Source organism: uncultured Hymenobacter sp. (genome assembly GCF_964243305.1).
GTDB lineage: Bacteria > Bacteroidota > Bacteroidia > Cytophagales > Hymenobacteraceae > Hymenobacter.
In genome coordinates, this window is record NZ_CAXTEF010000033.1 from 1 (window position 1) to 53,271 (window position 53,271).

Consider the following 53,271-nt stretch of genomic DNA (forward strand, 5'->3'; position numbering starts at 1 on the left):
GCGTTCATGTTGGCGCCGTCCATGTAGACGCGCCCGCCGAACTCATGAATCAGGTGGCAGATGTCGATGATGGTTTCCTCGTACACGCCGTGCGTGCTGGGATACGTCACCATCAGGCAGGCGAGGCGGTCGGCGTGCTGCTGGGCTTTTTCGCGCAGGTCGGCCACGTCCACGTTGCCTTCGTCGGAGCTTTTCACCACCACGACTTCCATGCCCGCCATCACGGCCGAGGCGGGGTTGGTGCCGTGGGCCGAGGCCGGAATCAGGGCCACGGTGCGGTGGTGGTCGCCGAGCGCCTCGTGGTAGCCGCGGATGGCCAGCAAGCCGGCGTACTCGCCCTGGGCGCCGGAGTTGGGCTGCAAGCTCACGGCCGCGAAGCCGGTGATTTCGCAGAGCCAACTCTGCAAGTCCCGGAAAATCTGCTGGTAGCCCAGCGCCTGGTCAAGCGGCGCGAACGGGTGCAGGCCGCCGATTTCGGGCCAGGTGACGGGCAGCATCTCGGCCGTCGCGTTGAGCTTCATGGTGCAGGAGCCCAGCGGAATCATGCTGTGGGCCAGGCTCAGGTCCTTGTTTTCGAGTTGCTTCATGTAGCGCAGCAGCTCGTGCTCGGCGTGATGCGAGTTGAAGACCGGGTGCGTGAGATACTCGCTCTGGCGGATGAGGCTTTCGGGCCAGGTTAGCTCCAGGGAGGGGGGTAGGGAAGCCGCCGCGGCCGTCTCCTGGCCCAGCACCTTAGCAAATACGTCCACGATGTCGGCTACGTCGTGTAGCTCGGTATTTTGGTTGAGCGAAATGCCAACCCGCACCGTGTCGAAGTAGCGGAAGTTGAGGCCGGCAGCCTCAGCTTCCTGGCGCACGGCGGCGGCCAGCTCAGCGCTTTCGAGGCGGAAATTTAGCGTGTCGAAGTAGAACTCGTTGCTCTGCTCAATGCCGAGCGTCTTCAGCTCCTTGGCCAGCACTTGCGCCAGCGCGTGCGTATTCACGGCAAACTGCCTGAGCCGCGCCGGGCCGTGATAGACGGCAAACATGCCGGCCAGCACGCTCAGCAAGACCTGCGCGGTGCAGATATTGCTGGTCGCTTTTTCGCGGCGGATGTGCTGCTCGCGGGTTTGCAGGGCCATGCGGTAGGCCTTGTTGCCGGCCGCGTCGATGCTCTGGCCGATGATGCGGCCGGGGATGACGCGCTTGAACTGGTCTTTGGTAGCGAAAAAGCCGGCGTGCGGCCCGCCGTAGCCCATCGGGATGCCGAAGCGCTGCGACGAGCCCACGCACACGTCGGCGCCCAGCTCGCCGGGCGGCGTAAGCAGCGTGAGGGCCAGCAAATCGGCGCCCATCACCACGAACACTTGATTGGCCTGCGCGCTGCTGATAAACTCCCGGTAGTCGAACACCTCCCCGTCGGCGCCCGGATACTGCACCATCGCACCGAAGTAGTCCGCGCCGTTAGCGCCGCTCAAATCGGCCGCGCGGTGGTCGCCGACCACGATTTCGATGCCAACCGGCGTGGCGCGAGTGCGCAGCAAATCGATGGTTTGGGGCAAGACCTGCTCCGAAACGAAGTACTTATGCGCCGTTTTCTTCTTGGTCTGGGCGTGCAGCATCTGCATGGCCTCGGCGGCGGCGGTGCCCTCGTCGAGCAGGCTGGCATTGGCGATTTCCAGGCCCGTGAGGTCGATTATCAGGGTTTGATAATTGATAAGCGCTTCGAGGCGGCCCTGGGCAATTTCGGCCTGGTAGGGCGTGTAGGCGGTGTACCAGCCGGGGTTTTCGAGGATGTTGCGCTGGATGACCGGCGGCAGGGTCGTGTCGTGGTAGCCGAGGCCGATGTAGCTTTTAAAGACCTTGTTCTGACTCGCAATCTGCCGGAACTTGGCCAGGAAGGCGCGCTCGCTGAGGGCGGCGGGCAGGTTCAGCTCGCGCGGCAGGCGAATGGCCGACGGCACGGTTTCTTGGATAAGCTGGTCGAGCGACTCGACGCCCACGGTGCGCAGCATGGCGGCAATGGCGGCCGGGTCGGGAGCATTGTGGCGGGCTTCAAAAACGTCGGCAGGCTGGAATTTCAGCGACATAAACGAGAGTGGTGGGGTGGCGAAAGAAGGGGTAGGACCGGCCAATGATGAGTTGCCAAACAGCAGACCAGGCAGCTTAATAAAACTTGTTTTTGGCTTTATGTAACCCTAAACAAAGGTAGGGTCAAAACGTCCCCTGGCCCGGCCCCGAACGCCTAGCTTTGCCTTGAATTCCCTACCCCCTATGCCCGCCCCAAAGTCCCTGAGCGCCGATTCCCTACCCCCCCACTCCCTGAGAATCGGCCTCATCCGCGAGGGCAAGGTGCCCGCCGACCAGCGCGTGGCGCTCACGCCCAAGAAAAGCGTGGAAGCCCAGACAACTTATCCCGGCCTGCGGGTCATCGTGCAGGGCAGCTTGGTGCGCGCCTACGCCGACCAGGAATACCGCGACCTGGGCCTGAGCGTGCAGGACGAGGTGGCCGACTGCGACGTGCTGCTGGGCGTGAAGGAAGTGCCGGTGGCGCTGCTCGTTCCCGATAAAACCTACTTTTTCTTTTCCCACACCATCAAGAAGCAGCCCGCCAACCGCGAGCTGCTGCGGGCGGTGCTGGCCCGTAATATCACGCTGATTGACTACGAGCTGCTCACCGATGCCGCCGGGCAGCGCGTGGTGGCCTTCGGGCGCTACGCCGGCATCGTGGGGGCGTATAACGCGCTGCTGACGTATGGGCGCAAACACGGGCTGTTTGAGCTGAAGCCCGCGCATCAGTGCGTCGATTTGGATGATATGCAGGAAGAATATTTCAAGGTAAAATCCCTACCCCCCCTTAAAATCGCGGTGACCGGCAGCGGCCGGGTGGCCGGCGGCGCGCTCGAAGTGCTGGATAAAATGGGCATCCGGCAAGTGACCGTGCATCAGTACTTGCACCAGGATTTTGCGGAGCCGGTGTACGCGCAGCTCCGCTCCGGGGACTACCACCGCCACCGCGACGGCCGGCCCTGGGACACGGCCGACTTCCACCAGCACCCCGCGAGCTACGAAAGCACCTTCGCCCCCTACCTGCCCCTGACCGATTTGCTCATCGCCTGCGCCTACTGGCACCCGGCCGCGCCGCGCCTGCTCAGCGAAGCCGATACCCAACGGCCGGATTTCCGCATCAACACCATTGCCGACGTGACCTGCGACGTGAACGGCTCCATCCCCGTCACGCGGCGCGCGGCCACGATTACAGCGCCAGCCTACGACTACGTGCCGGCCACGGGCGAGCTGGCGCCTGCGTATTCGGCGCCCGAAAACATCACGGTGATGGCCGTAGACAACCTGCCCTGCGAGCTGCCCCGCAACGCCAGCCGCGACTTCGGCCGGCAGCTGCTCGACCACGTGTTTCCGCACCTGCTGGCCGGCGACCCCGATGGCGTGCTGGCGCGGGCGACTATTGCCAAGGGCGGGCAATTGTGCCCGCGCTATGCGTACCTGGCCGATTATGTGGGGTAAGGGGCACCTTATCTTTACCAGGCACTTAGCCCGCTGACCATGACGCCCATCACGAACTTCTCACAACTCGACCCGAACCAGACCTATACTTATGCCGACTATCTGACGTGGAAGTTCGACGAGTTCGTGGAGCTAGTGAAGGGCCGGCTGCTGCGGCCGATGGCGGGACCAAGCCGCCGCCACCAGCGCTATTCTACTAAGTTTCTGCGACGCCTGCTGGCTTCGCTGGACGATAAGACTTGCCAGGTATATCACGCGCCCTTCGATGTGCGCCTGACCACGGGCGGCGCTAATGGGGACGAACAGATTCTGACCGTCGTGCAGCCAGATATTTCGGTCATCTGCGACCTAGGTAAGCTCGACGACCGCGGCTGTCTGGGTCCGCCCGACTGGATTATCGAAATTGTGTCGCCTGGCAATACGAGCCACGACACGAGAACGAAATTCGACCTTTACGAGGAAAGCGGAGTCCGCGAGTATTGGATAGTGTTTCCAGGCGTCAATACAGTGGCGGCTTACGTACTGGAAGGAGAGCGCTACCGGCTGGCCGCCGAATACGCGCAGCCCGGTTCTATTCCAGTGTATACACAGCCCGGCCTCACCTTGGAATGGGCCGACATTTTTGATGACGTTTAATTACTTACCCGTTCTCTATACCCCGCGCAGCACCGGGTAGCGGGCCTGCACCAGCATAAAGAGGCCGTAGGCTAGCAGGCCCGCCGCCGCCGTGCCCAGCACCCACGGCCCCATCGCGGCCAGCAGGTCGAAGGCCTCGCCGGTGCTGCCCACGGCGCCGGCCCGCGCCTGCAAGCCGGCCTGCACGAAGAAGTAGCCAATGATGCCCAGCACTACGCCCCGCGCCGTGAAGCCGACCTGGCCGGCGCGGTAAACCAGGCGCTGCTGGCCGGCGGGCAGGCTGCTGGCGTTCACATCCTTCTCGAAGCGGCCGGAGTAAGCCTTGTAGAGCTGGTAGAGGCCAACGCCGATGATGCCTACCCCCACGAGCACAATCAGCCAGTTGCCGCCGGGCCAGCCCAGCACCCGCGCCGTCAGGCTCTGCGAGGTCTGGCCGCTGCTCGCCTTGGCCTGCCCTTGCAGGGCGAGGCGAGCAGCGTACAAGGCCAAACCGCTGTAGAACAGGCCGCTGCCCACGTAGCCGAGCCGCTTGCCCAGGCCCTTGGCGCCGCCACCCTCGCTCTCGGTGTCGCGGATGGCCTGAGTAAAGCGCCAGATGATGTAGCCCAGCAGCCCTACGGCAATTAGGCCCAGTAGCACCGGGCCGCCGGGCAAGTCCTGGAGGTACTGCACGGCACCTTCCTTGTCGGTGCTGCCGCTTTGCCGCTGGCCAGCGGCGGCCAGCAGCGTCAGGATGCCCATCAGGACATAGACGATGCCGATGGCCGCAAAGCCCAGCCGGGCCAGCGCCCGGATGCCGGAGGAAGGAGTGCCGGGAACAGCGGCGCGAATAGTATCAGCAGTAGACATAAGCAAAGAAAGTAGGGGTAGGGAAACAACGCTCCTTTACCCGCTTGGGGCCGCCAGGGTTGAGGTGGCTGCCGGGCAGCAGCGGCCCATCCCCGGTTAGCGGGCCTTGAGGTGGGGGTAGTAAATCGTTTTTCTGCGATAAGCCCGCGCCCAGGCAACCAAGACCCGGCGGCCACCATCTGTCAGAAATATTTCTTTTCTTTCACCTTTTCCACTTCATCTCTTTGCCATGAAAAAGCTAGTCCTGCTGCTGCCCCTGCTGGCCCTGCTCGGAATCCCTACCCCCCGGCCGCCGCCGAAGCCACCGCGACGGCTGCCGCCTATCCTCCCACCGAGCGCCAAACCCGGCCGGTGGGCCCCTTCTCAGCCGTATCGGCCGCCGGCTCGATGCGCGTGGTGGTGCGCCAGGGCAGCCCGCAGCGCGTGGAAGTGGAGGCCTCGGCCGCCGACCAGGCCAAGGTCGAAACCGAAGTCGAAGGCGGCAGCCTGCGCGTGGGCCGGCGCCGCGAGGGCCGCAACATGTTCGGCACCGAGCGGTTTGAAGGGCCCGTGACTGTGTACGTGACGGCGCCCAGCCTGACGGCGCTCGGCGTGGCCGGCTCCGGCGATTTGAAGGTGGAGGGCCCGGTGCAGGCCGGCGACTTCCGCGTGAGCGTGGCCGGCTCCGGCAACCTGGAGCTAACCCAGCTCACGGCCCAGAAGCTGGAAACCTCGCTCGCCGGCTCCGGCAACATCCTGCTCGGCGGCAGCTGCCCGCAGCACCGCATCGGCATTTCGGGCTCGGGCAATGTGCGCGCCGACGAGCTGCGCACCGACGACACCAGCGTGCGTATCAGCGGCTCGGGCAGCGCCCGCACCAACGCCGCCAAAACTCTGGCCTCGCGCATCAGCGGCTCCGGCGACGTGCTCTACCGCGGCAGCCCGCAGGTCAGCTCCTCGAAGTCGGGCAGTGGCTCGGTGCGGCGGCTGTAGCAGATATAAATGCAGTTCAGTCAGGCCCTGGGCTACACCAGCAAAACCAATGATTGTATTGTTCTTAGGCCTGTTGTGCCTACTGCTGTGCGTACCGCGGCTGCGAACCGCCCCGCGGGCCATCGGGCTGGCGGCGCTGGTGTATGCGCTGAGCGAGCTGGCCACCATGCTGCCTGTGTGGCTGGGGCCACAGTTCAATTTTGGGTTGCAGCGCAACTGGACCGGCAAGGCGCTCAGCGTGCTGCTGTCCCTGCTCGTCATCTACGGTTTTAAGTGGGTGAGCCCGGCCGAGGTTGGCCTGAACCGGCCCCGGCCGGGCTCCTGGCGGGCCGGGGGGCCCGTCGTGCTGGGCTTCGCGGTCCTGCAAATGCTGTCCACAGCCCTGGGACCGCTGCGTCCCGCCCCATCGGTGGAGGCGTATTTATACCAGCTTACCATGCCGGGAATAGCGGAGGAACTGCTGTACCGGGGCACCTTTCTCGGCCTGCTGAGCCAGGCGTTTCCGCGTACCATTTCCTTCTTCGGCACCCGAACCAGTTGGGGCGGCTTAGTGGGGGTAGGGCTCTTTTTGCTGGCGCACGGCCTGGTTTTCGATGGTCCGCTGACCTTGCTGCCGCAAGCCCATTTTCCCTTGGGCAGAATACTCGACAAGCTCCTGTTTGGAACGTTGTTCTTATGGGTGCGCGAGCGCAGCGGCTCGTGCCTGGTCGCGATGGCCGCGCATAATCTTATGAATGTGGGCCTGCTACTGGGCACATCCCTGTCCTGAGATTAAAACCCATCGTCAAAGGTCTGCTGCTCAACTTTCCCTACGGCCGGGCGCCGGGCTTTTTCTGCCGGGCTGGCAACCTTAATCGGGCTGATGTTTTTTTAGCAAGCCCGCCCAATTCCCTACCCCTCTCACTTCTTCCGGCCCTTACCGAACAGGCGCCGGAACACGCCTTCCCTCTTGTCTTTGAGCAAAATGTAGCGCACCGAAAAGGCGCTCGGGAAGCGGCCCCAGTCGCCGTCGCCGTTGCCCAGTTCCAGGCTGGGCTTGAGGTCGAGGCTGAGCACGAAAGGCGTCAGGGCAATCTTGTACTCGGCGCCCACGATGAAGTCGAGGCCGCCGATGGCGCCGTGGTCCTGGTGGCGGCCCAGGTGGCCGCCCGCACCGAGGTAGTAGTTGAGGCTGGGGCCGAGAATGCCGAAGTGGCGCTCGACCAGTACCGTGCCGCTAAATTCGCGCGGGCCGGCCAGGGCCAGGCCTTCGAGCGTCACCTTATCGAGGACTTTCTGCTGAATGGTGAGGCCGGTGTTGTCTTTGCCGATGCGCAGGCCAGCGGCGGTGCGGTATTTCTGGGCCTGCGCGGCGCCGGCGGCTAGCAGCAACAGGAAAAAAGCAAGGGGTAGGCGCCGTCGCGGGCCGGCGGGGCGGGAGCTAATCAGCGGGAAGCGGAAGGTCATAATCTTATAGGACGAAAAAAGAACCCGGCCAGGGGCGGGCCGTTTGAACGGCGGCGGGCGGCTAATAGTCTGGCGGCGGTCTACCAACTATCCGCCACGGCTCAATACGGCGGCCCGGCGCGGGTGGTCCGCCGGCCCTCGCCGACCGGCCCTTACCTTCGCCCGCTCAAACCGGCCTGGCACCTGCCTTTCCCACCCTGCCGCGGCCCTTTCTCCTCTTCACTTGCCCGTGTACCTGCACCACGTGGCCGCCTATCTGCCGGCGGCCGTCGTCACGAACGAACACTTCACTCAGCTCAACGGCCTGTCTTCGGACTGGATAATCGAGCGCACCGGCATCCGCGAGCGCCGCCGGGCCGGGCCCGACGAGAATGGCAACACGATGGCCGTGGCCGCCACCCGCGCCGCGCTGGCTGCCGCCCCAGGGTTCGACCCGGCCGCCGTCAACCTGATTGTGGCCGGCACCTACACGCCCCACGACACCATTTTCACGGCTGCCCACGCCGTGCAGCGCGATTTGGGCGTGAACGAGATTCCGACGCTCACCATTTCGTCGGCCTGCTCGTCGCTGCTCAACGCGCTGGAAATTGTGGAAGGCTACTTTGCAATGGGTAAGGCCAGCCGGGCCATCGTGGTGGTGAGCGAGCACAACACGGCCTACAACAACGAGTCGGACACGATGGCCGGCCACCTCTGGGGCGACGGTGCCGCCGCGCTGCTGCTGAGCCGCGAGCGCCTCGGCCCCAACGACTTGCTGATAAAAACCATCCTCACCGGCGGAGCTGCCCCGGTGGGCAAGGCCGACTGCTCGGTGACGCTGACGCCGGTGCGGCAGGGCATTGTGATGCCCCACGGCCGCGACGTGTTTCAGTGGGCCTGCACCTACATGGCCCGCATCACCCAGACGCTGCTCGACCAGCACCAGCTCCGGGCCGACGACCTGCGCTACCTCATCCCGCACCAGGCCAACCTGCGCATCGCTAACAACGTGGTCAAGCAATTGGGCCTACCCCCCGAGCGGGCCGTCAACAACATCGACCGCCTCGGCAACACCGGCTGCGCCGGCGCCGCCATCGGCCTGGCCGAGGTCTGGGACACGCTGGTGGCGGGCGACAAAATTATCGTCACCGTGTTCGGCGGCGGCTACTCGTATGGCGCCATGCTGCTGGAAAAGGATTTAACAGTGAGCAGTGAACAGTGAGCAGTGAACAGTGAGCAGGCAGCCCCAGCGGGGCAGTGTATTGGTAGAAACCCTACCCCCCTGCGAACTCTGAGCCCCAGCGGGGCGAAATAATGGTTGAACGTCAACAACCGTTATTTCGCCCCGCTGGGGCTCGAACTATCCCTGCTCGTTTTTTGCTACCAATACGCCGCCCCGCTGGGGCTACCCGCCAACTGCTCACTGCCAACTGTTCACTGCTCACTGTCCATTGCTGCCGCCCGCCAACGCGTTTCTGCCCGAAATCAACTTCCAGACCAGCCGCAGCAGCGGGCCGGGCGGGCAGAACGTGAACAAGGTGGAAAGCCGCGTCGAGCTGCGCTTTGTGCTGGCTGATTCGCAGCTGCTGAGCGCCGAGCAGAAAGAGCGGCTGCAAGGCAAGCTCCGCTCGCGCCTCACGGCCGAGGGCGTGCTGCTCATCACGGCGCAGGAAGACCGCAGCCAGCTGCGCAACAAGGATATTGCCCTGCGCAAGCTGCACGAGCTGCTGCGGCAGGGCCTGCACCAGGACAAGCCCCGCAAAGCTACCAAGCCCAGCAAAAGCGCCGTGCGCAAGCGCCTGGAAACCAAGAAAAAAGACGGCGAGAAGAAAGCCAGCCGCCGCCGGGTCGAGTAGCGCAGACGTACCGTGGACTCTGCGGGTCCGCGCGTAAACGGTTCGCTCGTCACTCAAGCTATTCCAGCTGTTCCACTCGCGGACTCACCGGGTTCACGGTACAATTAGTCCGCTCAAGCATTAGCCGACCTCACAGGCGCGCCGACGCTGAAAACAGTAACTTTCAGCGATGAAGTTTTTGCTACTCAAGCTGATTTTGCTGCTGGGCCTGCTGGGGCTCCCCGGCCCGCGGCTGCGCGCGCAGCAGCTGTTTCTCAAGCAGTTCGGTGAGGCCGAGGGCCTGGGCCAGCCCCTCATCTACGCGCTGGCGCAAGACCAGTCCGGCTACCTCTGGCTGGCCACCGCCGGCGGCGTGGTGCGCTACGACGGCACGGTCTTCCGCCTCTTCACCGTCAGGGAAGGGCTGAGCGAGGACGCGGCCACCGGCTTTTCCCTGGCTTCCCCCACCAGCGCGCTCACGGTGCGCCACTCCAACGGCCGCTACTCGCGCTGGGACGGCGAGCAGTTTCGCCCTACCCCCCCTCCCGCCGCCAGCCCGGCCGCGCCGGCCGCAGCAAACACTTCGGCCACGCGGCCGGACACGGCGGCGCTGCCGGCGCTGCGGCGGCGCTTCCGCCTGCGGCTGCCCGCGCGCCTGCGCATCACCAGCCTGCTCGCCGACCGCGAGGGCAATTACTGGCTGGGCACGGCCGGTCAGGGCCTGTGGCGCCTCACCGACCCTTCCATCAGCCGAGGGGGGGTAGGAAATCAGCTGCCGCACGGCTGGACCGGGCCGGCGCCCGCGCTCAGCGCCGCGCAGCGGGCGCAGCTGCCGGCTGGCACGCCCATCACGGCCGTAGCCCGCGCCCGCGACGGCAGCCTGTGGGTGGGCACGGCCACGGCCGGGGTGTTTCAGTTTCCGCCGCCCGTGGCCGGCAGCGGCGGCGCGGCGGCCATCCAGTATTCGCAGGCTACGGGCCTGCCCTCCAATACGATATATGCTGTGCTGGCCGACCGCCGCGGCCGGGTCTGGCTGGCCGGACCGGGCACGGGGCTGGCGGTCTGGCAAAGCGGCCGGTTTCAGACCCTGCACCTGACGCCCGGCGCCCGCAACGCCACGGCCCTGGCCCAGGATGCCGCCGGCCGCGTGTGGGTCGGCACCGAGGGCGCCGGGGTCTGGTGTTTTGCCGAGGGCAAGGTCCGGCAGTTTACCACCCGGCAGGGACTCGAATCCGATTACTGCTACGCCCTGGCTTCCTACCCCCCGGCTGCCGGCCGGGCCGGGGGCGGCCTGCTGGTGGTGCACCGCCAGGGCCTGAGCCGCTTCGAGGCGAGCACCCGGATGTTTCGCCCGCTGGCGTCGGCTGCCAACCCGCTGGTGCGCGAGTGCCGGCCCCGCGCCGCGGTGGTCGACTCGGTAGGCGTGGCCTGGGTAGGCACCCGCGCCGGCGTGCTGCGCATCCTGCCCGGCGCTGCCGCCGTGCGCCGGCCGCCGTACCTGACCTGGGCCGGCGCCGAGGTCGATGGCGTGCGGCAGCTTCCCAACAGCATCGGTGAGCTGCCGGCCGGCCTTCACCAGCTGGCCTTTAGCTGGCGTGGGCTGAGCCTGGCGCCGGGCGAGGCCGTGCAGTACCAGTACCGGCTGCGCGGCTACCAGGACGACTGGAGCCTACCGGCCACGGTTGGCGAGGCCGAGTTTCCGCGCCTCGACGCCGGGCAGTACGTGTTCGAGGGCCGGGCGCGGCGGGGCGCAGGCGGGGCCTGGGCGGCGCCGGTGCGTGCCGCCTTCCGCATTGCCGTGCCGCTCTGGCAGCAGCCGTGGGTGGTGGCGACCGGGGCAGCGCTGGCTTTGGCGGCGCTGGTGGCGTTCGTGCGGATGCGCGAGGCCGCGCTGCGAACCCGGCAGCGGCAGCTCGAAAACCTGGTGGCGCGGCGCACGGCCGAGCTACAAGCCGAAAAAGTCCGCATCGAACAGCTTAATGCCGAGCTGACCGTGGCCCGCGACGCCGCCGAAGCCTCGCAGCAGGCCAAAGCGCGGTTTCTGGCCAACATGAGCCACGAAATCCGCACCCCGATGAACGCCGTCATCGGCCTGACCTACCTCTTGCAGCGAATGCCGACCACGGCCGAGCAAAGCGAGTACCTGGCCGCCATCCAGGGCTCGTCGCAGAATCTGCTGGCCATTATCAACGACATTCTGGATTCCTCAAAAATCGAGGCCGGCAAGCTAACGCTGGAGCGCGTGCCGCTGGGTTTGCGCGAGCTGCTGCAAGGGCTGGAGCGCATGTTCGCGTTTGCCACGGCGAGTAAGAGTCTGATTTTCAGATTAGAAATTGCGGAGGAGGTGCCGGCCGCCATCTTCGGCGACCCGCTGCGGTTGAATCAGATTCTGGTAAACCTGCTGGGCAACGCTATCAAGTTCACCAGCCGGGGCGGCGTGACCTTGCGCGTGGCCGCGGCGCCGGCAGACGCGGCGGCCGGGCCTGGCCGCTGGCGGCTGCGCTTCGCGGTCGAGGACACCGGTATCGGCATCGCACCGGACAAGCTGGAAAGCATCTTTGAGGATTTCGCGCAGGAAAACACCACCACCACCCGGCAGTTTGGCGGCACCGGCCTGGGCCTGAGCATTGCCCGCAACCTGGTGGAGCTGCACGGCGGCCGGCTGCGGGTCGAGAGCCAGCCGGGCGCCGGCGCCACGTTCTGGTTTGAGCTGCCCGCCGAAGCGGCCGACCCAGCCCTGCTGCCCACCGACGGGCCGACCGAGCTGGCCCCGTTTGAGCCGGCCTTGCGGGTGCTGGTGGCCGAAGACAACGAGCTGAACCAGCTGGTCGCGCGCCGCACGCTCGAAGCCTGGAACGTGCAGGTCAGCCTCGCCGCCAACGGCCGCCTGGCCGTGGAAATGGCCGAAAAAGAAGCGTTTGACCTGGTTCTAATGGATATTCAGATGCCCGAGCTGGACGGCTACGAAGCCACGCGCCAGCTGCGCCGCCGCTTCCCCGACCCGCAGCGCCTGCCCATCGTCGGCCTCACGGCCTCGGCTCTGCCCGAAGACCGCGCCCTGGCCCTGGCCGCCGGCATGAACGACGCGCTGGCCAAGCCCTTCGACCCGGCCGCCCTCTACGCCGTGCTGGCCCGCTGCACCGGCCGCGGCCCCGCCGGGGGGGTAGGGAACGCCGCGCCGCCCAACCCTGATTCAGCGACTGAAGCCACCGCGGCGCCGGCTGCCGGCGCCTTCCCTACCCCCCCTTCGCCCGCCAAACCCACCCTACCAGCAACTCAACTTCCCGCGTCTGAAGCACCCGACTGGCAGTTGCTGGAAGAGCTGGCGATGGGCAACGAAGCCTTCATAGCCCAAATCGTGAGCACGTTTCTACGCGAGGCGCCGCCGCTGCTGGCCCGGCTGGAGCAGGCTGCCGCGGTGAGCGATGCCGCCGCCCTGGCCGCAGCGGCCCACAAGCTGCGCGGGCAGGCCGCTTATTTTGGCTTGCCGGCCCTGGTCGCCCAGCTCAGTCACTTGGAGCAGCCGGCCAGCCTCGCTGCCGAGGGCGCGGCGCCGGCCGTGGCCGCCATCGGGCAGCAGCTGGCCGGGCTGTATCCGCGGCTGCGGCAGCGGCTGCCGCAGCCCGTGCCGGCCGGGTCGTAGCGCAAACCGCAAAATCTCGCTTCATAGCACTGTTGAGCTTCAGCAAGCTTGGCCAGCCAAGCAATTTCGCATAATCCGCGCTGCCTTTCTACCTTAGCGGCTAATGGCCCTACCCCCTCCTGCTCCCGCCACTCCCCTGCGCTGCCTGATTGTGGACGATGACCCGCTGGCCCGGCAGGTGGTCGAGAACTGCGTGACCAACACGGCCTTTCTGGAAGCGGTGGGCACCTGCGACAGCGCCGTGGCCGCCGCCGAGGTCTTGCGCACCACGCCCGTCGACGTGCTGTTTCTGGACGTGGAGATGCCGCTCATGTCGGGCCTGGATTTGCTCGGCACCCTGGCCCCCGACGAGGTGCCGGCCGTAGTGCTCATCACCAGCAACCCCAGCTACGCGGTGCAGGCCTTTGAATTTCACGTGGTGGATTACCTGGTCAAGCCCATCAGCTACGCCCGATTTCTGACCGCTGCCCGCCATGCGCTGGCCGCCGTGGAAGCGCGCCGCGCGCTGACCGCCGCCCCGGCGCCTACCCCCCCCACCGACGCCGAGGCCGAGTTCACCTTCATCAAGGTTGATAACAAGCTCGTGCGCGTGGCCTTCGCCGAGGTGCGCTACGTCGAGGCGCTCGGCGACTACGTGCACGTGGTGCTGGACGGGCAGAAGCTCATCGTGCACAGCACGATGCGGGCCGTGGAGGAGAAGTTTCCGGCCCGCGACTTTGCCCGCGTGCACCGCTCCTTTATCGTGAACCTACGCCACGTGCAGGCCATCGAGGACAACACCGTCGTGATGGGCAAAAAGCGCATCGCCATCGGCCAGACCTATCTGCGCGAGGTGTTGCAGCGGCTTAATAAGTTTTAGGGGGGTAGGGATTGAGCCGGCAGCTCCGGCTTCGGAGCGAACGGGCGGGCCGGCTTTCGCTCTCTTTACCGCGGCCAGTTTATATTTAACCTCAGTTCAGACTAGCGCCTGAACATGCTGATTTTAAGCACTATGCCCCAATTAAAACGGCTTGTTCCGCGGTGGCCGCACTGCCTCTTCACCTTGAGCTTGGCCGGGCTGCTGGTGCTGCTAGCCAGCCACGCAGGCCGGGCCCAAACCAGAGGCATCCCTACCCCCCCGCCGGCCCGGCAGGACCCACCGGCGAAGCCGGCGGCGCCCGGAGGAACCCTGCCGGCCAGCAAAGTGGAAGAAGCCCTGCGCCTGCTGCTGAAAGCTACCGCCCCCGACTCCACCCAAACCGGTTCGCAGCGCCCGCCGGAAATGGAGATAAATGGCCTGATACTCGACCAGACCATCACCAAGCTGGGGCGCGACTTCTACGCTCTTTTCTACGAGCAGTGGGACCCGGCGCCCAATCTGGGTGATTACACGGTCATTATTCGGGAGAAGCCGGGCCGGGGCACCAGCACGCTTATTTCGGTGGAAGTAAACGACAATGCCCTAGTCGAGCTGCCCTTATCACCTAACTATGAGGCGCTTGAGGAAGCCGCCGCCTACAGCCTGAGTTTGACCAACGACTACCTCATCAACGCCCGCAACGTCAGCCAGCAGCTCGAGCAGACCGCCGACAACCCCGGCAGTGAGGTGTATTAGGGCCTCGAAATAGCTTTCAGGCCAGCCGAACGAGGTAGAGACACAATATTTTGTGTCTCCTTGCAGTGCGAGGGGCGCAGTAATCTTACTGATTGGATTACCCTACCCCTCCCTCTGCGAGGAGACACAAAATGTTGTGTCTCTACCTCGTTCGCTGAATTTGAGATTTACTTCAAGTAGAAAGAATATTATTTTGTCATCTTTGACTTGTCTACTTCTTCTTTACAGTAATGAAAGCATTTCTACGATGGGTATTTGTGCTGCTGCTGGCCGCGGGGGCGCAGCGGGCGGCGGCGCAGGATTTGGTGTATCGAGCAATCAACCCAGCTTTTGGCGGCGACACGTTTAACTACCAGTGGCTGCTCAGCTCGGCGCAGGCCCAGAACTCCATCAAGGACCCGGACGCGCCGGCGCCGCCCGCGCCGCTCGACCAGCTCCAGCAGTTCCAGCAGAGCCTGAACCAGCAGATTCTGGGGCAACTGGCCCAGCGTCTGGTGGGCAACCAGTTTGGGCCGGGCAGCGACGCGCTCCGGCCGGGCAACTACCAGGTCGGCACCTACCAGATTGGGGTGGTACCAAACGGCACGGGCTTCTCCATCAACATCCTGGATACGAGCACCGGCAACCAAACCACGATTACCATTCCGGGCACGTGAGACCGGCGGCTATGGGCATAAACACCATTTTTCGGCGGCTCGCGGCCGGCGCGCTGCTGCTGGGCCTGAGCGGCTGCGCGGCTTATTTTCACCAGCCCGTGCGCGGCGAGCAGGCCCGCCTCGGGGCCGAGGCGCAGGCCAGCCGCCTGCTGCGCGAGCTGCCGGAGCCCAAGGAGCGCATTGTGGTGGCGGTGTACAAGTTCCGGGACCAGACCGGGCAGTACAAGCCCACTGAGGGCGGCACCAGCTTCTCAACAGCCGTCACGCAGGGCGCCACCAGCATTTTGCTGCGCGCCCTGGAAGAGTCGCGCTGGTTTACGGCCATTGAGCGCGAAAACCTGAGCAACCTGCTCAACGAGCGCAAAATCATCCGCTCCAGCCGCGCCGAGTACTCGCAGCTCACGGGCCAGCCGCAGCAGGCGCTGCCCTCGCTGCTGTTTGCGGGCGTAATTCTGGAGGGCGGCATTGTCTCGTATGATGCCAACGTGCTGACCGGCGGCGCGGGCCTGCGCTACTTCGGGGCCGGTGCCTCGGGCCAGTACCGGCAAGACCGCGTGACGGTGTATCTGCGCGCCATCAGCACCAGCACGGGCGAGATTCTCAAGACCGTGTACACCACCCGCACCATCCTCTCGCAGCAGGTGGGCGCCAGCCTGTTCCGGTTCGTGAAGTTTCAGCGGCTGCTGGAAGCCGAAACCGGCTTCACCTACAACGAGCCCACGGAAATCGCCGTCAAGGACGCGCTGGAAAAGTCGGTGCAAGCCCTCGTCTACGAGGGCATCCGGGCCGGCCTGTGGGCGCCGCGCAACGCGGCCGAGACCACCGGGCCGGGCATCAATGAATATTTCGAGGAGAAGAACGACAACCAGCAGCTCGACGTGCTGGGCCGGGTGCAGCGCGACCGCCGCGGCGCGCTGGGCCTGGGCCTGAGCGGGGCCGCCGTGCGCTACGCCGGCGACTTGCGCAACGCCCAAATTCAGGGTGGCGGCGAGGTGGCGCTCCACTACCAGGGCGCCGGGGGGGTAGCGCGGTGGTCGGCGGCGCTGCGCCTGGGGCGGTTTGGGCTGGGCGCCGGGGAGCGCTACCGCGAGCAGTTCAACTACGCCGAGTTGAGCGGGCAGTACCGGCTGTTTCCGCGCGAGCAGTTCACGCCCTACCTGCTCGGCGGCGGCGGCATCACGCTGCGCACGCCCGCCACGGGCCGCGGCGCCGCCCTACCCCACCTGATGGCCGGCGCCGGCGCCGAGTTGCTGGCTACCAACTGGTTAGGCCTCAGCCTGGACGTGGCTAACCACTACTACTTTTCCGACCAGCTCGACCGGGTGCGGCAGGGCCGCTACAACGATTTCTTCTGGAGCGCCCGCGCGGGCGTGGTGTTCTACCTGCGCCCGCCCGGCGCGCGGCCGGCGCCCGCCAGCCCTTCCCGGCCCTGATAGCTACGGGCAGCGGGAAGCTGATTTAATGAGTTCCTGAGCGTGATTTTCATTTGAACTGAACTGTGTGCACGTTAATCGTGCAATATATTACAACTATAATCTCATAAAACATGAAATTTAGGTTTGCGCTACCTTACCTTTAGCCCAAGTTCAACCCCTCCATTCCCTACCCCCTTATGAAAAGCTTTCCTGTTTTCGCCGCCGCCCTGCTGGGGGCAGCGGGTGCCGCTACGGCGCAAAGCAACACGCAGCGCGTGACGACGACGGGAACCGATAACTCAGTGACCATCGTGCAGACAGGGGTATATAACAGCTCGCAGGCCACGGTGACAGGGCAGCTAAACACGTTGACCAGCACGCAGAACGGCTCTTCCAACCGCGCTATTCAGAGCCAGACCAGCTTTTACGGCAGAGCTTCGGTGTCCCAAACTGGCAATAGCAACCAAGCAGTGCAGTCACAGAATTCAGGTCCTGGCACCAGTGTATCTATCACGCAGCTCGGCTCAGCTAATACGGCCAATCAAGTACTGGCAGGTGGTGGACAGGGAAGCGGGATTGTCATTGCTCAAACAGGCACGAATAACAGAGGCAACCAACAAGTAGAATTTTTATACGGGGGCTCCGTCAGCCTTTCGCAAACCGGTACGGGCAACACTGGGAGCCAGCAGCAAACTGGCAGCCATTACTCCTCGAAAATAGCCGCCACCCAGATAGGAAGTCACAATACGGCGACTCAGAATCAGTATACCTACTACAACACAGCTTCTGCGTCGCTGTATCAGGCCGGAAACTCGAACTCTGCCACTCAGAATCAAGACGGGGACGGGACAACTGGCGCCACGATTAGCCAAATCGGTGATGGCAATAGTGCCAGCCAGCGGGAAACCGGCAGCTTCAGAAGCGGAGGTAGTAGCGGAGTTATAGACCAGACTGGCACACGCAACCGGGCTAGTCAGAACCAATCCATTGGTTCTGCCAGTGCTACTCAAAATGGCAGCGACAACCTGATTACGCAGACGCAGCAAACCTCCTTCGGCAGTAACGCCCAGGCTTCCCAGACGGGCAACAATAACACCCTAGTGCAGTCGCAGCAGGCTGAATTTGGCCTAACAGCCCGCGCTACGCAGATGGGTAGCGGCAATAGTGGCACCCAGATACAGATTGGAGGCAACGGTTTAGCTACGCTCGACCAAACGGGCCAGCGCAACAATGTCACCCAGCGGCAGGAACAGGGCGGTAGCATTGCGGTAGCGACCACGCAAACCGGCAATGATAACCGCGCTACGCAGGTGCAAGTGATGGGTGCTGCTACGGCCACGATTCAGCAGACGGGTAATGTCAACCAGGCCGCGCAAGACCAGCGCGGTGGTAGCTATCTAACCGCCCGCATCACGCAAACGGGAGGGGGCAACGCGGCCAGCCAAACCCAGACCGGCTCCCTTAATGAGGCCACGATTGAGCAAACAGGCAACTGCCTTTCGGCCAGCCAGACCCAAACTAGTCCTGGTGGGGCCAGCTTTGCCCGCGTAATGGTGGTGCAGTCGGGCTTTGGGCAACAGGCCATCCAGGTGCAGAACGGCGGGCGCGACAACCAGGCCCTGATTGACCAGTCCGGCCTCAACAACTACGCCCGCCAGGAACAGAGCGGCGAGCTGAACTCGGTGAGCACCTACCAGGGCTTGTCGGGCAACCGCAGCGAGGTCGTGCAGGCGGGCAGCGACAACGTGCTCGTCATTCGCCAGAACCGCTAATCCCTACCCCCCCGGCCCCGACCTAACCGCCAATCGCTCCGGCGCGGCTGATTCCCTACCCCCCTTCGACATTTGTAACTCAATTCACGCTGGTTCGCTCACCCTCACTTCAACTCCCTACCCCCTTATGAAAAGCTTACCTCTGTTCGCCGCTGCTTTGCTGACCACCGGAGCGGCTACGGCCCAAAACAACACCCAGTCCGTGACGACGAGCGGCACTGACAACTCGGTGACCATCATGCAGACGGGCACTAACAACAGCTTGCGGGCGTCCGTCACGGGCGATTTCAACCGGGCGGCGGGCACGCAGAACGGCACCGCCAACCGGTCGGCCCAAACCGTGAACAGCACTTACGGCAGCGCCACCGTCTCGCAAACCGGCAGCAGCAACCAGGCCGGGCAGTCGCTGAGTTCAGGGGCGGGTTCCAGCGTGCTTATTACGCAGGTTGGCGCGGTCAACTCGGCCAATCAGGTGCACGCCGGCGGGCAGGGAACCGCGCTCACTATCTCGCAGACGGGAACTGGCAACCAAGGCACTCAGCAGCAAACCGGCAGTGCGTTTGGCAGCACGGTCAGCATCGCCCAGACCGGCACGAACAACTATTCCAGCCAGCAGCACACGGGTTCCAGCGTGAGCTTGCGGACGGCGGCGACCCAGATGGGCAGCAATAACTTCGCCGTTCAAAACCAGTCCGGCAGCTTCAACGGCGTGTTGGCCACAGTGTATCAGGACGGCCGATACAACTCGGCTACTCAGAATCAGAGCGGCGAAACCAATGGCGTGATTAGCCAGCTAGGCGAAGGCAACCGCGCCAGCCAGCAGCAGTCCGGCAGCTTCCGGCTGGGGCCCAGCAACGGTACCATTGATCAGACCGGCACCCGCAACCGGGCTAGTCAGGAGCAGTCCCTGGGCACCGCCAGCGCCACCCAGAATGGCACCGACAACCTGATTACGCAGACGCAGCGCACCACGTTCGGCAGCAACGCGCAGGCGGCCCAGACGGGCAACAACAACACCCTGACGCAGTCGCAGCAGGCTGAATTCGGGCTGGTGGCGCGCGCTACGCAGATGGGTAGCGGCAACGGCGGTACCCAGACCCAGACCGGACTGGGCGGCACCTCGGCCACGCTCGACCAGAACGGCCAGCGCAACAACGCCACCCAGCGCCAGGAGCGGGGCGAAGCCACGGTTGCCGCCACGCAAACCGGCAACGACAACCGGGTGAGCCAGGTGCAGGTGACGGCCTTTGTTAGCACGGCCACGGTTCAGCAGACGGGCAACGTCCACCAAGCCTCGCAAAGCCAGAACGGCCAGGACCTGGTCGCCACGATTACGCAAACGGGCGGGGGCCACGCGGCCAGCCAGGTGCAGACTGGCGCTCAGAATGAGGCCATTATCGAGCAAAGGGGGAACAGCAACTCGGCCAGCCAGACGCAGAGCAGCCTCGGCGGCGCCGATGTGTCCCGCGTAACGGTGCTACAGTCGGGCTTTGGGCAGCAGGCCATCCAGGTGCAGAACGGCGGGCGCGACAACCAGGCCCTGATTGACCAGTCCGGCCTCAACAACTACGCCCGCCAGGAACAGAGCGGCGAGCTGAACTCGGTGAGCACCTACCAGGGCTTGTCGGGCAACCGCAGCGAGGTCGTGCAGGCGGGCAGCGACAACGTGCTCGTCATTCGCCAGAACCGCTAATCCCTACCCCCCCGGCCCCGACCTAACCGCCAACCGCTCCGGCGCGGCCCATTCCCTACCCCCCTTGCCGCCATCGGCCGTGGCAAGGGGGGTAGGGAAATTTCCCTTTCCCGGCATTAGCTTAGCATTTCGTTAAATTGTTTACTTCCATGAAAACAAGCTTGTTGGGTATGCTGGCGGCATTTGGCCTGCTGCTGGCAGTGGCGCAGCCGGGGCGGGCGCAGGCCGCCGGCGCAACGGCGGCGGGCACGGAGCAGCAGCTTCTGGAGCAGCTTGGCGCCGCGCGGGCGGGGCTGCCCGCGCTGCCGGCCGCCTCGGCCGCGGGCAGCCTGCTGAACCTGACGCAGCTCAGCCAGCAAGGCTCGGCGAATGCCGCGCAGATTACGCAGGTGGGGCGCGGCAACAGCACCATCGTCTACCAGACCGGGACGGGCAACGTGGTGGAGAGCACCATCAGGGGCACCGGCACCAGCTCCGAAATCATCCAGAGCGGCACCCGCAACGTGGTCGACCAGCAGCTCTCGGTCGACCAGCGCCGGTACTCGGTGCTTCAGCAGGGCAGCGGCAACCAGCTCAGGCAGGTGGAAAGCGGGGCCAACGCGCCAGCCGGCTACGACGTAAAAATGGTCGGCAGCGGCATCAACCTGACCATTCAGCAGGGACAAGCCATCTACCGGCCCTAGCCGGAAGCCTGTCCACCCGACAGGGGCCGGGCTTGGAGGCTTTCCGGCTCTATCTACGTTTCGCTACCCTCACTTTATCAGCGTACTATTCGCTCAGTTTTGACCTGTCCTTCCACCTTTGGCTCCGCTCGTGCCGGAGCTTTTTGGCTTTTACTACTGCTCGTAAGCCAACTGCTGTTTTCCTGCGAAGAAACTACAGTCGAGCCGGCGCAATTCGGGTCCTTGGAGGGGGTAGTCGTGGAAAGCCGCGGCAATACGCCGCTGGCCAGCGCCGTGATTACCACCAACCCCGCCACTTCCTCTTTCCTGACCGATGCGCAGGGCCGCTTCACGCTGCCCAACCTGGCGACGGGCCGCTACACGCTCACGGTCCGCAAGACCGACTACACCACCCAGGAAACAACCGTCACGGTAGGCGAGGGCGCCCCGACGACCGTGACCGTGGTGCTGGAGCGCACCACCGGCACCAACCGCCCGCCCAACCTGCCCACCAGCCCCACGCCGGCCGACGGCGCGACGGGAGTGCCCGCCACGGCCCTGACCTTGCGCTGGCGCGTGACCGACCCCGACGGCCGCGGCGACTCCTTGCGCAGCGACGTGGTGCTCTACGAGAGCGGCTCGACCAGCCGGCAGCAGCTGCTCACCAGCTCCCCCGACACGAGCGCCACGGTGGCCAACCTCAAGTTTAACACCGTGTATTTCTGGCAGGTGACCGTGCGCGACCAAGCCGGCGCGGTGGTGCGCGGCAGCGTGTGGAGCTTCCAAACCCGGCCGCTGCCCGAAAACCGCTACCTGTACGTGCGCGAAGTCAATGGCAACACCGACATCTACGCCGCCGACACGGCCGGCGCGGCCCAGCGCCTGACCAGCTCGGTGTTCGTAGAAACGGCGCCGCGGCTCAGCCCCAACCGCGACCGGATTGCCTACACCTCCAACGCGACCGGGCAGTTTCAGCTCTACACCATGAACCGCGACGGCACCGATGCCCGGCGCCTCACCACGCTCGCCGTGGAGGGCTACTACAATGCCGGGCTGGGCTACTGCTGGTCGCCCGATGGCGCGCAGCTGCTCTACGCGCATTACGACCAGCTCTACCGCATCAACCGCGACGGCACCGGGCTGACCCTGCTGGCTACCGCGCCCAGCGGCCGGCACTTCCGCGAGTGCGACTGGACGGCCCAGGGCAACCGGATTCTGGTGCAAACCATTGGCTCCTACGCTTTTGACTCCGAAGTATACCTGCTCAACGCCGACGGCTCGAACCGCACGCTGCTGCTCGGCGACCTGCCCGGCCGCCTCGATTCACCGGGCTTCAGCCTCGATGGCCGCCAGATTTTCTTTACCCGCGACGCGGCGGAGTTCGATGATGCCGGCGGCCGGCAGCTCGACGCGCACATCTTCCTGCAAAACCTGGACGGCACGGGCCGCGTCGACCTTTCGGCGGCCAGCCTTGGCACCACGGCCGGCAAGCCCGCGGGCACCAATGACCTCTACCCGCGCATCTCGCCCGACGGCAGCCGGCTCATCTTCGTCAACACGATCAACGACAACCTGAGCCCGCCCGAGGTGCTGACGATGAGCCTGACGGGGCAAAACCGCACCCGCCTGTTTGGTAATGCGTCGTTGCCGGACTGGAAGTGAGAGAAGATTGATGCGCAATGAAGCCACTTTGATTCTATCGAAGAGCAGCTTCGTTGCTATTATGCGAGCCATTGCTTACTTCGCCTGCCTGCACCGCTCTTTTATCGTGAATCTGTGCCACGTGCAGGCCATTGAGGACAACGCCGTGCTCATTGGCAAGAAGCGCATCGCCATCAGCCAGACGTATTTGCGTGACGTGTTGCAACGGTTAAACAAGTTTTGAGAGGGGTAGGGATTGGGCGTTGCTTTGGTAAAAGCATTGAGCGTCTTTTTTCTTTTTTTATTTTACTTTTTATATAATTTATACACTCTACATATACTGAAACCTGTGCGGTTTTGGGCTTCTTTATGACTCTCTTTAATAGTATAGTATTCTCAGGGTTTGGCGCAACTGATTTTTGATTTTTTGGCTATAAATTTTCTCGTACATTTGTCCTAGCTACGACGGGTGTTGTAGTTAATCACATCTCACAGACATGAAAAATCTATTTACATCACGTGTTCTATTTGTTTCCATGTGCAGCGGCATTTTCTTTGCCTGCTCCAAGGACAAGATGGTTGAAATTGATTCAGCGACCACGCTCCAGCTTATCAAAGCTGATATTGAAAGCAATAAATCTTATAATCAGGATTTTAACCAGTATGGCTATAGTTCAGATAAATTTGCGCAGGCTGTATATGATATGCCAGTCATATTTAACAATAAGACTAGCAAAGCTAAGAATTCTGCATTAAAGACCAATATGAATATGACGCCTGAAGAATACAAGGCTCATGTACTACAAATATATGGCCCACTAGGGCATAACGCTACAGAAATCGATGAGTTGTTTAAAACCGCTCAATCAATGATTGACAAGTCTTCTAGTTACAGCAAGCTGCTTGACAATCTATCCAAAAGCGGTGTTATTCCCGAGGAGGAGAGCAAAATTTTAAAAGATTATCTAGCTCTTTTCTATTCGGAGAATGATATGGAAAGTTTCCGACGGAAAACCACTGTGTACATCCATTACGTGAATGAGTCTAACTTCACTGCTTTAGAAAAGCGGGGGATGCTTACTGTTTTTGATATTCTTTCTGATAATCAGAAGATATTTTTGGAAGGTACATACGTATTCTCCAATGCATTTTCCAAATCACGGGGAACGGCCTCATTCAAATCGTCTAATAAAACAGCTTCCTTAGCTGACATGGACACTGTATGTGGCGGGAGGATAATCATAGGTCTAGTAGGTGGAGCCATCACAGGAAATGGGATTGGTGGCCTAGTAGGAGTAGGCGCGGCATTATTTGAGAACTGGGCAGCTGGATGCTGGAATTAATAATCAAATTCTAACGCAAATGAAAAGCTTAAGTAAAATACTGTTAAAAAGCAGCTTTTTTTTCTTTTTGCTCTTTTTGACATGGTATCTTTTCCTCTTTAGTGGGCACTTGACACTTTCAGATTTAGTCAAAAAGGTAGCTGCGCCATCAATACTCACATCGCTTTGCTTAACTGTAGCTCATTTTGCTTTAGCAAAGCAAAAAGGGGTGAAATCAAATTACTCGGCATATCAAATTGCTGAGTTTAATATATTGGGAAGCGAAGTGTATCTCCCAAAAATTGCAGAAATTGCAAATAGAGATAAGAAATGGAAGCTAGTTGATTCCACCTCAGATAAGGTAGTTCTTAGAAGCCCTTTCAATTCCGCATATTCTTTTGGTGAGATTCTCACCTTAGTTAGGAGCGGGAATATTCTTAGGGTAACAAGTTCTCCTCTATTGCCTACCACCTTATTTGATTTTGGGAAAGGGCACGAAAACATCAAATACATAAACTCTATTGTAAAAAACTATATTTTGTGAGTTCTGATTTGTGACTAAAAGCCTGTAGTAGCCACTACAGGCTTTTATTTTGGTTTTATTTTTATGCAAGAGCTTACTGCCGACCAAGCCGCAAGTGGCGCCGCAAAATCTGCGGTGCGCATCACCCGGTATCGAGACTTGAAAGATGACTTAGTTGGCGCTCCCGGTACAGCGGAGCGAGAGCAGTTTGAGCTGAACTTAGAGTCTATTCCTTTGAAGATTAAAGAGTATCGCAAGCGCAACGGCCTCACCCAATTAGAGTTGGGTGTCCTGCTGGGCGTGCAGAAAACCCAGATTTCCAAGCTGGAAACCAACGCGGTTGATGTGACGCTAGCCACCCTGCTCAAGGTTTTTCATGCGCTGCACACGAAAGTGAAACTGAGCCTTACTCATCCCCTTTATAGCAGCGTGCCGCGTAGCAGCACCAGCGCCACGGTGAAATAAAAATCAGCCCCGTTACGTCCACGAGCGTGGCTACGAAAGGTGCCGACGAGGCGGCTTGACATTACAACTGTCTTATAAATAGCTTCGGCTTGCTACGTTTGGTCGCGCCCGGCGTCAGGAGTGTAGCCGCCCTTGGCATTTTACCAATCCCTACCCCCTCAGTTCAAATCCAACCCGAACAGCACCCCAAACCAAGGCCGGTGCCGGTACACCCAGTATCGTCCATCGGGGCCCATAAGCCGGTCGAGGCCGGTGGCGAGGCCGATGTTGAAGGCGCGAGCGTCGTAGATAAAGGCTAAGCCGCCGTGCAGCACGAGGCCCTCGTACTCGGCGATGGTGGTGCGCTGCCGGGTCACGTCGGGGTTGACGATGGTCGAGCCCGCCCCAATGAAGACCCCGTAGCCGATGCCAATGTCGCGCACGTGCGGCGTGGCCCCGAACGGTGTGCTGCGCTTGAGGCGCAGCGAGTAAAAATCGAGGCGCCGGCCCAGGTAGAGGGCGGCGTTGAAGTTGGTGTTGAGCTGCACCGGCACGCCGCCGCGGGGCGGACGCACCTTGAACGGAATCGTGAACACGTCGAGGTCGAGGCGGCGGCGCAGCAGCAGCACCCGCTGGTTCGGACGCAGGCGGTAGCGGAGAGTGGTGACCGCTGGGCCGGCCGGGGCGCTGCGCAGCGTCAGCAGTAGGGTGTCGGCGCGCTGCTGCACGTAGAAGAGCTTGGCCCGGTGCAGGGCCGTCACCAGCGAATCGGGCGAGGCGCGCCGCACCAGCTGGTAGTCATCGTCGTCGAGCTGGGCCACGTTGCCTACCACGGCGCAGCCGCTGAAGGCCAGCCCCGCCCCGGCCAGCAGCACCGCGCCGAGCACGCTGCGCGGTGTGGCGCCAGTCAGGGGGGGTAGGGAAGCGGCCATCGCGCGCGGGCTACAGCAGCGTGCCGCGCAGAAACAGTAGCGCGAACGAGAAGTAAATCACCAGCCCCGTTACATCCACGAGCGTGGCCACGAAGGGTGCCGACGAGGTGGCCGGGTCGGCGCCGAGGCGCTTGAGCAGCAGCGGCAGCATTGAGCCGCAGAGCGAGCCCCAGAGCACGATGCCGACGAGCGAGAAGCCCACCGTGAAGCCAATGCGCCAGTAGTACTCGCCGTATTCGCCCGGATACAGGCGCGACCAGAGCAGGATGCGCAGCAAGCCCACCACGCCCAGAATGGCGCCCAGCATCAGGCCGGTGGCCAGCTCGCGGCGCATCACGCGCCACCAGTCCGTCAGGCTCAATTCGCCCAGCGACATGGCCCGGATAATGAGCGAGGTAGCCTGCGAGCCGGCATTGCCGCCGGCTGAAATGATGAGCGGAATGAAGAGGGCCAGCACCACGGCCTTAGCAATTTCCTGCTCGAAAAAGCCCATTGCCGTGGCCGTAAACATCTCGCCTATTAGCAGAATGACCAGCCAGCCGGCCCGCTTGCGAATCATGCCCGCCAGCGGAATGTTCAGGTAGGGCTCGTCGAGGGCCTGCGAGCCGCCGAGCTTTTGAATATCCTCAGTGTCTTCTTCCTCGCGAATGCTGAGAATATCGTCAATCGTGACGATGCCGAGCAGAATGCCCTGGTCCGAAACCACGGGCAGGGCCACGCGGTCGTTGCGCCGGAAAATATCGATGGCTTCTTCCTGGTCCTGGTCAGCGGTGAGCTGCACGAAGCGGCGGTCCATCAGGTCGCGCACCCGCACGCCGGGCCCGGCCAGCAAAAACTCCCGGATGCGGATATCATCCAGCAGCACGCCGCGCAAATCGGTGACGTAGAGCACGCTCAGCGTTTCGGACTGCCCGCCGTGCTGGCGGATGTGGTCGAGCACCTGCTGCACGGTCCAGTTCTCGCGGATGGCGATGTAGTCGGGCGTCATGAGCCGGCCCACCGAGTATTCGGGGTAGCCCAGCAGCTGCAAGGTCACGCGGCGCTCGGGCTCCGAGAGGCTCTGCACCAGCTCGGCCACGAAGTTGGCGGGTAGGAACTCAAGCAGGGCCGTGCGGTCGTCGGGCGACATCTCATTGAGAATGTCGGCGATTTTGTCCTGGGTCAGGTTTTCCAGAAAGTGGCGCTGCACCTCTAAGTCGAGGTACTCGAACACTTCGGTGGCCAGCTTGAGGGGCAGCAGCCGGAAGATGATGAGCTGCTCGCGCTCCTCCTCGTTCTCAATCAGGCTCACCAGCTCGGCCGTGGGCAGGGTGCGAAGCAGGTTTTTGAGCTTGAAGAGTTCGCCCTCCTGAATCAGGGAGGTGATAGTTTCCACGGTCGGCGTCGGCGTCATGGGGGCAGAGGGCGGGAATGGTGCTTCGCTAGGCAAGCGGATTGGTGAGCGGCCGGGGCCGGGGTTTGCGGCCGCAAAGGTACGCCTCGGATGCGCCGTTTGGTGCCAGAGTGGCAGCGTTTAGCGACGCCATCATGCGGTTGCTTTTGCCCGTCACCCGCCCAGGCAGATGCCTGAAATTCGTGGCGGCGCGCCCGACGGACGGGGGCAAGCCCCGCACCCTACCCCCGCCGCCGCCGTATGGCTACTGATTCTTTTTCCGCTTCCGCTTCCGCATATGCCCGCTGCCCCGCCCGCCCCGCCGCTCCCGCCCCGCGGTACCCTCGTCGTGCTCGGCGGTGGCGCCGACGACCCGCTGCTGGCGCTGCTGGCCGGCCTGCTGCCCCACCCCGACGCCCCGATTGAGGTGCTCACCACCGCCACCCGCGAGCAGCCCGAGCGCACCGCCGCCGCCTACGCCCGCGCCTGGGCTTCGCTCGGCTGCGGGGGGGTAGGGCACCTGCCCATCGATGAGCACCACCCCGCCGACCTGCCCGCCACCCTCGCCCGGCTCGAGGCGGCTACGCTGATTTTGCTGAGTGGCGGCGACCAGGAGCGGCTCACGAATTTTCTGCTCGGCACCGAGTTTCTGGCCAGCCTGAAGCGCCGCTTTCGGCAGGATGAAGGCTTTATCATTGCTGGCACCAGCGCCGGCGCCTCGGCCCTGGGCGGACCCATGCTGGTGCAAGGCCAGGGCTGGCGCAGCCTGCTCGGCGAGGGCATCGAGGTGGTGCCGGGCCTGGGGTTGCTGCCCGATGTCATTCTGGACCAGCACTTTGCCGAGCGCAGCCGCTACCCGCGCCTGCTGCACGCCGTGCTGCAACACCCTGCCTGCCTGGGCCTGGGCCTGAGCGAGGAAACCGGCCTTATCATCCGGCCCGGCCGGCCGGCCGAAGTATTCGGCGAGGGCGTGGTGGCGGCCGTCGATGCGCGCGGGCTCAGCTTTACGGATGCGGATTCCCTACCCCCCTCCCGGCCGGTGAGCGGCCACGGCCTGCGCCTGCACCTGCTCACGGCCGGCCAGACGCTGGACTTGACGAGCCGCGCGGCCGGCCAAGGTGCCGCCCTCCCCCCGGCGGCGGCCCGGCGGTTGAGGCAGGCCTGAGGGCAGCCCGGACTAAGGCGACGGAAGGCTTCCTGCTTTGTGGCGTCCGGCAAATTCCTATCTTGGCCCGGCTACATCCTCCTGATGCCCAGCTCCGCATGAAAAACCGCAACGTCTTCTTCTGGTCCGTGGTCGTCGCGCTCGGTGGCTTCCTGTTTGGCTTCGACACGGCCGTGATTTCGGGGGCTGAAAAGGCCATTCAAAAGCTCTGGGGGCTGAGCGCTGTCGAGCACGGCTTCACCATCGCCGTGGCTCTGATTGGCACCGTATTCGGCGCCATCTTCGGCGGCCTGCCCTCCGACCGGCTGGGGCGGCGCCCGACGCTCCTCGGCATTGCGGTGCTCTACCTGGTCTCGGCGCTGGGCGCGGCCCTGACCGCCAACTGGGTTTTGTTCCTGGTGTTCCGCTTTCTGGGCGGACTGGGGGTAGGGGCCTCATCGGTCACGGCGCCACTCTACATCTCGGAGGTGTCGCCGGCTAGGTCGCGCGGGCGCATGGTGGCGATGTTTCAGTTCAACATCGTCTTCGGCATCCTGGCGGCCTACCTCTCCAACTACCTGCTGACCGGCCGGGGCGAGCACGACTGGCGATGGATGCTGGGCATTCAGGCGGTGCCGGCGGTGGCGTTTCTGCTGCTCTTGCTGCGGGTGCCGGAAAGCCCGCGCTGGTTGCTGGGCCACGGCCAGACCGCGGCAGGCCGCGCCGTGCTGCAGCGCATCGACCCGGCCACGGCCGAGCAGGACGCGGCCAGCATCCTGGCGGCCAACGCCGCTGACTTATCGGCCGGCGCGGGCGGCGAGTCGCTTTTTGCCTCGCAGTATCGCGGGCCGGTGCTGCTGGCCGTGGTGTTTGCCTTCTTCAATCAGGTGTCGGGCATCAACGCCATCATCTACTACGCGCCGCGCATCTTTGAAATGACCGGCCTGGGCCAGGGGGCCGCCCTGCTCTCGTCGGCCGGCATTGGTCTGGTCAACTTTCTGTTTACGCTGCTGGCGATGAATTTCATCGACCGCTTTGGCCGGCGCAGGCTCATGCTCATTGGGTCCGTGGGGCTGATTGCCACGCTGGGCCTGGTGGCGCGGGCCTTCTACACCGAGTCGTTCGGCGGGTTGCTGGTGCCGGTGCTGCTGTTCGTGTACATCGCCTTTTTCGCCTTCTCGCAGGGTGCCGTCATCTGGGTGTTCATCTCCGAGATTTTCCCCAACGTGGTGCGGGCCAAGGGGCAGGCGCTGGGCTCGAGCACGCACTGGGTCATGGCGGCCCTCATCGCCTTCACCTTTCCCTGGTTTGCCGAGCACCTGGGCGGCGGTCACACGTTCGCTTTCTTCGCCCTGATGATGGTCTTGCAGCTCATTTTCGTCTGGCGCTTCATGCCCGAGACGAAGGGCACCAGCCTGGAGCAGCTCGAGAAGACGCTGGTGGTCCATTAGGTGAAATGGGGAGATGGTAGAGTAGAATAGTGAAGTGGGAGTAAACAGACCGTCATGCAGAGCGCAGCGAAGCATCTCGCTCGCTGATTAATCACTGGCAAACGACGATTGAGTTACTGCCACGCGCGAGATGCTTCGCTGCGCTCTGCATGACGGTCTGTTTACTTCCACTTCACTCTTTCACTACCTACCTCCTCATTCCCTACTCCCCCCATGCCCCCCCATGCCGTTTGCTTTGGCGAAGCCCTCTGGGACGTGCTGCCCGCCGGCCGGCAGCCCGGCGGCGCGCCCTTCAACGTGGCCGTGCACCTGCACCAGCTGGGCCAGCCCGCCCGGCTCATCAGCCGCGTCGGGGATGACGACCTGGGGGCCGAGCTACTGGCCTTTCTTCACGAGCGCGGCCTAAATACTGACTTCGTGCCGCGCGACCAGACCCAGCCCACGGGCGTAGTAGAAGCCAATGTGGGTAACCGCAACGAGGTGACTTACAACATAGTGCAGCCCGTCGCCTGGGACTATATTGGGTATGAAGAGCGGCTGCGCCGGCTCGTGGCCGAAGCTGATATGCTGGTGTTTGGCAGCCTGGCCGCCCGCAGCCCGGCCACCCGCGAAACCCTGTACCGGCTGCTGCCCGCGGCCCGCTTCCGGGTGTTTGATGTAAACCTGCGCCCGCCGCACTACGCGCCGGAAGTGGTGCAGCACCTGCTCGAAAACAGCGACCTGGTGAAGATGAACCACCACGAGCTAACCGAAATCCTGGGCTGGCTTGGCCGCGGCGAGGCCGACGAAAGCGCCCTGGCCTGGCTGGCCGGGCGCTTTGAGCTGCAAGCCGTCTGCGTCACGCGCGGCGCCGACGGCGCCCTGCTCTGGACCGGCGGCCAACTCTACCGCAGCCCCGGCGTGCCGGTCGAGGTGGCGGACACCATCGGCAGCGGCGACGCGTTTCTGGCGGCGCTGCTGGTGGACTGGCTGGCCGGCCAGAGCCCGCCGCAAGGCCTGCGCCGGGCCTGCGCGGCTGGCGCGCTGGTCGCCACCCAGCCGGGCGCCACGCCCCGCATCAGCCCCGCCGACGTGGCCGCGCTGCTAGCCACCTCGTAGAAACGCCGTTTTTAATTTCCTCCTATGTCCCGGCCCGCTTCCCTACCCCCCTCCCGTCGCAAAAGCCAACTGGTGGAAAGGAGCCGTCGCTCATCTATTTTAGCCGCGCAGCTTCCGGGGCAGCCACGGCGACGAAAAGGGCGATTTGTGCGGCATCGTCGCCCGGCGCGGCTGTCCCGGAGGCCTGAGGGCAGAAGCGGCGTGGCTTTATCCCATCGCCGCCGCGCCCATCGACAACGGCTGCGCCGCCCGGGCTTGCTGTTGCTGGTTCGCCCGCCAAAACTTATTCGCTAGATTAGTCACGAATACGTTTTTACTCCTAAAAACCCTTTGAAATGGACATTTCCCGCTCCCTGAAAACGCCTTTGCTGGCTTCCTTCCTGCTGGCGCAGCTGAGTTTGCCCGCCGTGGCCCAGCCAAAAAAAGCCGCGGCTAGTGCCGCGACGCCTCAGGTCAGCGTTGCCAATGGCAAGCTCGAAGGCACCACGGCGGCCAGTGGCATTCGCGTGTTTCGGGGCGTTCCGTTTGCCGCGCCGCCGGTGGGCGAGAGGCGCTGGCGGGCGCCGCAGCCGGTGAAGAGCTGGACCGGCGTGCGCCCGGCCAAAGAGTTTGGGCCCCGCGCGATGCAGCTGCCAGTGTTCGGCGACATGAACTTCCGCTCCAACGGCGTGAGCGAGGACTGCCTGTACCTGAACGTGTGGACGCCCGCCAAAGCAAGCCGGGAGCGCCGGCCGGTGCTGGTGTATTTCTACGGCGGCGGCCTGATTGCCGGCGACGGCTCGGAGCCGCGCTACGACGGCGAGAGCATGGCCCGCCAGGGCATCGTCGCCGTCACGGTGAACTACCGGCTGGGCGTGTTCGGCTTCCTGGCTCACCCCGCCCTGACCGAGGAATCACCGAACCGCGCCGCCGGTAACTACGGCCTGCTCGACCAGCGCGCGGCGCTGGCCTGGGTGCAGCAGAACATCGCCGCCTTCGGCGGCGACCCGCGGCAGGTCACCATTGCCGGCGAGTCGGCCGGCTCGTTCTCGGTCAGCGCCCAGATGGCCTCGCCGCTCGCGCGGGGGCTGTTTGCGCGCGCCATCGGCGAAAGCGGCTCGCTGCTCGGCTCCAACGTGACCCCGTTGGCCGCCGCCGAGCAAACGGGGTTGGCCTTTGCGAAGGGGGTAGGGGCCAGCACGCTGGCCGCGCTGCGGGCCCTGCCCGCCCAGCAGCTGCTCACGGCCGCCGGCCAGCCGGGCAGCCCGCGCTTCTCGCCCGTCGTCGATGGCTATTTCCTACCCCGGTCGCCCGACGCCATCTACGCGGCCGGGCAGCAGGCGCCGGTGCCGCTGCTCGTGGGCTGGAACTCGGAGGAGATGTCCGCGGGGTCGTTGATGGGCGGTCAGCCGCTGACGCCGGAAAGCTTCCAGCAGCAAGTGCGCCAGCGCTTCGGCGCCCGCGCCGAGGAAGCCCTGAAGCTCTACCCGGCCACCACGCCGGCCGAAACCGAGCAGTCGGCCACCGATTTGGCGGGCGACTTATTTATTGCCTACGGCACCTGGAAGTGGGCCGACCTGCACCGCCAGACCGGCCAGCAGCCGGTGTACCGCTACCTCTACGCTCACCCGCGGCCGGCGATGGTGCCCGCGATGGGCAACGCCACGCCGGGCCTGGCCGGCGGCGTCATCAAGGGCGATAACGCGCCGGCTGCGCCCGCCCCACCCGCGCGGGGCGCCGTGCACTCGGCCGAAATCGAGTACGCGCTGGGCAACCTGGCCACGAATAAAGTCTACGCCTGGACGCCCCAGGACCAGCAGGTATCGCAGACCATGCAGCGCTATTTCGCCAACTTCATCAGGACCGGCAACCCCAACGGCAGCGGCCTGCCGGCCTGGCCGGCCCTGGCTTCCGATGCTGGCGCGCAGTTCATGCGCCTTGATGTGCGGCCCACGGCCGTCACGGAATCCGCGCAGCTGCGGGCCCGCTACCGGCTGCTGGACCAGCAGCAAGCCCTGAGCAAATAGGCTGGGGCCAAGGCCTTGGCCCCAGCTGCTCACCACGCTTCACTTCCCTACCCCCCTCTCCCACCCCAATGTCCTACTACCACCGCCTCGGGCAGATTCCGCGCAAGCGCCACACCCAGTTCCGGCAGCCCGACGGCTCGCTGTACTCGGAGCAGCTGGTGGGCACGCTCGGCTTTCACGGCGTCTCGTCCTTGCTCTACCACCGCCACGCGCCAACTCAGATTAAGTGCGTCGGCGAGCCCCGGCCCTACGGCGCCAAGCTGCTGAAAGACCGCCCCTTGCAGCCGGAGCACCTGCGCACGCTGGCCCGAACCAGCACCGGCGGCGACTACCTCGCGGCCCGCCAAACGATACTGGGCAACGCGGACGTCACAATGAGCATCTGCAACCCGACGGAGCGGCGGATGAGCTACTACTACAAAAACGCCCTGGCCGATGAGGTAATTTTCGTGCACGAAGGCCGCGGCGAGCTGTGGAGCCAGCTGGGCAAAGTACAGTTCGAGCCCGGCGACTACGTGGTCGTGCCGCGCACTGTCATTCACCAATTGCACTTCGCGGAGGGGCCGGTGCGGCTGCTGATTATCGAGTCGTTCTCGCCGGTCGAAACCTGCCGCCGCTACCGCAACCACTTCGGCCAGCTGCTGGAGCACTCGCCCTACTGTGAGCGCGACATTCGCCCGCCCGGCGAGCTGATTCTGGACGAAACCGCGGAGGGCGACTACCTGCTGCAGGTCAAGAAGGAAGGCTACCTGCACCAACTCACGTATGCGCATTCGCCTTTCGACGTGGTGGGTTGGGACGGCTATTTCTACCCCTATGCTTTCTCGATCCACGACTTCGAGCCCATCACCGGGCGGCTACACCAGCCGCCGCCAGTGCACCAGACCTTCGAGGGCCACAACTACGTGATTTGCTCGTTCGTGCCGCGCTTGTTTGACTATCACCCGCTAGCCATCCCGGCGCCCTACAACCACTCCAACGTCGATTCCGACGAGGTGCTGTACTACGTGGCGGGCAACTTCATGTCGCGCCGGGGCGTCGATTTGGCGTCCTTCACCTGGCACCCCAGCGGCATCCCGCACGGCCCGCACCCCGGCACCGTCGAGGCCAGCCTGGGCAAAAAGAAAACCCACGAGCTGGCCGTGATGGTCGACACCTTCCGTCCCCTCTACCTCACCGAGACGGCCGTGCAATACATTGACCCGCGCTACCCGATGAGCTGGAACCCGGATTTCGTGCCCGACCCGCCGCGCTCAGCCGATATGATGGACTGAGAGAATTGTAACGCGAAACTCCGTTTCGCCCCCGCGCCGCCTGGATTAGTAATCAAACTAAACACGCGGCGCGGGGGCGAAACGGAGCTTCGCGTTACAAATTAAAATCCCTACCCCCCCTACAATTTCACCAACGCCACGCGGTTGAAATAATCCACCATGCGGGCCACGTCGGCGGGGCGGTGGTAGCGCAGGCGCTGGCCGGCGGCGAAGGAGCGCACCTCTTCGGCGCGGGCCCCGAAAAGGTGGAGCACGGCGGGCTGGCTCAGCTCCAGCGGGCGCAGGCCCTCGGCGCTGCTGGCCGGGCCGGCGCCCGCCACCAGCAGCTGCATCAGGCACGCCGGGCCTTCGGCGTCGGCCGGCGCCGGCACGAACAGCCAGCCCAGCAGCAGCGGGCCGCTGTCGAGGGTCGTGAGCACTTCCACGAACTCGCGGCGGGCGCCTTCCACGGCGCCCTCGTGCACCAGGCGCGGCCGGAAGCGCCGCAGCGCGCCGCTTTCGGGGCGCAGGTCGAAGCCGCGCAGGCTGCCCACCGGCCAGAGGTGGGCGTCACCCGCACTCAGCGAGTCCTCCACTTCCACCAGCTGCTGGCCGGCGTGGTAGCGCAGCCCCGAAACCGGCCGCCGCTGCCCGTCGCAGGTGCGCAGCACGCCAGGCTCGAATGCGCCGCCCGCCAGAAAGCTGCTGGCTTCTTGTCCCATCGCCCGCTGCAACTCGGTTTTGGTCGGCGCGGCGTTGGCCTGCTGGTAGCGCCGCCGGGCTTCGGCTGCTTCGCGGGCGGCGGGCGTTTGTGCCGCAGCAGGAGCTAAGGCACTGATAAGCAAGACGATCAGAAAGAGGAGAGGTTTCACAAATATTTACTACTATATAATTTAATAGCAAATATACTTAATGAATTTGACTGCTCGCTATGCCCTCCGGTCAGGGAGGCGCGGATGCCGGCTTATCCGGCCCGGCGCCCCCTGACCGTGCCAAATACCCAAGCCGGCTGGCTTGCCGCGGGGACGGTCAGGTTGCGGAAGGCGGCCTGATTTCCTACCCCCCTTCCCAAGGCCCAAGTGCCTTAGCGGTTGCGGCCATACTGCTCGTGGCTGCTCACCCAGTCGGAGCTACTGATGGCGGCGCCCAAACTCAGCTCGCCGGCCAAGACCACGCCGGCCACGATTTCGGCGAACTTATAAACTGTACCGCGGCCCACGCAGCCCAGCATCCGCAGGCTCTCGTTCTGGGTGGCCAGGCCGGTGCCGCCGCCGTGGGTGGCCACAATGAGCGAGGGAATGGTGATGCTCAGGTACAAATCACCCTCGGGCGTGACTTCGGAATAAAGCACGCCGGCCGACGACTCACTCACGTTGGCCACGTCCTGCCCGGTGGCGATGAACAGCGCCGTAATGCCGTTGGCCGAGTGGGCGCCGTTGTTGTTGGCGCCCGAAATAAAGGCGCCCACGTTGCTGACCTGCCCGTGGTAGGCCAGCTGCTCGGGCGTGACGCGCATCCGCTGCTGCAAGATGTCGCGCTGGATGACGCACTCGGCCACCACGCGCTTGCCACGAGTGCGCATGACGTTGATTTGGGAAGCTTTTTTGTCAGTGGCGAAGTTTGATTCGAGGTAGAAATGCTTGATGGGCGCACCTTTGTAGTTCTCCAGAATCCAGGAGCAGGCGGCGAACGTGGCGCGGCCCACCATGTTCTGCCCGGCCGCGTCGCCGGTCGAGAAGTTGAAGCGCAGATACGCGAACTTGTTGCTCAAATACGTGTCGATGTACTGGAGCTTGGCGATGCGTGAGGTGCTTTCGGCTTCGGGCCGGATTTTGTCCATCGTCGCCTCCACCCAGCGGCCGAAGTCGCGGGCGCCGCGCGCATCCTCGAACACGAACACCGGCGCCCGCTGCATGGCGTCGCCGATGACGGTGCACTTGACGCCGCCGCAGAGGTTGAGCACCTGCATCCCGCGGTTGTAGCTCGCTACCAGCGTGCCCTCGGTGGTCGCCATTGGAATGAGAAAATCGCCCTGCGCGTGTTCGCCGTTCACGGTTAGCGGGCCGGCCAGGCCCACCGGAATCTGGGCCACGCCCACGAAATGCTCGCAGTTGCCGCGCAACTCGTGGGCATCGAAGGAAAAATGCTTCAAGTGCTTGAATTCCTGCCCCGAAAACTCCTCCGCAAAGCGCTGCCGGGCGCTGATAGCGGCCTCAGAATAGTCGTCCTGCGCGTCGCGCGGAATGCGGGGCTTGCCCGCGCCCACCGCGCCCACGATGACATCCTCGACCTCGACGTGCAAATCGCCGAACGGGTCGGCAGCAAAGCGCACCTGCACCGGGTAGATGCCTTCGGGCAGGGCCGGCGTGGTAAGGTGGAACGTGATGCTGTGGCCCGCCGGAAAGTCCAGCCCGCCGGGCGTGCGGCTGAGCGCGTCGCGCACGGGCCGGATGTCGCCGTCGCCCAGGTCCAGCGCAATGTGGTCGGGGTCCACGCGCTGCGAGCCAATCTGCACGAAGTCGAGGCGGGTGAAGCGCACCGTATCGAGCCGGTTTTTGATGCTGAAGGCCACGCCGTTGGGCGTGTTGCGCAGGCTGCCGCGGGTGTAGAGCAGCTTGAGCAGCAGGGGGCTGGGCGTGAAAATCATCAGGGGCGGAAGGCTTGGGGTGAAAGAGGGGGGGTAGGGCGGGCGTGAAGGTGAGAAATTTTGGGGAGAATGCCGGCAATTATTTCCCTAAAGCCTTCCCCTACCCCACCACGGACCCGCCGCGCTCCTGGGGCCCGCAGCGGCAGCGAAGCAAATACTTTCGGCCCCGCTAAAGGATAGGGCGCCTTCAAGCGTCAGCGCGGAAGCTGAGCGCTCAACTCCTTGCGCCAGCCGCCGGCAATGAAGCCCCGCCTGATTGCCGCCAAAGCAATTTAAACCAGCGCCGCTATTTGCCAGTTATAGCCCGCAGCGGCTGACGCGACGGCATTTTTTGCCGCCGCCGCCGCTCAATTCCAGTTTATATTTGCTTCTTACTGCCGGCCCTGACTCTGGCCGCCTGCTCTTCATGGAACCAGCCTCTACCTACCCCCGCTTTACGCTCGGCAGCGCCCTCACCACCGAGCAGCAGGCCTTTTTTCAGCAGCACGGCTTTTTGCACTTCCGGTCCTTCGCCTCGCCCGAGCAGGTGCGGGCCTACCTGCAAGCCACCGAGGACGTGCAGCGCGCCTGGCTGGCTACCGGCCTCGACAAAGTGAACGGCGTGCCCATCAAGTACGGCCACGATGTGGATGGCTCGCCCATCGTGCAGCGGTTTGCGTTTGCCTCGCAGCACAGCCCGGTATTGCATAACTTATTACAGGACAGCCGCTTCCGGGCCCTGTTTCCGCTGCTCGAAGCTCACGGCGGCCGGGTAGGCGCCGACGAGAAGGACGGCCTCGTGGTGAACCACTACGTCAACGTCGAAGGCTCGGCCTTCAGCCAGATGGGCTGGCACACCGACTCCTTGCGTGACGTGTTCTACGGCAAGCGCATCGGCCCAATGCTCAACGTGGGCCTGCACCTCGACCACACCCCGGCCAGCAGCGGCGGGCTGCGGGTGCTGCCCGGCACTCACCGCCAAAGCCTGGGCCAGATGCTGTTTCGCAAGAAATATTTCAAGGACGTGTACGACGACCCCAACGAGCTGGCCATCGAAACCGAACCCGGCGACCTCACGGTGCACGACGGCCGCATGTGGCACCGCGTGGCGCAGTCGCCGCTGGTGGGCGCCGCCAGCCGCCGCCGGGTGATGTACGTACCGATTCTGGCCGGCAAGTACCAGCCCAAGGATGCGCGCAGTGCCACGCCGTTCTACCTGCGGTTTTTGCACTTGGTGAAGTAAGAGGGGGGGTAGGGCGAGGAGATAAAGCAGAACGTCATGCTGAGCAACGCGAAGCATCTTGCCCGCTGGCTAATCCAAATGATCGAAGGATTGGATATTACCCAGGCAAAATGCTTCGCGCTGCTCAGCATGACGTTCTGCTTTATCTCCTTGCTACCTCACTCAACTCCCCATTCACTCATTCGCTCATTCACTGCTGATGTTCCCTACCCCCCGCCCCCGCCGCAACCGCAAGTCGCAAGTTATCCGCGATATGGTGCAGGAAACCCGCCTCACGGCCCACGATTTTATCTTCCCGCTCTTTCTCGTTGAGGGCCAGAATCAGGCCGTGGAAATCCACTCCATGCCGGGCATCTTCCGCTACTCGGCCGATAGGATAATTGACGAAATCGGGCGCTGCGTGGAGCTGGGCATCAAGGCGTTCGCGCCGTTTCCGGGCATTAATGATGAGCTGAAAGACCGGCTGGCCAGGGAGTCGGCTAATCCGGAAGGGCTTTATTTGAAAACTGTTGCTGAAATAAAGCGGCAGTTTCCGGAGGTGGTCTTGATGACCGACGTGGCGATGGACCCCTACAGCTCCGACGGCCACGACGGCGTAGTGGACACCGAATCGGGCGAAATCCTGAACGACGCGACGCTGGAAATCCTGGGGCAGATGGCCCTGGCCCAGGCCCGCGCCGGCGCCGACATCATCGGGCCCAGCGACATGATGGACGGCCGCGTGGCCTGGATTCGGCGGGTGCTCGATGAGAATGCCTTCCAGCACGTGAGCATCATGAGCTACACGGCCAAGTACGCCTCGGCCTTCTACGGCCCGTTCCGCGACGCGCTGGACTCGGCCCCGAAAAAAGGCGACAAGAAATCCTACCAGATGAACCCGGCCAACAAGCGCGAAGCGCTGCGCGAGCTGAAGCTCGATGAGGACGAAGGCGCCGACATGGTGATGGTAAAGCCCGCCCTGAGCTACCTCGACGTGATTCACGCCGTGAAGGAACAAACCAATCTGCCCGTAACGGCCTACAACGTGAGCGGCGAGTACGCCATGATAAAGGCTGCCGCTCAAAACGGCTGGCTCGACGGCGAGCGCACCATGCTGGAGGTGCTGCTCAGCATCAAGCGCGCCGGCGCCGACGCCATCCTGACCTACTTCGCCAAGGAAGCTGCCACGGTGCTGCGGCGGGGGTAGGCGGCCGGGTTTCACCAAGGTTTTTACCCCCCGGCCTGACCACTTCGGCCCGGTAGCAGGGGGTAGGGAAAGTGGAATCTGCAACTGAGCATACCGAAAAAACGCGCCCCACCAGGCGCGTTTTTTTATTGGCGGGCGGGCCAGCCGCAAGCCCGCCCGGCCGGCAGCCGGCAGCCGGCAGCGCTGGCGGCGCCGGTGGCCGCCCCAAAAGATTCGGGCTTTTCGGCCTCGCGAGCGCCAATTGTTCAGCTAAAGCACCTATCTTGCTCATCCTCATGCACTTGCATGAAATATTTCTATTACTCTGTTTTCTCTTTCTCTCTGCTGCCTATGTGCTAAGTCTTCTTGCCAAGTACCCGCCCCGCTTCGGCTTGCTGCGCTCATTCGCGCCCGGCGGCCAGTATTTCCCTACCCTCCTTCTCTACTCCATTTCTCCACCTTACTCTCTTCTATGCAAACATCTTTCGCCGGTGGGCGGCCCCTGAGGCACCGCCCCGGCCATGCGCGGCGGCTGACCCTGCTAACCCTCGTGCTGCTCCTGAGCTTGCGGGCGGCCACGGCCCAAACGTTTCCGGCCGGCTTCAGCCAGGCGCTGGTAGCCAGCGGCATCAACAACCCCACGGTGCTGGCCTTCGCCCCCGACGGGCGCATCTTCGTGGGTGAGCAGGGCGGCGCCCTGCGCGTCATTAAGAACGGCAGCCTGCTCCCTACCCCCCTCGTCAGCTTGAATGTGAACGCCGACGGCGAGCGGGGCCTGATTGGCCTCACCCTGGACCCTAATTTTTCAACCAACCATTACCTCTACCTCTACTACACGAGCCCCACGAGCCCGATTCGCAACCGCATCAGCCGCTTCACGGCCAGCGGTGACGTGGCCGTGGCCGGCAGCGAAAAGGTGGTGCTCGACCTCGACCCGCTCGGCTGGGCCACGAACCACAACGGCGGGGCCATGCACTTCGGGGCCGATGGCAAGCTCTACGTGGCCATCGGCGAGAATGCCCACGGCGCCAACGCCCAGAACCTGGACACTTACCACGGTAAGGTGCTGCGTATCAATGCTGATGGCTCAGTACCGAGCGGCAACCCGTTCAGCGGCAGCGGCGTTTCGGCCCAGCGCCAGCGCGTGTGGAGCTACGGCCTGCGCAACCCCTACACCTTCGCGGTGCAGCCGGGCACGGGCCGCCTGTTCCTCAATGACGTGGGCCAGGACCGCTGGGAGGAAATCGACGAGGCCAGCACCGGCGGACGCAACTTCGGCTGGCCCACCACCGAAGGCGCCACCACGGCGGCCGGCGTGACAAGCCCGGTGTTCAGCTACCCCCACGGCGAAGGCGACGGCCGGGGCTGCGCCATCACGGGCGGCACGTTTTTCAACCCGGCCAGCACCAGCTACCCGGCGGCCTACAAGGGCAAATACTTCTACCAGGACCTGTGCAGCCAGTGGATTAACTACCTCGACCTGAGTAGGGGAGCCGCCGTGCGCTCGCCGTTTGCCACCGGCCTGCCCGGCAACGCCGTGGGCCTGGAAACCGGGCCCGACGGCAACCTCTACTACCTGAGCCGCAGCAGCGGCGCCCTCTACAAGGTGGTGTACACGCCGGCCAGCAGCGCGCCACTCATCACGGCGCAGCCGGCCAGCCAGAGCGTGGCGGCGGGCAGCGCCGCGACGTTCGCGGTGACGGCGGCCGGCACGGCGCCGCTGAGCTACCAGTGGCAGAAAAACGGCGTCAATATCAGCGGCGCCACGGCCAGCACCTACCGCCTTGCCAGCGCCGCGACGGCCGACGCCGGGCAGTACCGCGCTCTGGTGCGCAACGGCGCGGGCACGGCCACCAGCAATACGGCCACGCTGACCGTGACGGCCCCCAACGCCGCGCCCACGGCCCGGATTCTGACGCCCGCCGCCGGCACCACCTACGTGGCCGGCACCACCATCTCGTTTTCGGGCGAGGCCACCGACGCCGAGGACGGCACTCTGCCGGCCAGCGCGTTTTCGTGGCGGGTGAATTTCCACCACGGCACCCACGTGCACGACGGCACGTCCTTTAATCAGGGCGCCCGGAGCGGCACGTTCACCATTCCGAGCGCCGGCGAGACGGCCGCCAACGTCTTCTACCGCCTTGTGCTGACCGTGACCGACCAGGGCGGGCGCCAGGCCACTACCTACCGCGACCTGCTGCCCCGCACCTCGGCGCTGCGCCTGGCCACCAGCCCGGCCGGCCTGCAAGTAACCCTCGACGGGCAGCCGCTGACTTCGCCGGCCAGCGTGACGAGCGTGGAGGGCATCACGCGCACGCTGGGCGTAGTGAGCCCGCAAACCGTGACCGGCATCCGGTATGAGTTTGCGGGTTGGAGCCAGGGCGGCGCGGCCACCCAGAGCATCCGCACGCCCACCGACGATGCAACCTACACGGCCACGTTCCGGGCCGTGACAACGCCGGCCGTCACCTCGTTTACGCTGCTGAATGCCGACACCGACCAGCCCCTGGCCGGCTACGACCCGCTGCCGAGCGGCGCCACCCTGAACCTGGCCGCGCTGCCCACCCGCAACCTGAACATCCGGGCCAACACCAGCCCCGCCCCGGTGGGCAGCGTGCGCTTCGGCTTCGACGGCAATGCCGCCTACCGGACGGAAAGCACGGCGCCCTACGCCCTGGCCGGCGACAACGGCACCGTCAACGGCGTGACCAGCTACAACGCCTGGACGCCCACCCTGGGCTCTCACTCGCTCACGGCCACGCCCTTCACGCAGAGCGGGGCGGGCGGCAGCGCCGGCGCCCCGCTCACGGTCAGCTTCAGCGTGACGAACGTGGCGTTGCGCAGCCCCGATGCGGTGGCCAGCCCCGTGGCGGGCCTGAACTACCGCTACTACGAAGGCAGCTGGGACCTGCTGCCCGGCTTCGCGGCCCTCACGCCAGTGCGCAGCGGCACGACCAGCACCTTCGACCTGACCCCGCGCCTGCGCGACGACAGCTTCGCCTTCCGCTACAGCGGCTACGTGCGGGTGCCCACTGATGGCATCTATACCTTCTATACTTCCTCCGACGACGGCTCGCAGCTCTTCATCGGCTCGACGCTGGTAGTCAACAACGACGGCCTGCACGGCGCGCAGGAGCGCAGCGGCCAAATCGGCCTCAAAGCCGGCCTGCACGCCCTCACGGTCACGTTTTTCGAGCGCGGCAGCGGCCAGGTGCTGAACGTGAGCTACGCCGGGCCGGGTCAAAGCAAGACCAGCGTTCCGGCCACGGCGCTATTCCGGGCCGGCGGCTCGGTCAGTGTGGCGCAGGCCCGCAGCAGTAGCGGCGGCAGCGGTAGCGGCAGCGGTAGCAGCAGCGATACCACCGATGAAACCTTGCAGCTTTATCCGAACCCGGCCCGCGACCAGCTTACCGTCAGCCTGCAAGCCGATGGGGGCGAGGCCGTGCACGTAGAGGTGCGCGACGCGCTGGCCCGCCGCGTAGCCGGCACCACGCACCGCACCACCGCGGGCCGCAACAACGTGCGGGTGGCGCTGGGTGCGCTGCCCGGCGGCATATACATCGTGACCGTGACGCGCGGCGCCGAGCGCACCGTGCGCCGCCTGGTAGTGGCGCCCTAGCAGCAGCGGCAAATTCGGAGCGGTTCCGAAGTTAGTCGCTTAAGTTAAAAGTTGAGCGTTAGAAGTTAAAATTTCGGTCAATGGCATTTTAACTTCTAACGCTCAACTTTTAACTCTTCTCAAGAGCGTACCCTGACCTGAGAACAACTGTAAATTTCCTACCCCCTTTGAAAAAGACCGGCCCGCAGCCGGTCTTTTTTTGGCTTCAGCCGCTGGGCAGATTAACGGCGGCGTTTCTTTGCCTATTCCCTACCCCCCTGCCGCCGCCCAATGCCGTTCCCTACCCCCCTCATCCGCCTCGCCACGGCCGCCGACCTGCCCGCCATCCTGGCTTTGGTGCGCGAAGTAGTGCCGCTGATGCACACGCAGGGCAACTTCCAGTGGTCGGCGGACTATCCGAACGCGGAAGTCTTCGCGCAGGACCTCGCGGCCGGCCACCTGTGGGTAGCCACGCTGCCCGGCGAAACCGCCCTGGCCGGCGTAGCCGCCCTTACCCGCAACGCCCAGGACCCCGAATACGCCCAGGCCGACTGGAACCCCGCCGAGCCGGCCGCCGTGGTGCATCGCCTGGCCGTGGCGCCCGCCGCCCAGGGCCACGGCGTGGCCCTGGCCCTGCTGGCCCAGGCCGAAACGCTGGCCCGCGGCTGGGGCTTCCCGGCCGTGCGCGTTGATACCAACTCCGAGAACGGGGCCACCCAGCGCCTGTTTCCGAAGCTGGGCTACCGCTTCGCGGGCGAAATCAGCCTGGCATTTCGGCCGGGACTGCGCTTTTTCTGCTACGAGAAGCGGCTAACTTAAACCACTGCGGCTGGTTTTATGTAGATTGAAGCATGAAAACCTTTTTGCTGGATGTCCTCACGCCCGAAGACGAGGAGATGGTGGTAGCCATCCTGGAGGGGCTGCGCAAGGGCAATGCCATTGCGTTCCATCCCCTGGAACCCGGCTTCTCTGAAAAAGAGCTGCACGACCAGATTCAAGCCTCGCTGGATTCGCCCCGGCTTTCCTGGGAGCAGGCAACCGCGCAGCTTGGCTTATGATGGTAAGTGGCCGGGAGCTGATTCTGCGGCAAGGCTTTTTGCAGGCGCTCCTGGACCTGGAGCAGTGGACGGGGCAACATAGCCCGCGCCGGGGCCGGGCGCTAGTCAGGCGCATTATGGATTTTGCCTGCGACACTATCGCGCCCTTCCCGCACGCTTTTCCCGCTTATTTCTTGCCCAGCGCGCCCGCCCATTGCGCCGAGCAGTTCTCGACCGGCGTTATGCAGTAATATACGAAGTCGGTGATGCGGAGCTGATTTTTGTGTACGCCTATTCAACTCACCAGAATCCGGCGGCCCTAGAGTTGCCAGCACCTGAGTAAGTTGCTCCGGCCGGGCCACCGCTTCGCGGGCGGAATCAGCCTGGCGTTTCGGCCAAGGCTGCGCTTTTTCTGCTACGAGAAGCGGCTGACTTAATCAGCTCTAATCAGGCACGGCGAAAGCCGCCAGCTCCGCCAGTTCGGTGGCCAGCTGCTTTTCCCACGCTGCCTGCTTGTCCAGAAACGAGCCGTACTTGGTTTCATCATCGTACTGAATATGCCGTTTGCTAGCCCAGTAGACAAGTATTTTCAAGACCGCAATCCGTCGCGCGGCCAACGTTTTACCCAGGAATTATTTACCCTACTCTACGACGTAGTAGCGCCCTTTCCCCAGTTGCAGCCGCTTTTTCAGCCACTTTGCCAGTATTTTCCGCACCGCGAGTTTCGGAAAGTCATTTTCCGCCGACAGTATCTGGCCATTTATGAAGTGCAGGCCGGCCAGGCGGTATTCATCTTGTTTCGGCACAGCAGCCTGGACCCGGACGGCGGCTACGACGAGCTGATTTCCGAATTAAGTTAGCGCTCCTGAAACGGCCACCGCCCCAGCCGCCGGCTCCAGAGCAGAAATACGCCCACGCCCAGCGCAATCACGGCCAGGCCCGAGAGCATGAACTTGGGCCCCGTGCTCCAAAACACCCACAGCCACACGGCCACGGCCACGATGACGGGCAGCGGAAAAAGCGGCATCTTGAAGGGCAGCGCCGCCGTGCCCAGCCGGCGCCGCAGCAGCACCAGCCCCACCGCCTGCCCCACGAACTGCACCAGAATGCGCATGGCCAGAATGGCGGTAATTACCTCGCCGAGCTTGAAAAGCAAACTGAACACAAAGCCTACCCCCCCCAGCAAGAGCAAGGACACGTAGGGAAACTGCTTGGTGGGGTGCAGCTTGCCAAAAAAGCCCAGAAACTCGCCGTCGGCCGCCGCCGCGTAGGGAATGCGCGAGTAGCCCAGCAAGACTGCGAAGAGCGAGGCAAACGCCACCAGCAACACTAGCGCCGTGGCGCCCTGCGCCGCCGCCGGCCCGTAGATGCGCTCCATAAACACGCTCACAATAAACTGCGACTTATCGGGCGCGCCACCCGCGGCGGCCTGCCACTGCCGCACTTCCTGCCACGGAATAACCGAACCCACGCTCCAATTGAGCAATAAATACAGGGCCATGATGCCCAGGATGCTCAGGAAGATGCTGCGCGGAATCACGCGCTGCGGACTCGCGATTTCGCCGCCCAGGTGGCAGACGTTGTAGTAGCCGAGGTAGGAGTAGATGGTTTTGATGGCCGCCTGCCCTAGCGCCGCCGAGAGCAGCACGCCCGGCAGCGTGGCCGCGCCGCCCCCTACCCCCCCACCCGCCGGCAGCCAGGCCACCGGGTGCTGCGCGTGGGTCAGGCCACCCACAATGAGCCAGCCCAGCAGCCCGAGCACGCCCACCCACAGCAGCACCCCCAGCTTGCCAATGTCCTCGATGCGGCGGTAGAGCAAAGCAATGAGCAGCAAAACCACGCCGCCCGACACCAGCTTAGGCTGCCACGGCTCCGTCAGGGGCACGAGGTAGCCGAAATACTGGGCGAAGCCGATGGCGCCCGAGGCCAGCACCAGCGGCGCCTGCACCAGCGTCTGCCACACGTAGAGAAACGACATCAGCCGGCCCCACTTCAGCTCGCCGTACGCCAGCTTGAGGAAGCGGTAGGAGCCGCCGGCCTCGGGGTAGGCAGCGCCCAACTCGCTCCAAATCAGGCCATCGACCAGGGCCAGGCCCGCGCCTACCAGCCAGGCCAGCAGGAAGTTGGGCCCCATCAGCCCCATCACCAGCGGCAGGGTGATGAAGGGCCCAATGCCCACCATGTCAATCATGTTGAGGGCGGTGGCCTGGACGAGGCCTAACGAACGACTTAGACCAGTTTTAACCTCCATCGCGGCTATCTTCTGGTCGTTATAACTCTCCATATTTGGAAGAACGTTTACCAAGTGTTTACCAAAGCAAAAGCCATAATAAGTAAACACTACGTGTTTGGCAATTTTAATTTATTTATGGTTAATATTTAATAGTATCATAAATTAATTTTTCGCGGGCGCAAAAACTCATTTACACGATAGATATTGCGAATCATACTCCGTTGCAAGGTAAATGAGGCTAAATCGGGGCGGTGAGGATGAAGTGTAAGCGTACTAGCCGCAACCAAGTCATTACCCAATATCTTCTTAACTGTAAATGTGTTATCGTAAACGATTGCAACTACACAATTATGTAACAACTCCCATTTACTGTCTGCTATGGGAAAACCTATCACTTCTTCACCTGATAGAATTAGAGGCCCCATGCTGTCATCATGAGCTTCAAAGACTACAGCGCTGCCATCAGTATACACACTGGCGGCGGTTTCATACAAATAGAGACGGCGTGTCTCGTTATAACTTAATTCGTAATTACTCCCTGCGTCAGCAAATAAAGCATGGGCATGTATGGAAATATAAGGCAAATCCACATAACATGCTTCTGTCGACAACACGAGGTTGCGAAGGTCTCTATTAGAGTAAACATACTGTTGCTCAGCAGCTTGTTCTGATTTGTTTGTAATAGAAGAATCTCCTATGCCAAGAGTTAAATTAGAGGAGTCATTGTGAATAAGTTGGGTTAGCGGAACTTGCAAAGCGTCGGCCAATAGTTGCGCCGTGGGAACGCCTAAGCGGGATTTGGGAGTGCCGACGGCGGCATTTTCGAGTGCAGAAAGAATGTAGTTGCGCAGTTGTTTGGCGTCCCCATAAGAGATGGGGTGCTGTCTGCGCAGCTCTCCAATGCGGGCCTCTAGTTGGCGCTGGTTAAGTTGGAGGCGACAACGGGCCTGCTCCACGAGTTTGCCATTTAGATAACAGAAGGTTTTTTTAGCCATATAAGTAGAGCGTGACGCTGGAAAGCATCAAATAAAAGATGAGACAAAAATAATTAATTCTGAATCTTACTCAACGACGCCAAATCTAATAGTTAAGTGGCGGTATCGCTGGAGTGTGGGTTGGGACGTGCAAAGGAGAGGGTAGGGAGATATAGCTGGAAGAGCGGAATAAGGGGCGGGCGGAAGTTTGTTTCAGTACCGGCCTCGGCCTCCCTAGTTCCCTACCCCCCGCCAACGCCCATCCCCGCTCGTGCGTAAGCCCTGGCATGAGTTCCGCTTCCTCTTCCAAGCTGGCCATCTACGGCGCTATCGCGGCCAACGTGGCCATTGCCATCTCCAAGTTCGTGGCCGCGTTTATCACCGGCTCGTCGGCCATGCTCTCCGAGGGCATCCACTCCCTGGTTGATAGCGGCAACGGCATCCTGATTTTGTTTGGCGTGCACCAAAGCGCCAAGCCCGCGGATGCGCGCTACCCGTTCGGGCGCAGCAAGGAACTGTATTTCTGGTCCCTGATTGTCGCCATCCTGGTGTTTTCGGTTGGCGGCGGCATGTCCTTCTATGAGGGCATCGAGCACATCAAGCACCCGGCGCCCATCACCGACCCGACCTGGAACTACATCGTGCTGGGCCTCTCGCTGGTTTTTGAGGGCATTTCGTGCTTTCTGGCCTTCCGAGCCTTTAACGCCGACCGCGGCGACGCCGGCTTCTGGCAGACCTTGCGCCGCAGCCGCGACCCCTCGGTATTTGCCATTCTGCTCGAAGATTTGGCCGCCCTCGTCGGGCTGACCATCGCCCTGACCGGCGTCTATTTCGGACATTTGTTGAACAATCCCTTCCTCGATGGCGCAGCCTCCATCGGCATCGGGCTGCTGCTGGTGAGCGTGGCGGTGTTTCTCATCTACAAAACCAAGGGTCTGCTGGTGGGCGTGGGGGTAGAAGATGAGACGCTGGCCGACTTGCAGCGCATCGTGCAGGCCCAGCCCACGGTGCAGCAGATGCGCGCCCCGCTCACCATGTACCTGGGCCCGCAGGACGTGATTCTGGCCCTCGACATCGAGTTTGAAAGTCGCCTCTCGGCCGACGAAGTCGAGCGCGCCGTCAACGCGCTCCAGGACGCCATCCGCGCCGAGCACCCCGAGTTTCAGCGCATCTTCGTCGAAGCCAAAGCCATTCCGGAACAGCAGCGCGTGCCGAAAGACCCCGTGGGCAGCGCCGCAATTGACTGACTATGAGCAGTCCTGATAAGTCTAAAAAACCTAAGAAACTGTCATGCTGAATGCAGCGCAGCGGAGTGAAGCATCTCGCTCGGGGTGGTAATCCAATCGTATAGTCAAGCTGATTACTTCCCCAAGCGAGATGTCTCGCAAGCTCGACATGACGTTCGGTTAGCTTCATTGCCGCCCTCTGCTTCCTGCTCGCCCCAAATTCCCTACCCCCCCTCTTTCTGCCCAACCTCATGGCCTCTGCCAATTCCTCCAAGCTCGCCCTCTACGGCGGCATCGGCGCCAACATCGCCATTGCGGCCAGCAAGTTCGTGGCGGCCTATTTCACCGGCTCGTCGGCCATGCTCTCCGAGGGCATTCACTCCCTGGTTGATACCGGCAACGGGGTTTTGCTGCTCTTCGGCATTCGCCAAAGCCTCAAGCCGGCCGATGCGCAGCACCCGTTCGGGCGCAGCAAGGAGCTGTATTTCTGGTCGCTGATTGTGGCCATCCTCATCTTTGCCATCGGCGGCGGCATGTCCTTTTACGAGGGCGTGAAGCACCTCACCAACCCGGCGCCCATCACCGACCCGACCTGGAACTACGTCGTGCTCGGCCTCTCCATCCTGTTCGAGCTGCTGGCCTGCTACCTGGCCGTGAAGGCTCTCTACGCCACGCCGGCCGCCCAGAAAACCGGCTTCTTCACGACCCTGAGCACCAGCAAAGACCCGGCGGTGTTCGCCTCGGTGCTCGAAAACCTGGCCGCGCTGGTCGGGCTGGTGGTGGCGCTGGCGGGCGTCTATTTCGGGCATTTGCTTAATAATCCCTTCCTCGATGGCGCGGCGTCCATCGTCATCGGCCTGCTGCTGATGCTGGTGGCCATCTTCCTGGTGGCCAAAACCAAGCGCCTGCTGGTGGGCCTGGGCGTCGATGAAACCCAGCTGGCACAGCTCAACGCCATTATCCAGGCGCAGCCGGCCATCGAGAGCGCCCGCTCGCCCCTGACCATGTACCTGGGCCCGACCGACGTCGTGCTGGCCCTCGATGTGGACTTCAAAGACAACCTCTCGGCCGCCGAGGTGGAGCAGGCCATTGCCGCGCTGCAAAGCGCCATTAGCACGGCCCACCCAGAGTTTCAGCGCATTTTCATCGAGGCACAGTCCATCACCAAGCACAGCCCTACCCCTGCGCTGGGTACTCAGGCGCCCGGCTCCAACCCGCCCGGCGTGCTGACAGTATAGCGGGGCTTGGTCGCGTCTGTTTTTCCCTAAATTACGCTATGAATCCTGTTATTTCCGACAACCCGTTCCAATCCTTCTGGTGGGGTGGCTATGAATGCACCGACCAGCTCAACTGCTTCGGCAACCGCGTTGATTTCCTGCCCCTCACGGGACACTTGCAGCTGCTTGACGAAGACTATACCGACCTGAAGCAGCTGCAAATCAGCACCGTGCGCGAGGGCATCCGCTGGGCCCACATCGAAAAGATACCCTACCACTACGACTGGAGCACGGTGAAGCTGATGCTGGCCGCCGGCCGCCGCCACGGCATTCAGCAGGTCTGGGATTTGTGCCATTTCGGCTACCCCGACGACCTGACGCCGCTGCACCCTATGTTTGCCCGGCGCTTTGCCGCGCTCTGCCGCGCCTTCGTGGACTTTTACCGCGCCGAGCGGCCCGACGACGTGCTCATCGTGACCCCGATTAACGAGGTGAGCTTCATGTCCTGGCTTGGCGGCGACGTGCGCGGCACCTCGCCTTACTGCGTGGGCCAGGGCTGGGAAGTGAAGTATGGCCTGATGCGCGCCTACATCGAGGGCACGGCCGCCCTGCGCGAAGCCGACCCCGGCATCCGCATTCTCACCACCGAGCCGCTCATCAGCATTGTGCCCCCGCCGCGGCCCATTCCGCGCCATCGGCGTGAGGCCCGCCGCGCCCACCTCGACCAGTTCCAGTCGGTCGATATCCTGGCCGGACGCCTGTGCCCGGAGCTGGGCGGACGCGAGGAATACCTGGACATTATGGGCTTCAACTACTACTACGACAACCAATGGCAGCTGCCGATGTACCAGCGCCTGGGCTGGAACGACCCGGTGATGGACCCGCGCTGGGTGCCCTTGCGCACGCTGCTAGCCCAGGCCCACCGCCGCTACCACCGCCCGATGGTCATCAGCGAAACCAGCCACCCCGGCGAAGACCGCCCCATCTGGTGGCGCAGGCTAGGTGAGGAGTGCGCCGCCGTGCGGGCCCAGGGCCTGCCGCTGTGGGGCGTGTGCGCCTACCCCATCATCGACCGCCCCGACTGGGACCACCTCGACCGCTGGCACCAGTCGGGCCTCTGGGATGCCGAGCTGCAGCCCGGCGGCCTACCCCCCCTGCGCCACCTCGACCAGCCGGCCGCTGAGGCCTTCCGGCAGGCGCAGACCGTGGTGGCCGCCGCCGTGCCCCGCCCCAGGCGGCGCCGGCCGGTCAGCCTGAGCGTGTAAGGCAGCTCGGGGCAGTGGCGCCTCAGTGCAGGCACTTCATCAGGGTAAAGGGGGGTAGGAAATTATACTTGTCGCGATGTAGGGTGCGGGGCTTGCCCCCGCCCGGCGTCAGCGCAAACCGAGGCAACGGCGCGACCGGCGGGCGGGGGCAAGCCCCGCACCCTACCTCATTCTTGCAGGCCAGCTCTTGAAGGGTATAACTATTCCCTACCCCCTCTTTTTGTCCGGCAGCTTGAGGGCCGCCCTTGGAAAAGCAGCACTGGAAGCGGAAAGAGCTTGAATTTATCCGGAAAGGAGCGGCAAGAACGGCTTACTGTGCAGCTAATTTTATACCTTGCTGACCTGCGTTTTTCCTGCCTTTCAGCGCCATGCCTGCCCTAGCCCACCTTTACTCGCCCATCGGAATGGTGGAGCTGCGCGCCTCCGACGCCGGCCTGCACGCGGTGCGTTTTCTTGACAAAGGCGATGCCGTGGCGCCGACGCCCGCGGCGGCGCTGGCTGGCTGCCTGCGCGAGGCGCACCGGCAGCTGCACGCCTATTTCGGGCGCGAGCTGCGCGACTTTTCGGTGCCCTGCGCCCCCGAAGCCGGCACCGCCTTTCAGCGGCAGGTGTGGGCCGCGCTGCCCAACATCGGCTACGGCCGCACGGCCTCCTACCTGGATTTGGCCCGGCAGCTCGAAAACGACAAGGCCGTGCGGGCCGTGGGCGCCGCCAACGGCCAGAACCCGCTGGCCTTGGTCTGGCCCTGCCACCGCATCATCGGCGCCGATGGTAGCCTCACCGGCTACGCCGGCGGCCTGCTGCGCAAGCGCTGGCTGCTGGCCTTCGAGCAGCCCCTGATGCAGGGCGGCCTGTTTGGGTGAGAATAGACAATGGGTGAATGGGTGAAGTGGCCAACGTCAGAACACTTCATTGACCCATTGACCCATCCAGCCATTCACTCATTGACCATCCGCAGCAGCTCCTTGTAAATCACGTTGTTCTGCCAGTAGTGCTGCAATACCATCGGCACGTGCCGCTTGCCGGGCAGCACGGTGTAGGCCGCAGGGTGGCCCAGCGCCGCTAGCTGCACCTGAAACTTGCGGCTGCTGTGAAGGATGGAGGGGTAGGTTTTTTCGCCAATGAAAAGCAGAAACGGCGGCGCGGCCGGCGTGAGCTTATACAGCGCCGAGTGCGCTTTCCACCCGGCCGGGTCCTGGCCCCACGGCCCCAGATACTGGGCGTCGCCTTCGTACTCCAGCTTGGTGAGGTACTCGTACATGTCGAGGCCGGCGGGGTCGTCGAGCAGGGCGCCGCGCACCGGGTTCTGGGGCAGGCCGTGGCGGGCGAGCAGGGCATTGTCGGTGGCGAGCAGGGCGGCCAGCCCACCGCCGGCCGAGTGGCCCATCGTAAAGATGCGGGCCGGGTCGCCGCCGTAGGCTTTGATGTTTTGCACCGTCCAGGCCAGGGCGCGGGCGCAGTCGGCGGCCATCTGCGGAATCTGCACCTGCGGGGCCAGGCGGTAGTTGATAATGACCGCTACCACGCCCTGTTTGGCCAGCCGCCGGCCAATAAACGAGTAGAAGCCTTTCGAGCCGGAGTTCCAGGAGCCGCCGTGGATGAAGACGACCACGGGGTAGCCGCCGGCCGCGGGCGCCGCTTTTCGGGGCTGATACACGTCCAGCACGTGCCGCTTCGCGTCGAAGTCGGAAGCCGTGGCCGCCACGTAGGGCAGGTCGGCGGTGCGGCGGCTGGGGTAGGCCGCGGCCAGCTCGGTGGCCAGCAGCAGCGCGGCGGCCGTGAGCAGCAGGGCCAGCGGCGCCAGCAGCAGTCGGGATAAAGTCATTGGCCTGGGATAGAAGCCACCGGCAGCAGCCGGCGCCGGCCTGCACCTACGCCCTACCCCCCCGGCTGGTTTGAAGCCTGCCCAAACCCGGCGTCCCGGAACTTCGCCCGGCCCCGGCGCCTTGCGGGGCCGGCCGGTATCTTTGCCAAGTCCGGCCGGCTTTTCCCTGGCTTTCCCTTTTGCCGATGCGCTCTTCCTGCCTGTTTCTGACTTCTACCGCGCTGGCCGCGCTGCTGGCGCTGCCCCCCGGCGCCGCCCAGGCGCAGCGGCGCGGCCGTTCGGCCCCTACCCCCCCTCCCGCCACCCAGGCCGACGGCAGCCTGAGTTCTGCGCCCGTAGCGCCCGCTGCCCTGCCGCCGCGCCTGCGTCCGCTGTTCGGGGGCGTGAGCGTGGCGCAGGCCACCGCGCTGCTCGGCACTGCCCGCCTCGACGACGTGGCCCGCAGCTTCGCTTCGCGCGCCGAGGCCAGCGCTTTCTTTGCCCGCAAAGGCTTTGAGTATTTAAATGAGAATCAGCCCGATACGGCCACTTACCGCTTCAACCTGGCCTGGCTGCTGAACCCCCAGAACGCCGACGCCTACCACGGGCTGGGCATCATCGCCAGCGGCCAGCCCGCGGCCACCAGCGAGGCGCTGGCCCTGCTCAGCCAGGCGCTGGTGCTGGCCCCGGCCAACGCGGGCATCCTTGCCGACCTCGGCGCCAGCCACCTCAACCGCTACGGCCAGACCAAAAAGAAAAAGGACCTGACCACCGCCGATGGCTACCTGCAGCGCGCCCTCGCCCTCGACCCCAACCAGGCCGCCGCCTGGCAGGCCACGGCCCGCGTGCGCTACCACCAGGAAAAGTACGCCGAAGCCTGGGAGGCCGTGCGCAAAGGCCAGGCCCTGAACCTGACCAGCCTCGACTTCAACTTCATCACCGAGCTGCTGGCCAAGCAGCCCGACCCGCAGGGCATGTTTAAGTAGTGGTTGATAATTATTGGTTAGTGGATAATGATGAGTGATTAAGGTGTGCTTCGCG

Annotated in this window: 47 protein-coding genes; 36 read left to right on the plus strand and 11 right to left on the minus strand. The window is 63.8% G+C overall.

The window, feature by feature from the left end; genetic code table 11:
- Positions 1 to 2,069 (minus strand): aminomethyl-transferring glycine dehydrogenase (gcvP, locus tag ACFE70_RS15915; RefSeq protein WP_375418761.1); only part of this gene is annotated, 2,069 nt, incomplete at its 3' end.
- A 184-nt stretch (positions 2,070 to 2,253) separates the two neighbouring features.
- Between gcvP and ACFE70_RS15920 the strand changes: the two genes are divergently transcribed.
- Both ACFE70_RS15920 and ACFE70_RS15925 read left to right on the plus strand, forming a co-directional pair.
- Positions 2,254 to 3,504, plus strand: coding sequence for an NAD(P)-dependent oxidoreductase (locus ACFE70_RS15920; protein ID WP_375418762.1), 1,251 nt, complete (start codon positions 2,254 to 2,256; stop codon positions 3,502 to 3,504).
- A 39-nt stretch (positions 3,505 to 3,543) separates the two neighbouring features.
- The gene (locus ACFE70_RS15925; protein ID WP_375418763.1) at positions 3,544 to 4,140 is read left to right on the plus strand and encodes a Uma2 family endonuclease; all 597 of its coding nucleotides are present in this window, start codon (positions 3,544 to 3,546) and stop codon (positions 4,138 to 4,140) included.
- A 15-nt stretch (positions 4,141 to 4,155) separates the two neighbouring features.
- On the opposite strand, the gene ACFE70_RS15930 is transcribed toward ACFE70_RS15925, so the two are convergent.
- Entirely contained in the window at positions 4,156 to 4,989 is an 834-nt protein-coding gene (locus tag ACFE70_RS15930; protein WP_375418764.1) for a DUF1206 domain-containing protein, read from the minus strand.
- Between the two features lie 351 nt (positions 4,990 to 5,340).
- On the opposite strand from ACFE70_RS15930, the gene ACFE70_RS15935 reads away from it, so the two are divergent.
- Positions 5,341 to 5,961, plus strand: coding sequence for a head GIN domain-containing protein (locus ACFE70_RS15935; protein WP_375418765.1), 621 nt, complete (start codon positions 5,341 to 5,343; stop codon positions 5,959 to 5,961).
- Positions 5,962 to 6,010: 49 nt separating this feature from the next.
- Entirely contained in the window at positions 6,011 to 6,730 is a 720-nt protein-coding gene (locus ACFE70_RS15940; RefSeq protein ID WP_375418766.1) for a type II CAAX prenyl endopeptidase Rce1 family protein, read from the plus strand.
- A gap of 131 nt (positions 6,731 to 6,861) precedes the next feature.
- Here ACFE70_RS15940 and ACFE70_RS15945 read toward each other — a convergent pair whose 3' ends face one another.
- Positions 6,862 to 7,407, minus strand: a complete 546-nt coding sequence (locus tag ACFE70_RS15945; protein WP_375418767.1) for a hypothetical protein — start codon at positions 7,405 to 7,407, stop codon at positions 6,862 to 6,864.
- A gap of 229 nt (positions 7,408 to 7,636) precedes the next feature.
- Here ACFE70_RS15945 and ACFE70_RS15950 point away from each other — a divergent pair, with 229 nt between their 5' ends.
- The 15 genes from ACFE70_RS15950 (at position 7,637) to ACFE70_RS16020 (ending at position 24,607) form a co-directional block, all read left to right on the plus strand.
- On the plus strand, positions 7,637 to 8,608 hold the full coding sequence (locus ACFE70_RS15950) for a 3-oxoacyl-ACP synthase III family protein (protein ID WP_375418807.1): 972 nt from the start codon (positions 7,637 to 7,639) through the stop codon (positions 8,606 to 8,608).
- Between the two features lie 229 nt (positions 8,609 to 8,837).
- Entirely contained in the window at positions 8,838 to 9,242 is a 405-nt protein-coding gene (gene arfB, locus ACFE70_RS15955) for an alternative ribosome rescue aminoacyl-tRNA hydrolase ArfB (RefSeq protein WP_375418768.1), read from the plus strand.
- A gap of 169 nt (positions 9,243 to 9,411) precedes the next feature.
- Entirely contained in the window at positions 9,412 to 12,864 is a 3,453-nt protein-coding gene (locus ACFE70_RS15960; protein WP_375418769.1) for an ATP-binding protein, read from the plus strand.
- Between the two features lie 103 nt (positions 12,865 to 12,967).
- Positions 12,968 to 13,723: a LytR/AlgR family response regulator transcription factor gene (locus ACFE70_RS15965; protein WP_375418770.1), complete on the plus strand. Its 756-nt coding sequence runs from the start codon at positions 12,968 to 12,970 to the stop codon at positions 13,721 to 13,723.
- Positions 13,724 to 13,912: 189 nt separating this feature from the next.
- Positions 13,913 to 14,458 (plus strand): CsgE family curli-type amyloid fiber assembly protein, encoded by a 546-nt coding sequence (locus ACFE70_RS15970; protein ID WP_375418771.1) that lies wholly within the window; start codon positions 13,913 to 13,915, stop codon positions 14,456 to 14,458.
- Between the two features lie 230 nt (positions 14,459 to 14,688).
- Positions 14,689 to 15,114, plus strand: coding sequence for a curli assembly protein CsgF (locus tag ACFE70_RS15975; protein WP_375418772.1), 426 nt, complete (start codon positions 14,689 to 14,691; stop codon positions 15,112 to 15,114).
- Positions 15,115 to 15,125: 11 nt separating this feature from the next.
- Positions 15,126 to 16,547 (plus strand): CsgG/HfaB family protein, encoded by a 1,422-nt coding sequence (locus tag ACFE70_RS15980; RefSeq protein ID WP_375418773.1) that lies wholly within the window; start codon positions 15,126 to 15,128, stop codon positions 16,545 to 16,547.
- Positions 16,548 to 16,726: 179 nt separating this feature from the next.
- Positions 16,727 to 18,301, plus strand: coding sequence for a beta strand repeat-containing protein (locus tag ACFE70_RS15985; protein ID WP_375418774.1), 1,575 nt, complete (start codon positions 16,727 to 16,729; stop codon positions 18,299 to 18,301).
- A 127-nt stretch (positions 18,302 to 18,428) separates the two neighbouring features.
- Positions 18,429 to 19,994: a beta strand repeat-containing protein gene (locus ACFE70_RS15990; protein WP_375418775.1), complete on the plus strand. Its 1,566-nt coding sequence runs from the start codon at positions 18,429 to 18,431 to the stop codon at positions 19,992 to 19,994.
- A gap of 149 nt (positions 19,995 to 20,143) precedes the next feature.
- Positions 20,144 to 20,677 (plus strand): hypothetical protein, encoded by a 534-nt coding sequence (locus ACFE70_RS15995; RefSeq protein WP_375418776.1) that lies wholly within the window; start codon positions 20,144 to 20,146, stop codon positions 20,675 to 20,677.
- Between the two features lie 99 nt (positions 20,678 to 20,776).
- Positions 20,777 to 22,318 (plus strand): carboxypeptidase regulatory-like domain-containing protein, encoded by a 1,542-nt coding sequence (locus tag ACFE70_RS16000; RefSeq protein ID WP_375418777.1) that lies wholly within the window; start codon positions 20,777 to 20,779, stop codon positions 22,316 to 22,318.
- 61 nt (positions 22,319 to 22,379) lie between these two features.
- A complete protein-coding gene (locus ACFE70_RS16005; RefSeq protein ID WP_375418778.1) occupies positions 22,380 to 22,541 on the plus strand; it encodes a LytTR family transcriptional regulator DNA-binding domain-containing protein in 162 nt (53 codons plus the stop codon).
- A 253-nt stretch (positions 22,542 to 22,794) separates the two neighbouring features.
- On the plus strand, positions 22,795 to 23,640 hold the full coding sequence (locus ACFE70_RS16010; protein ID WP_375418779.1) for a hypothetical protein: 846 nt from the start codon (positions 22,795 to 22,797) through the stop codon (positions 23,638 to 23,640).
- Positions 23,641 to 23,659: 19 nt separating this feature from the next.
- Entirely contained in the window at positions 23,660 to 24,163 is a 504-nt protein-coding gene (locus ACFE70_RS16015) for a hypothetical protein (protein WP_375418780.1), read from the plus strand.
- A 63-nt stretch (positions 24,164 to 24,226) separates the two neighbouring features.
- Complete coding sequence (locus tag ACFE70_RS16020; RefSeq protein ID WP_375418781.1) at positions 24,227 to 24,607, plus strand: helix-turn-helix transcriptional regulator; 381 nt, start codon at positions 24,227 to 24,229, stop codon at positions 24,605 to 24,607.
- A gap of 158 nt (positions 24,608 to 24,765) precedes the next feature.
- Here ACFE70_RS16020 and ACFE70_RS16025 read toward each other — a convergent pair whose 3' ends face one another.
- Positions 24,766 to 25,518 carry a hypothetical protein gene (locus ACFE70_RS16025; protein ID WP_375418782.1) on the minus strand — a complete coding sequence of 251 codons (753 nt, stop codon included), beginning with the start codon at positions 25,516 to 25,518 and terminating at the stop codon, positions 24,766 to 24,768.
- A gap of 10 nt (positions 25,519 to 25,528) precedes the next feature.
- Positions 25,529 to 26,911 carry a magnesium transporter gene (mgtE, locus tag ACFE70_RS16030; protein ID WP_375418783.1) on the minus strand — a complete coding sequence of 461 codons (1,383 nt, stop codon included), beginning with the start codon at positions 26,909 to 26,911 and terminating at the stop codon, positions 25,529 to 25,531.
- Between the two features lie 277 nt (positions 26,912 to 27,188).
- Here mgtE and ACFE70_RS16035 point away from each other — a divergent pair, with 277 nt between their 5' ends.
- The 5 genes from ACFE70_RS16035 (at position 27,189) to ACFE70_RS16055 (ending at position 33,863) form a co-directional block, all read left to right on the plus strand.
- The gene (locus tag ACFE70_RS16035) at positions 27,189 to 28,055 is read left to right on the plus strand and encodes a cyanophycinase (RefSeq protein WP_375418784.1); all 867 of its coding nucleotides are present in this window, start codon (positions 27,189 to 27,191) and stop codon (positions 28,053 to 28,055) included.
- Between the two features lie 98 nt (positions 28,056 to 28,153).
- Positions 28,154 to 29,485, plus strand: coding sequence for a sugar porter family MFS transporter (locus ACFE70_RS16040; protein WP_375418785.1), 1,332 nt, complete (start codon positions 28,154 to 28,156; stop codon positions 29,483 to 29,485).
- A gap of 213 nt (positions 29,486 to 29,698) precedes the next feature.
- Positions 29,699 to 30,583, plus strand: coding sequence for a carbohydrate kinase (locus ACFE70_RS16045; protein ID WP_375418786.1), 885 nt, complete (start codon positions 29,699 to 29,701; stop codon positions 30,581 to 30,583).
- 335 nt (positions 30,584 to 30,918) lie between these two features.
- Entirely contained in the window at positions 30,919 to 32,589 is a 1,671-nt protein-coding gene (locus ACFE70_RS16050; protein WP_375418787.1) for a carboxylesterase/lipase family protein, read from the plus strand.
- A 68-nt stretch (positions 32,590 to 32,657) separates the two neighbouring features.
- Positions 32,658 to 33,863: a homogentisate 1,2-dioxygenase gene (locus ACFE70_RS16055; RefSeq protein WP_375418788.1), complete on the plus strand. Its 1,206-nt coding sequence runs from the start codon at positions 32,658 to 32,660 to the stop codon at positions 33,861 to 33,863.
- A gap of 119 nt (positions 33,864 to 33,982) precedes the next feature.
- On the opposite strand, the gene ACFE70_RS16060 is transcribed toward ACFE70_RS16055, so the two are convergent.
- The gene (locus tag ACFE70_RS16060) at positions 33,983 to 34,687 is read right to left on the minus strand and encodes a hypothetical protein (RefSeq protein ID WP_375418789.1); all 705 of its coding nucleotides are present in this window, start codon (positions 34,685 to 34,687) and stop codon (positions 33,983 to 33,985) included.
- Between the two features lie 239 nt (positions 34,688 to 34,926).
- Positions 34,927 to 36,489, minus strand: coding sequence for a hydroxymethylglutaryl-CoA reductase (locus tag ACFE70_RS16065; RefSeq protein ID WP_375418790.1), 1,563 nt, complete (start codon positions 36,487 to 36,489; stop codon positions 34,927 to 34,929).
- 406 nt (positions 36,490 to 36,895) lie between these two features.
- Between ACFE70_RS16065 and ACFE70_RS16070 the strand changes: the two genes are divergently transcribed.
- From ACFE70_RS16070 to ACFE70_RS16095, 6 genes are all read left to right on the plus strand, one after another.
- A complete protein-coding gene (locus ACFE70_RS16070; protein WP_375418791.1) occupies positions 36,896 to 37,711 on the plus strand; it encodes a phytanoyl-CoA dioxygenase family protein in 816 nt (271 codons plus the stop codon).
- 199 nt (positions 37,712 to 37,910) lie between these two features.
- Positions 37,911 to 38,897 (plus strand): porphobilinogen synthase, encoded by a 987-nt coding sequence (gene hemB, locus ACFE70_RS16075; protein ID WP_375418792.1) that lies wholly within the window; start codon positions 37,911 to 37,913, stop codon positions 38,895 to 38,897.
- A gap of 451 nt (positions 38,898 to 39,348) precedes the next feature.
- Positions 39,349 to 42,495, plus strand: a complete 3,147-nt coding sequence (locus ACFE70_RS16080; protein WP_375418793.1) for a PQQ-dependent sugar dehydrogenase — start codon at positions 39,349 to 39,351, stop codon at positions 42,493 to 42,495.
- A 270-nt stretch (positions 42,496 to 42,765) separates the two neighbouring features.
- Positions 42,766 to 43,293 (plus strand): GNAT family N-acetyltransferase, encoded by a 528-nt coding sequence (locus ACFE70_RS16085; protein WP_375418794.1) that lies wholly within the window; start codon positions 42,766 to 42,768, stop codon positions 43,291 to 43,293.
- A gap of 32 nt (positions 43,294 to 43,325) precedes the next feature.
- Positions 43,326 to 43,532 (plus strand): hypothetical protein, encoded by a 207-nt coding sequence (locus ACFE70_RS16090; protein WP_375418795.1) that lies wholly within the window; start codon positions 43,326 to 43,328, stop codon positions 43,530 to 43,532.
- Positions 43,529 to 43,762 (plus strand): hypothetical protein, encoded by a 234-nt coding sequence (locus ACFE70_RS16095; RefSeq protein WP_375418796.1) that lies wholly within the window; start codon positions 43,529 to 43,531, stop codon positions 43,760 to 43,762. The genes ACFE70_RS16090 and ACFE70_RS16095 overlap by 4 nt, the downstream gene beginning before the upstream one ends.
- 192 nt (positions 43,763 to 43,954) lie before the next feature.
- Here the strand turns inward: ACFE70_RS16095 and ACFE70_RS16100 are convergent, their stop codons facing one another.
- On the minus strand, positions 43,955 to 44,104 hold the full coding sequence (locus tag ACFE70_RS16100) for a hypothetical protein (protein WP_375418797.1): 150 nt from the start codon (positions 44,102 to 44,104) through the stop codon (positions 43,955 to 43,957).
- Between the two features lie 81 nt (positions 44,105 to 44,185).
- Here ACFE70_RS16100 and ACFE70_RS16105 point away from each other — a divergent pair, with 81 nt between their 5' ends.
- On the plus strand, positions 44,186 to 44,371 hold the full coding sequence (locus ACFE70_RS16105) for a hypothetical protein (protein ID WP_375418798.1): 186 nt from the start codon (positions 44,186 to 44,188) through the stop codon (positions 44,369 to 44,371).
- Here ACFE70_RS16105 and ACFE70_RS16110 read toward each other — a convergent pair.
- On the minus strand, positions 44,368 to 45,795 hold the full coding sequence (locus ACFE70_RS16110; RefSeq protein ID WP_375418799.1) for an APC family permease: 1,428 nt from the start codon (positions 45,793 to 45,795) through the stop codon (positions 44,368 to 44,370). The genes ACFE70_RS16105 and ACFE70_RS16110 overlap by 4 nt on opposite strands.
- A 104-nt stretch (positions 45,796 to 45,899) precedes the next feature.
- Complete coding sequence (locus ACFE70_RS16115) at positions 45,900 to 46,739, minus strand: helix-turn-helix transcriptional regulator (protein ID WP_375418800.1); 840 nt, start codon at positions 46,737 to 46,739, stop codon at positions 45,900 to 45,902.
- 266 nt (positions 46,740 to 47,005) lie between these two features.
- Between ACFE70_RS16115 and ACFE70_RS16120 the strand changes: the two genes are divergently transcribed.
- The 4 genes from ACFE70_RS16120 to ACFE70_RS16135 all read left to right on the plus strand — a co-directional run bounded on the left by ACFE70_RS16120 (position 47,006) and on the right by ACFE70_RS16135 (position 51,289).
- Positions 47,006 to 47,965 (plus strand): cation diffusion facilitator family transporter, encoded by a 960-nt coding sequence (locus tag ACFE70_RS16120; RefSeq protein ID WP_375418801.1) that lies wholly within the window; start codon positions 47,006 to 47,008, stop codon positions 47,963 to 47,965.
- Between the two features lie 230 nt (positions 47,966 to 48,195).
- Positions 48,196 to 49,182: a cation diffusion facilitator family transporter gene (locus ACFE70_RS16125; protein ID WP_375418802.1), complete on the plus strand. Its 987-nt coding sequence runs from the start codon at positions 48,196 to 48,198 to the stop codon at positions 49,180 to 49,182.
- 38 nt (positions 49,183 to 49,220) lie between these two features.
- Positions 49,221 to 50,426, plus strand: a complete 1,206-nt coding sequence (locus tag ACFE70_RS16130; protein WP_375418803.1) for an amine oxidase — start codon at positions 49,221 to 49,223, stop codon at positions 50,424 to 50,426.
- Positions 50,427 to 50,794: 368 nt separating this feature from the next.
- Positions 50,795 to 51,289: a methylated-DNA--[protein]-cysteine S-methyltransferase gene (locus ACFE70_RS16135; protein WP_375418804.1), complete on the plus strand. Its 495-nt coding sequence runs from the start codon at positions 50,795 to 50,797 to the stop codon at positions 51,287 to 51,289.
- A gap of 74 nt (positions 51,290 to 51,363) precedes the next feature.
- Here ACFE70_RS16135 and ACFE70_RS16140 read toward each other — a convergent pair whose 3' ends face one another.
- Positions 51,364 to 52,251 (minus strand): alpha/beta hydrolase, encoded by an 888-nt coding sequence (locus tag ACFE70_RS16140; protein WP_375418805.1) that lies wholly within the window; start codon positions 52,249 to 52,251, stop codon positions 51,364 to 51,366.
- A gap of 185 nt (positions 52,252 to 52,436) precedes the next feature.
- On the opposite strand from ACFE70_RS16140, the gene ACFE70_RS16145 reads away from it, so the two are divergent.
- On the plus strand, positions 52,437 to 53,216 hold the full coding sequence (locus ACFE70_RS16145) for a hypothetical protein (protein WP_375418806.1): 780 nt from the start codon (positions 52,437 to 52,439) through the stop codon (positions 53,214 to 53,216).
- The last annotated feature ends 55 nt before the right edge of the window (positions 53,217 to 53,271 follow it).

Excerpts from the sequence above, each read along its gene's own strand:
- ACFE70_RS15920 (WP_375418762.1), top strand. The coding sequence starts at position 2,254 with ATGCCCGCCCCAAAGTCCCTGAGCGCCGATTCCCTACCCCCCCACTCC.
- ACFE70_RS15925 (WP_375418763.1), top strand. The coding sequence starts at position 3,544 with ATGACGCCCATCACGAACTTCTCACAACTCGACCCGAACCAGACCTAT.
- ACFE70_RS15930 (WP_375418764.1), bottom strand. The coding sequence starts at position 4,989 with ATGTCTACTGCTGATACTATTCGCGCCGCTGTTCCCGGCACTCCTTCC.
- ACFE70_RS15940 (WP_375418766.1), top strand. The coding sequence starts at position 6,011 with ATGATTGTATTGTTCTTAGGCCTGTTGTGCCTACTGCTGTGCGTACCG.
- ACFE70_RS15945 (WP_375418767.1), bottom strand. The coding sequence starts at position 7,407 with ATGACCTTCCGCTTCCCGCTGATTAGCTCCCGCCCCGCCGGCCCGCGA.
- ACFE70_RS15960 (WP_375418769.1), top strand. The coding sequence starts at position 9,412 with ATGAAGTTTTTGCTACTCAAGCTGATTTTGCTGCTGGGCCTGCTGGGG.
- ACFE70_RS15965 (WP_375418770.1), top strand. The coding sequence starts at position 12,968 with ATGGCCCTACCCCCTCCTGCTCCCGCCACTCCCCTGCGCTGCCTGATT.
- ACFE70_RS15975 (WP_375418772.1), top strand. The coding sequence starts at position 14,689 with ATGAAAGCATTTCTACGATGGGTATTTGTGCTGCTGCTGGCCGCGGGG.
- ACFE70_RS15980 (WP_375418773.1), top strand. The coding sequence starts at position 15,126 with ATGGGCATAAACACCATTTTTCGGCGGCTCGCGGCCGGCGCGCTGCTG.
- ACFE70_RS15985 (WP_375418774.1), top strand. The coding sequence starts at position 16,727 with ATGAAAAGCTTTCCTGTTTTCGCCGCCGCCCTGCTGGGGGCAGCGGGT.
- ACFE70_RS15990 (WP_375418775.1), top strand. The coding sequence starts at position 18,429 with ATGAAAAGCTTACCTCTGTTCGCCGCTGCTTTGCTGACCACCGGAGCG.
- ACFE70_RS15995 (WP_375418776.1), top strand. The coding sequence starts at position 20,144 with ATGAAAACAAGCTTGTTGGGTATGCTGGCGGCATTTGGCCTGCTGCTG.
- ACFE70_RS16005 (WP_375418778.1), top strand. The coding sequence starts at position 22,380 with ATGCGAGCCATTGCTTACTTCGCCTGCCTGCACCGCTCTTTTATCGTG.
- ACFE70_RS16010 (WP_375418779.1), top strand. The coding sequence starts at position 22,795 with ATGAAAAATCTATTTACATCACGTGTTCTATTTGTTTCCATGTGCAGC.
- ACFE70_RS16015 (WP_375418780.1), top strand. The coding sequence starts at position 23,660 with ATGAAAAGCTTAAGTAAAATACTGTTAAAAAGCAGCTTTTTTTTCTTT.
- ACFE70_RS16020 (WP_375418781.1), top strand. The coding sequence starts at position 24,227 with ATGCAAGAGCTTACTGCCGACCAAGCCGCAAGTGGCGCCGCAAAATCT.
- ACFE70_RS16025 (WP_375418782.1), bottom strand. The coding sequence starts at position 25,518 with ATGGCCGCTTCCCTACCCCCCCTGACTGGCGCCACACCGCGCAGCGTG.
- mgtE (WP_375418783.1), bottom strand. The coding sequence starts at position 26,911 with ATGACGCCGACGCCGACCGTGGAAACTATCACCTCCCTGATTCAGGAG.
- ACFE70_RS16035 (WP_375418784.1), top strand. The coding sequence starts at position 27,189 with ATGCCCGCTGCCCCGCCCGCCCCGCCGCTCCCGCCCCGCGGTACCCTC.
- ACFE70_RS16040 (WP_375418785.1), top strand. The coding sequence starts at position 28,154 with ATGAAAAACCGCAACGTCTTCTTCTGGTCCGTGGTCGTCGCGCTCGGT.
- ACFE70_RS16045 (WP_375418786.1), top strand. The coding sequence starts at position 29,699 with ATGCCCCCCCATGCCGTTTGCTTTGGCGAAGCCCTCTGGGACGTGCTG.
- ACFE70_RS16050 (WP_375418787.1), top strand. The coding sequence starts at position 30,919 with ATGGACATTTCCCGCTCCCTGAAAACGCCTTTGCTGGCTTCCTTCCTG.
- ACFE70_RS16055 (WP_375418788.1), top strand. The coding sequence starts at position 32,658 with ATGTCCTACTACCACCGCCTCGGGCAGATTCCGCGCAAGCGCCACACC.
- ACFE70_RS16065 (WP_375418790.1), bottom strand. The coding sequence starts at position 36,489 with ATGATTTTCACGCCCAGCCCCCTGCTGCTCAAGCTGCTCTACACCCGC.
- ACFE70_RS16070 (WP_375418791.1), top strand. The coding sequence starts at position 36,896 with ATGGAACCAGCCTCTACCTACCCCCGCTTTACGCTCGGCAGCGCCCTC.
- hemB (WP_375418792.1), top strand. The coding sequence starts at position 37,911 with ATGTTCCCTACCCCCCGCCCCCGCCGCAACCGCAAGTCGCAAGTTATC.
- ACFE70_RS16080 (WP_375418793.1), top strand. The coding sequence starts at position 39,349 with ATGCAAACATCTTTCGCCGGTGGGCGGCCCCTGAGGCACCGCCCCGGC.
- ACFE70_RS16085 (WP_375418794.1), top strand. The coding sequence starts at position 42,766 with ATGCCGTTCCCTACCCCCCTCATCCGCCTCGCCACGGCCGCCGACCTG.
- ACFE70_RS16090 (WP_375418795.1), top strand. The coding sequence starts at position 43,326 with ATGAAAACCTTTTTGCTGGATGTCCTCACGCCCGAAGACGAGGAGATG.
- ACFE70_RS16095 (WP_375418796.1), top strand. The coding sequence starts at position 43,529 with ATGATGGTAAGTGGCCGGGAGCTGATTCTGCGGCAAGGCTTTTTGCAG.
- ACFE70_RS16110 (WP_375418799.1), bottom strand. The coding sequence starts at position 45,795 with ATGGAGAGTTATAACGACCAGAAGATAGCCGCGATGGAGGTTAAAACT.
- ACFE70_RS16115 (WP_375418800.1), bottom strand. The coding sequence starts at position 46,739 with ATGGCTAAAAAAACCTTCTGTTATCTAAATGGCAAACTCGTGGAGCAG.
- ACFE70_RS16120 (WP_375418801.1), top strand. The coding sequence starts at position 47,006 with ATGAGTTCCGCTTCCTCTTCCAAGCTGGCCATCTACGGCGCTATCGCG.
- ACFE70_RS16125 (WP_375418802.1), top strand. The coding sequence starts at position 48,196 with ATGGCCTCTGCCAATTCCTCCAAGCTCGCCCTCTACGGCGGCATCGGC.
- ACFE70_RS16130 (WP_375418803.1), top strand. The coding sequence starts at position 49,221 with ATGAATCCTGTTATTTCCGACAACCCGTTCCAATCCTTCTGGTGGGGT.
- ACFE70_RS16135 (WP_375418804.1), top strand. The coding sequence starts at position 50,795 with ATGCCTGCCCTAGCCCACCTTTACTCGCCCATCGGAATGGTGGAGCTG.
- ACFE70_RS16140 (WP_375418805.1), bottom strand. The coding sequence starts at position 52,251 with ATGACTTTATCCCGACTGCTGCTGGCGCCGCTGGCCCTGCTGCTCACG.
- ACFE70_RS16145 (WP_375418806.1), top strand. The coding sequence starts at position 52,437 with ATGCGCTCTTCCTGCCTGTTTCTGACTTCTACCGCGCTGGCCGCGCTG.